Below are 57,671 nucleotides of genomic sequence, written 5' to 3' on the forward strand. Positions count from 1 at the left end.
TTGCCGACACGCTCAAGGGTGGTCTCGGCGACGACATCTATCTCACCGACGGCCTGGATAGCATCATCGAGGCGGCGAATGCGGGCATCGACGAAGTGCGCACGAGCGTGTCGAGCTTCACCCTCGTCGATAATCTCGAGAACCTCACCGGCACCGGGAGCGTCGGGCAGACGCTCATCGGCAATGCGCTCGCCAATCTGATCACCGGCGGGGTCAGCAACGACACTCTCGACGGGGGCGCCGGCAACGACATCCTCGACGGCGGCATGGGTGCCGACGCGCTCCGCGGGGGCGCGGGCAACGATCTCTACTTCGCCGATGCGGGCGACGTCCTGACGGAGGGCATCGGTGCAGGAACCGACGAGGTGCGCACGGCTGCGGCCAGCTTCACCCTGATCCCCAATATCGAACATCTCACCGGCACCTCCAGCACCGGCCAGGTGCTGACGGGCAACGGCATGCAGAACAGGATCACCGGAGCCGGCGGGAACGATATTCTGTACGGCGTGAGCGGCAAGGACGTCCTGGACGGCGGAGCAGGCGACGATGTGCTGGATGGCGGCGCCTTCGCCGACACCCTCAAGGGTGGTCTCGGCAACGACATGTTCGTCTATCGTTCAGCCAGCGACTCGGCCCGGGGCCAGAGCGACGTGATAAGCGACTTCACCCTGGGCGACAGGATTTCCCTCAATCCGATCGACGCCGACGGCAATGCGGCGAACGGTAATCAGGATTTCCGCTTCGTCGGCGCCGCCAAGTTCAGCGGATCGGCCGGCGAACTCCGCGCCTTCGCCGACGTGTCGCAAGCGGGAACCTGGTTCGTCGAAGCCGATACGAACGGCGACCGGGTTGCCGACCTGGCAATCACCGTCGTCACCCAGGCCGGCCACCAGTTGAACGCTGCCGACTTCTGGTTCTGACCGAGAGCTGCGCCGGGCGCTCCTCATCGGTCCAGAGAATGATTCACGTCTCAGGTCGAAGCTTTGCGCTCCGACTTGAGACGATCAGGCTTTCGGCGCCCGGTGTGGCGGCACCCTGGACTTTGGCCGCCCCGGATCACCGACCCGGCACTTTGTCGCCCTTTCCCCCGTCTCGCAGGTAGGGCATTGTCCCACGGTGGGACATGGTCCTGAGTCCCGCGTGGAGCATTCTCGTCGACGAACCGTTGAAGGGATGCGGGGCGACAGGCTAGCGGGGGCGTCGACAGGGTGATAAGAAATTGCATCGCGCGCCAGTCGCGCGGGCTCCGGGTGGGGTTGGGGAGCGTTGCTTTGACGGGCCTTTGGGGTGTTGAGGTCCATGAGCGAAAACTCTGATGCCTCCTGTGAGATGGCGTATCCGGCCGTGTATCGGCCCATTGTTGAGGCGACTGGGTTGAAGCGATCCGATCCTATTCTTCGGGCGCGACTTGGCGGCATACAGACCGCTCGAGTAACCCGTTCTCAACTCGCTCAGATGATGCTCGAAGATGTGCAGGATGCTCGTGCCGGTCTCCTGTCCGTCCCTCGGGTTATCGTCGCATCGAATGGCTCGGTGATCGCGCGCTATCATTCCGATCCGGGTTTCGCAGCGCTGATCGACGCCGCCGACGTGATCGACCCCGACGGCATGCCGCTCATCCTGGCCACGCGGCTGCTCTGGAAGCGTCCTTTGCCCGAGCGGGTGGCGACAACTGATTTCATCCACGATGCCTGCGAGATCGCCATCAAGAATGGTCTTCGCTTTTATTTCCTTGGCGGCAAGCCGGGCGTAGCGGAACGCGCCGCCGAGCGACTCCGGACGCTGCATCCCGGCATCCAGATCGTTGGAACTCGGCACGGCTACTTTCGCCCGGACGAGGAGGAGGAGGTCTGCGAGGCAGTGCGCGAGACGGGTGCCGACGTGCTTTGGCTCGGGCTCGGCAGCCCAGCCCAGGAATCGTTTGCCGTTCGACGCCGTGCATCGCTCGCCGGGGTGGGCTGGATTCGTACCTGTGGCGGGCTGTTCGATCATTATACCGGCCTGGTTCCACGCGCACCGAGGTGGATGCAAAATGCGGGCCTCGAGTGGCTGCATCGATCGATGCTGGAGCCCGCGCGACTTGGGGTTCGCTATTTGCGCACCAATCCCGCGGCGGTCTGGCATCTGCTGACCAAAAGCCGGGAACGCGGCTGAGGAGGCCGGGCTGCTGGGCTTCGTTTCTTATGTGGTGCGGCTCGCCGGTCGGCTCACCGAGCGCCGCATCGGCGCGCGAGTGCTCGTCGGCATCGGGCTTTCGATGGCCGCTCTTCTGGTGTTGTTCGTCGTTCTCGTGGTCGGCGCACGCGCGCCCGTGGTTGCCGGCCCACCGGTCGCCGCTGCGCATGACGGCCGCCCGGTGCCCGGCGAACAATATCTGTGGCGTCCGGTGGCGATCGGCGGCGGCGGGTTCATTACCGGGATGTCGATCGACGACAGCGGCCAGACGATGGTCGCCCGGGCCGACGTCTACGGTGCCTATCTGTGGCAGCCGGAGGCCAATCGCTGGCGCCAGCTGGTCACCGCGCAATCGATGCCCCAAGCCGAAGTGCGCCAGAATGCTCTGGCGGACGGAGTGTACGAGATCGTCGTCGCGCCGTCGGATCCGCGGCGCATATACCTGGCCATCAAGGGCGGACTCTATCGATCCGCCGACCAGGGCAAGACGTGGCAGCGCGGTCGTCTCGACGGTGCGACACGGCTGGCGTTCGATGCCAACGGAGAGTTTCGCCTCAGCGGGCCCTTCCTGGCGGTAAGCCCGTCCAACCCCGATCTCGTGCTGTTCGGATCTCCCGAAAACGGCGCCTGGCGAAGCATCGATGGCGGCACGACTTGGTCGCTCGTCTCCGGCTTGCCGAAAGGCACTGATCTCAGCCCGAAACAAGGCCTGCAGACCGCCGGCGCCAGCTTCTGGTTCGAACGACGGGGCAGCGGTGCAGGACGGATCTTTGCGATGTCGCCGGGCAACGGCCCATATGTCTCGACCGACGGAGGTGCACGCTTCGCGCCGCTGCCGTCTGCGACTCCAGGCCCGCGCCGCCTGAAGCAGGGCAGCTTCGCCGCGGACGGCAGCTTTTTCGGCGTGGATGACGAAACCCGCAAGATCTGGCGCTACCGGGACCATCGCTGGCAGGATCTAAGCGATCGGCCCGGCCTGTCACCGCGCGCCTATGCAACCATCGCGATCGATCGGAAAAGCGGACTGGTCCTCGTTACCGACCAGGGCGGACGCAGCTTCGCGGGCACGCCGGACGGCGAATCCTGGTACCGTGTCGGGCGCGACGTCGAGGTCGGCAAAGGCGATCCGCCATGGCTCCATGTTGCCGACAGCGGTTACGTCGCGACAGGCGCGATCGTTGCGGACCCCCAAGTGACGGGGCGCTTCTGGATTGCGTCCGGTGTAGGACCAATGGTGACCAATCTCGGCAAGGGTCAGCGATCGATGACCTGGGTGACCCAGGTGCGCGGGATCGAGGAACTTGTCGCCAATGATGCCATTCAGCCGCCCGGCGGATCGCCTTTGTTCGCAGCGTGGGATTTCGGGATCCACGTCAAGGACGATCTGAATGCCTTTTCGACTACGTACGGCCCCAGGGAACGGGTTCTGATCGCCGCGCAGCAGATCGACTGGAGCCCGGCCGATCCCCGGTTCATCGTTACCAACGCTTCGGATACGCGGACGTCCTGCTGCTCTGAGGATGGCGATGCCGTTCTCGCCGGCTACAGCAGCGACGGAGGGAGAACCTGGACGAAGTTCCCCAGCCTGCCGCAACCGCCGGGCACGCGCGGGAACGATCCTTGGCGGATGTCCATGGGAATGATCGCCGTGTCTTCGAACAGCGTCGACAACATCGTCTGGATGCCGACTTATTTCCGATCGGCTTACTACACGCTGGATCGCGGGCGTTCGTGGAATCGGGTGATTTTGCCGGGCGAGAAGCTGCCATTCACCGGCACCCATGGCCAATGGTTCATGCAGCGCAAGGTGCTGGCGGCGGACCGCGTCCGACCGGGCACCTTCTACCTCTTCCACAGCGGCAACAGCCGCAATCCGGGTCTCCGCGGCCTTTGGCGAACCACTGACGGGGGTGTGCACTGGCAGCGCGTGTTTCGGGGCGATATCGCTCCGGCGAACAGCGCAGCCGCCAAGCTGCGGGCCGTTCCCGGCAAGGCCGGCCACCTGTTCTTCACCTCTGGCGTGGATGGAGCGCAGGATACGAGGTTACGGCGGAGCATCGACGGCGGCCAGCATTGGACCGTGCTGGATGCGGTTGACCATGTCGACGACATTGCCTTCGGCAAAGCGGCGGCTGGAAGCCGCTATCCGACCCTTCTCCTGGCGGGCAGGATCGGCGGCGAGTACGGGATCTGGAGATCGACGGACGAAGCGCGCAGCTGGCAGCGAATCGGCGCTTTTCCGCTCGGTTCTCTCGATCAGATCAGTGTCATCGGTGCCGATCCCGACGTATTCGGGCGCGTCTATCTTGGGTTCAAGGGCTCCGGGTGGATCTACGGCGAGCCTGCGCCGTGCGGGGCCGCGGCTGTGACGCCCACACGGGAATGCTATCGTGTCCGATGAGATGATGACGGGTCGGCAACGAGCCGCCCGGGCGATGGTGCGGGTACCGGCGCGTGAAGCCGCATCCGCGCCGAGCGCATCGGCGGGGATCGGTGCCGCTTTGGTGTTCAGCCTCGGCATCACCTTCAACGGCCTCAACAGCAGCATTGGCAATGCGATTGCGTGCATGCTCGCGGCCGGCGTGCTGATCCTGTTGCTGGCGCTCTGGTCCGCCCCTGCCTCCTTCTGGCGCCAGGGAGTGCCGGTGATCGTGCTGGTCGGCGCGGGCGCGGCGTGGGCGGCATTGCCGGCCTGGGCTCCCAATTGGGGAGGCTCCACAGCATTGGCCCCGGATCTGATGACACCGCCGCTGCTCGGGCTGGCGGCGCACGTGACCGCCTTGTTGTGCGGCGCGAGAATTGCAGCGCGGCGGCAGAATCTTGGCCACGTTATGGATGCGCTGATCCTGTTCGGTTGCTTGAACGCTCTCGTCGGGCTCGCTCTGCGCGCCTGGGGCGCCGATCTTGCTTTCGAGCTGTGGCGCGAGCGGCCCGATGCGCGGTTCACGGGCACGCTCAGCAATGCCAATGTTGCCGGCGTCTATTTCGCGATGCTCGCCGTGCTCGCCTTCGCGCGTCTGATCCAGGCAAGGCCGAGCGGAGGCTTTGCGCGGGCCAGATCGCAAGCGGCCTTGGCTCGGTTCTGCGGCTATGCCGCGGCCCTGACGATGCTGATCGGCGCCTGCGTGATCACCGGTTCGCGTTCCGCCAACGCCGCCGCCGTCGTTGCGCTGGTGCTGCTGCCGCTATGGCGGACCCTGCGACGACGGGGCGCGGAGATCTGGTTTGGGCTGGCGGTGTCCGCGGCGGTCGTCGGCCTCGTCGCCTTGTTCGGTCTCTCCGATCTGGTGCTCGACCGGCTGGCGCTCGCATCGAGCGAGTTCGCGCTGCGAGTATTGATGTGGCGTCATTACGCCGGGCTGGTCGAGGCAGCGCCTCTCCACGGCTACGGCCTCGGTGTGTTCCCGATCCTGAATGCATATGCCCTGCCCGATCCGCGCACCGCGCAGGCGCTTTGGATGGTCAATTCGGCGCACAACCTCTTCCTGCAGCTGCTGCTGCAGGGGGGGCTGCCCTATCTGCTCCTGATCTGTCTTGCCGCTGGCTGGGTCGGCTCAGGAATCGTCGGTCAGGGCAGGCGGAGCCTCTGGGCCGGTGGTTCGGACGCGTTGGTGGCTGCCCTGTTCGTCGTGTTCGCCTGTTCGATGATCGATATCGTGCTGGACGTGCCGGGTATGGTCAGCCTTGCGATGTTCGTGGCGGGGCTGGCGTGGGCGCCCGGTCGCGGCCCCAATCGGAATCCTCGGATCGGACTGCGTGCCAAGTCAGCAGGAACGGCTGGTAAGCTGGGCTGACGCGCATCAGGCGGAATATCGTTGTGCGCTCGTGCGGCCGCAGCCGCACGTACCAGATGGCCTCCGCGACAAGTCGGTCCCGCGCGGGACCCGGGAGAAACTGCCAGCACCACAAGCCGGTCTCGATCCGCCAGCGAGCGATGTCCTTGACATAGGGTGAGCCTCGGTAGCTCTCATTCAATGCGGTTGCGACTGCGGACATCGAGACGGGATTCTCCAACGTCCGGGCGTAGGCCTCCACGGTCGCCTCATCGCCCCAGATCGGGCGGGCTGCGCGGGCGGCCTCGAGATCGCGCCTCGCAATGCTCCGAAGGCGTCGCGCATCGCCAGTATCGGACGAGACCTCCGCGGCACGCAGGAGGTACATGGCGCGCAGCAGCTGGGCTCGTGGAATACCGAGATTGTTCTCGACGGGAATGCCGGGGCTCGGCTCTCCCCGCGCCAGGGCGCTCTGCTGGCGGACCAGTAACGACGTCCAGCGATCGACGTCCAGCTCCTGACGTATCGAAAGCACGGCAAGCACAATCAGAAGCGCGAGCAGTGCGATCGCGGCGTAGCCGGAGTAACGGATTAGCGGAGGCGTGCGCGGAATGGCCGGCCGCGCCCCTGCGCGGCCGGATCCGAATTCATTCCGGCTGATAATAAGAGCCGTACTTCTTGGAGTAATACATGCCGCCCAGAGCCTCGGCGGATGGATCGACCATCGTGAACAGAGCACCGACGGCGTTCGCGCCATCGCTCCGCAGCCAACCCAGGGCCGAATCGATCGGCGCTGCTGGGGTGGAGCCCCATTTCACGACCAGGATCGTCGCATCGGCCATCGCTGCGAGAGTCCGTCCGTCGGCAAGGCCGACGAGCGGCGGCAGATCGAGAAGGATGGTGTCGTAATGCGGCGCCAGCGCCCCGAGCAGGGTCTTGAAGCGATCGGCACCGAACAGATCATCGGTGGCAAAATGCGGTGCCTTGACGAGGATGACGTCGAGATTTTCGACGCGATCCTTGACCACCGCCTGGTCTGCCGTCGCGTTGCCGTTGAGCAGCTCGATCAAACCGGCAGATTCACCCGCTGGGACGATCAGCCGCATCGCCGCGCGGCGCAAATCGCAGTCGATCAGCAAGGTTCGTCCACCGCTGAGCGCCAACACGCGTGCGAAGGCAGCGCAGGTCGTCGTCTTGCCCTCGTCAGGAAGTGCCGATGTGATCGCGATCACCTTGGGCGGGGTCACGCCCCGCGTGCCGAGCACCGCAGCGCGGGCGATGCGCAGCGATTCGGCGTAAAGCGACGCCTTTCGATCGACCACCAGGTCCGCCGGCGAGGCGCTTTTCACCCGCGGCAATGCGGCGAGCACCGGAATGCCGAACTGAGCTTCGAAGTCGCCGACGCTCCGAATGCCCGAGACGAGCAATTCCTGTACGATCACCGTGGTGCCGCCGGCCGCAAGCGCAACGATCAGCGTCAGCGCGAGCAGCAGCGGGCGATTCGGCGAGGTCGGCTTGATCGGCGAGACGGCGCGATCGACGATCGTGGCCTGCGAAATCTCGTTGCGCGAAGCCTGGCTGCTCTGCAGCGAGAGTTCCGCCGTCTTGTCGTAGGCAGCCCGCTTGCTTTGCGCCTCCCGCTCCAGGCTCTCGGCGGTCGCGGAAGCGCGGGTGTTGCGCGCCTGCTGACCCTCGAGCGTGCGCAGAGTTCCGCGGAGGCTTTCGGCGCGCGCCTGGGCAGCGCCCGCGGCGGCCTCGAGCGAACCGACGGCACGCTGCGCCTCGGCCTTGATCTGCGTGTCGAGACCCGTCAGCTGCTCGCGAATCTTGACGCTTTCGGGGTGGCGGTCGCCGTAGCGCGCGGAGACTTCGCCCATGTTGCGGAGCACCTCGGCCCGCTGGCGACGCAGGTCGGAGATCACCGGGGAGCTGCGCACTTCCGAAACGGCGTCGAGGCCGCCGCGGGCGATCTGGGAACGTGCGGCGGCCAGATTGGCCCGTGCTTCTGCGGCTTCCGACTCGGCCGTCGCGAGCTGCGTCGAAAGCGGCGCCACCTGCTGATCGGCGATGGTCGTGCTGCCCTGCCCCTGCGCGACGATGCCGGCCTGCGCCCGATACTGGGCGACGGCCTCGTCGGCGGCGCGGACTTCGCGTCCAAGGTCTTCGAGCCGCTGACGGAAAAAGGCCGCCTGCCGTTCCGCAGTGCCCATTCGGCTGCCGACCTTCGAGTTGATGTAGGTCTCGGCGTAGGTGTTCGCGACCTTGGCCGCCTTGTCGGCGTCGTTCGCCTTGAAGCGGATGTTGATCACATAGGTCAGCCGGTCGCGCCCGACGGTGAGTTGCCGCTGGACCTTCCCGGCAACGGCACTGATGCGCTCTTCATTGCTCAGCGGCGGAGCGCCCTCGGCCGGGTTGATGCCGCGCGTGAACTCCGGATCGTTCTGCAGATTGAGCTGCTTCACGACCTGTCGCGCCAATTCCTCGGAATTGAGCACGGTCACCTCGGTTTCGATCGCTTCGGACGCCAGACTCGCAACGTCGCTGGACGCGGACGAAAGCGGGTTTCGGCTGGGATCGATCTGAATCCGGGCGACCGCCTCGAATTTCGGTGTCATCAGCATGATCAGGGTGGCGCCGATTGCAACCACTGCCGCCGTGACCAGGAACAGGGTCAGCCAGCGGCGGCGAACCATGTCGCGAAGCGATCGCAATGTGTCCGCCAGACGGGCCTCGTAGCCGACGACTTCGGGTGCTCCATCCATGTCAATTCTCTGTGCTGTGCCGGGACGCGACATAAGCATAACTCACTCCTGGTCAGCGCTGGAACACCAGCGAAACGTCTGCACGAAATTCGTTGAGCGACCCCTGGAAACCGGTGCCGTCTCGATCGCGCTTTGCATAATCGAGGCGCAGGCGCGTGCTCATGATGGGCGACATCAGAAATTGCGCGCCGCCGCCGATGCGATAGACATCGTTGGATCGATCGGACCGGATATAATCCTGGTGCGCGTAATCTGCGGACGCGTTGAGGATCAGGTTGCGAAGCAACTCGTGATCGACCCGCAACTGAAGCCGGTTGTTGTAGAAGGAGCCGATCGTACTCAGATTGGAATCCTCGATCGTGCGCTGCGCGCGCACCGACACCGTGGTCAGCTCCGACAGGAAATATTCGACCTGCGCCTCCACGGAGAGGCCGCCCTCGTTGGGATAGAGCGCGTTGTCGTAATCGCGGTGGGTGTAGCCGACCCCGACCGATCCGCGCATCAGCGCCGAAAGATCCATGTTGACGCCCGCGATCAGGCGATAGCCCTGGGAATCCCGGTTGGGTTGGCCATTGAGCAGATTCCGGTCATATTCCGTGTCGGAATAGCTGGCCTGGACGAAGGTCGCGAAGCTCGGCGAGAGAGCATATTGCACCTGCCCGACGACGCTGTTGATGATCCGGTCACGATCCGACTGATCAAGGCGCGTGCCGCCGTTGGTGAGCCCGCGGAAGTCAAATTCATTTCGTGCGTAGGCGAGCGTCGTGCGGACACGGCCAAGCGAATACTGGCCGCGAAGGCCCTGCATGTTGTAGACGTAACTCGATACGCCGGTGATCAGCGCCTCGCCGTCGTTCGAAAACGGCGTTTCGTAGATTTTGCCGGCCTGAGCCTCGGCCGTTACCGACAGCGCATCTCCGAGATCGGCCCGGCCGAGACCGCGCAGATAATAAGCATCCTCGTTGCGCAAGGTCGCGTCGAAGAAGCGCCGGAACTGCGCGCCCCCGGCCAGGCTCAACGCGTGGCGGGACCAGTCGGATTGCGCGCGAACCGAGGGCGCAAGCAGCAGGTAGCCGTCCGATTCGCTGCTGCCTTCCGAAAGATAGACATTGTCGGTGAATCCGGTGCCGACCTCCGCACGCGGATAGACGAGAAAGCCGCCGGCGCGAATGCCGAGAGCATCGTAGTCGGGCCGCGGCCGTTCGGTGACGCTGACGTTGCGGTCACGGTCGTAATCGAACGGGATGGCTTGGGCGATGATGCCCGATTCGGTTTGCGCCATGGCCGGGGCGGCGGGTGCGAGCACCGCGGAGGATAACAGAAGCCACTGAAAGAACTTGGGACGCATCGCGCTCACTTTATCGAAAAGGCCATGGGGACGTGCAGCCGAACGGCAGCCGCGGTGCGTCGATGCTCAATCGGTCGAGTAGTTCGAGCCGCCGCCACCGCCGACACCGATCACGGGCGACGCCCCAAAGCCGGCCGGTGCGCCGCCGCTGCGGCCCAGGCCCGCCGTACCGACCGGCTGGCACTCCAGCAGCGCCTGCCGGGAATTGGCGAGCGCCTGGCGAACGTTGCGCGACAGGTTCGGAGTCTTGGAATACTGGTTGATCGCCGTCTCGACGGCGTCCGACGGAGCGTTGACCTGGCTGAGCGCGAACGTGATCGCAGCCTCTGCATCCTCGCTGGAGGCATTGGACGACAGAGCGCCGACTTCACGGGTGAGGGCGGCAACCACCTGCTGGACCGCGCGAGCCGTCTCCTCGGGGCGCCGGACCGTCGCTGTCGCCAGCTTGGGGCAGTTCGCCTGAGTGATCGGGCGAACCTTGCGAACCGCCTGCGCCTGCGCGGACGGCGTCATCCCCACGATCAGCAGCACGGCGGCTGCGGCCGCTTTCGACACGTTCTTGCGATCCATCTCTATTCCCCTTTGTTTCCCTGAGGACGCGGCCTCGGGACCTATCGTTATCAAAAGAAGCGTTCGCCCAGACGGATCGTGTCGCCCGGATATACCTTGAGGTCGGGCGTGAGCTTGAATGGCTCTTCGACGTCCGTGCCGAACTTGCGGATGAACACCACCTTCTTCTCCGCCCGAGGCGTGAAGCCTTGCGCGGTGGCGATCGCGTTCAACACGGTAAGACCGCTTGCATACGGATATTGACCCGGCGACTTCACCTCGCCGAGAATGTAGAAGGGGCGGTAGGCTGCCACTTCCATGCTGACCTTGGGCTCCCGCAGATAGCCGTCGGCGAGCCTGGTCTCCACGACCCGGGCGACTTCGGCCGGGGTCTTCCCGGTCGCAGGAATGTCGCCGATCAGCGGAAGCGAGATATTGCCGCTGTCATTGACCGCGAACTCACCGGAGAGCGCGGCTTCGTTGAACACGTTCATCTTCACGCGGTCGCCAACGCCGAGTCGATATTCGGCATCGATCGCAGTGGCCGCCGCGACTCGCTCGCCCGGAGACACGACCGCCGAAGGCGAGCAGCCCGCGAGAGCCAGGACGCAGCAGATCATGGTGAGAAGTCGAGAAGCCACAGGACCCCCTAAAAATTGTATTGTGCAGTTGCGAGATTTTGTGTGCAAGTGCGAAATGTACAGCAGGAGGCGGCTGTGATCAAGGCGCCGTTAACCGTCCCGTTGCGAGACACAAGATCGATTGAGCCAGAGCGTGCCTGCTTTCTGGCCGGGTTGTTTGAAGTTAAGGCGCCGGTTTGGAGCGCGGCTAAGCGGGCGTGTGTCGCCCGCCTAAGGGAAAGCCGGCCTCAATCCCCTTGCGCAGAGGAGCACGTCCGATGGTATGGGTGGAGAGATCGGGCGCAGCGGGTCCGGCGTGGGGGATAGCGTGAAAGATCAGGTCGGTTTGGTCCCGGGAGGTGGGGCCGCCATCGCTGCGCCGCAGCAGAGTCGATCCGGCGAATCATCGGCGGCCGCTGGTGCCGGCCTGCTGATCGGGATCCAGATGCTTCGCGGCTGCGCGGCGTTGCTGGTGATCCTCGCTCACGCCAATCTGATGATGCGCTACCCGCGCTACTTTCACCAGAGTCCGTTCGACATCCGCGAAGCCGGCGTGTTCGGCGTCACCGTCTTCTTCGCGATCAGCGGCTTCATCATCGCGATCGTCTCGCTCGACGGGGATCTGCGGGCGCGTTTGACGATCCGCGATTTCGCCTGGCGCCGATTCGTGCGGATCATGCCGTTTCTCTGGCTTGCCGTGATTGGCTACAACATCCTCACCTATGTCGGGACCCGGGACATCGAATGGATGAACGCGCTGCGCGCGCTGGTCATCTGGCCGGTCGGGGGGCTGAAACCCAACGTCATCTGGTCGCTGCGTCACGAACTCATATTCTACGCCTTGTTCGCGGCCACCTTGATGGTCGCAAGGCAGCGCTGGTGGTTGCTCGGCGCCTGGTTCCTCGCGCCTTTGATCGTCGGGGTGTCGATGCCGCTGATCGCGGGGCGTCAACTTTCTGCCGGTTCGACCGGCGAAGAATTCCTTCATGTCCTGTTGATGGGCAGCGACAATGGCGCCAATCTGCAGTTCGGCGCCGGCTTCCTTTTAGGCATTCTTTATCTGAAGCGGCATGCATGGCTTCAGCCGCGGCGGGTCGGCGGACTGGCGACCGTTCTGGGGGTGGTTGCGGCCGCGACGATCCTGGTGGAAGCGATGGACATGCCGGTCGGGCTCGCGCGAAGTTGCCTGTGGACGATGCTTGCCGGCGTGATCGTCTGGATCGGCATTGTCTGCGAGCGGTCGCCGCGCTGGATCGAACGGATCGGAATCCTCCTCGGAAATGCCTCGTTCGCCATTTACCTCACGCACAATGGCGTGCTGCTGACCGCGTTCGAAGCAGCCACCAAGCTCCGTTTGCCGTTGCCAACGGAATTGCTGTTCTTCGTCTTCGTTGCGCTTGCGACAGGGGTCGGACTGATCGTCCACCTGATTGTCGAGAAGCCGCTTATCGCCCTGTTGTCGCGGCGCCGGATTGCTCCGTGGCAGCGGCAGAACCGCTGATATCCGCGGCCGACAGAGGGCGCCGATACCGGAAGAATCGGTTGAGCGGCGCTTCGACGTATCGATAGACGATGATCCCCGCCACGATGCCGGAGCAGGCCGACGCGACCATCGCCGGGTATAGCAGGGCCGCCGGCAGGCGGTGCGCGATCGCCGTGACCGCTCCGACCGCGAACATGTGGAACAGGTAGATCGAATAGCTCGCGTCGCCGATGTAGAGGAGGGGGCGTGGTACCGAGACGCCGCGGCCGTCGATCACGGAGACCAGCAATGCGATGTGCAGCGTGCAGGCGATCGAAAGCCAGAGCTGGGTGGTGCGATCATGCCGGATCGCTTCGAACATGCTGGCCATCACGCCGAGCAGGACGAAGCTCACGAGCAGGGCGATCCACATCCAGGCGGTTCCCAGGCGGATCGGCCGATAAACTGCGATCATGCCGAGCAGGGTGCCGAAGATGAAGCCGATGGTCGCCACTTGCGTATAGAAAGCGGGGATCGCCGCCGTGAAGGGATGGACGATGCCGAGCAGGATCAATCCTCCAAGGATGATCGTGACGCAGAATGCGCGTTGCGCCACGCCCAGTGCGAACAGCGAGGCGAAAACCAGATAGAAGAACATCTCGTAATTGAGTGTCCACCCCAGCCGGAAGAAAGGCCAGATATAGCCTGAGCCCGCCGGATCATAAGCGGGGATGAACAGCAGCGATTTCAGCATGTGCCAGCCGTCGAACACCGTCCGCTTGAACGCTCCGGGAGCCGCAAGCGTCGCCGCGGCAAGCACAAGATTGGCGATGTAGTAAATGGGAACGATGCGCCTGATGCGGCGGCTGAGAAAGGCCGTGGGGCTGAACGTCCCACGTCCAGTGGTGAGCACCATGATGTAGCCGCTGATCACGAAGAACAGAGTGACACCGTAGGTCGACAGCAGGTTCCACGCTCCGTGAGTGCCTCCGCTGTAGTGACCGGAGGCGTGACTGATCACCACGGCGCACGCCGCTATGGCGCGTCCGAGCTGCAGACCATCGAGGCGCGGCACCGCCGCGCCGCCGGTGGGCGGAACTGTCATTATCGTCGGACTCGATGTGCTCACGGGCGGCGACTCTCTCACTCGGCTGGACCCCCGATGCATGTCGTAGCGCGGACTCGCACCGAAATGGAGCATTTTTGTGCGCTGCGGAATAACTCGTCCTCTCGTGGGAGATACACGAACGGTCGAAAATTGTGCAGTTGCTAATTGTAGTGCGGTGCGGCATTCGGCAAAAAAAGGGCCGTAACGGGGGAGTGGTAAACGTAACGGGGAAGGGGGGCGTGTTTTGCCTGCTCGATCGGTAATGTTCTTGGTTTCGCATTCTTCCGCCGGTGGGGCCCAGGAGATCTGGGCGAATCTCGCCGAAGGGTTTTCCGAGCGCGGCTACGATGTGGTCCTGGCGGCGCTCTATCCATTCCGGGCGACCGTTCGGGAATCCGCGGCGCACCTGCCGTGGAACTATATCGTGCCGAAACGGCCTTCCGGGCCGCTTGCCGCGCTGGGCCTGTTGCGTGCGCTCGTAGCGCGACTGCGGCGCGATCGGCCGGAAATCGTGTTCACGGCAATGCCGGCGGCCAACGTACTTGCCTCGATCGCAGCGCGCCTCGCGGGATGCGGGACCCGCGTCGTGACTTCGCATCATTCTCCGGCGGAGACGCACAATCCCGCCCTCAATCTGGTCGACGGAGTTGCCGGATCGCTGAAGAGCGTCAAGGCGGTGGTCAGTGTGTCGAACACCGTGGCAGCGTCGCTGGACGGAAAACCGGCGCCGTACCGCCAGCGTCGGTGCACCATCTACAACGCCCTGCCGCCGCGGATCGAGACGCTGATCGAGTCGCTGGCCGAGAGCCACAGGCCGCGGCGGGTGCGAAACCGCCTGATCGTCGCGACAGGCAGGCTGGCACCGCAGAAAAATTATCCGCTGCTGCTGCGCGCGGCGGCGCACATGCCTGACGCGACCTTCAAGATCGTCGGCAATGGTCCGGAAGAGGAATCGCTGAAGTCACTCGCAGCGGAGCTCGGAATCGAAGACCGAGTCGCCTTCCTCGGCCATCGTCCGCGCGAAGAAGCTATGGCGATCCTGGCGGACGGCGACGTGTTCGCCCAGGTGAGCCTGTTCGAGGGGCATAGCCTTGCCCTGGTCGAAGCCGCCAAGCTTGGCCTGCCGCTGGTCGTCTCCGACGTTCCGGTGCAGATCGAAGGGATCACCGCGCGCGACGGAACGCGCTGCGGGCTGGCTGTCGGCACCCAGGATGCCGAGGGGCTCGCGGCGACCTTGCGGCGGCTGCTCGATGATCCCACCGAATATGCCCGCATGGCCGAATTGTCTGCGAAGCTCGGCAACGAGGCGAGCTATGCGGCGATGGTCGACGCCTACGAGGCGCTGGTCGCATGAGCGGAGCCGAAGCCGCCAATCCTGCCGAGGGACGGACGGGCCGATCGACATTGTTTTCGCTTCAGGCGATGCGCGGAATCGCGGCGCTTGCCGTGGTCGTCTATCACGCGAATCTGATTCTGAGAGAGCCGGTTTACGGCGGTATCCACGTCTTCGACACCGTGGCGTCGCGCGGGTGGACGGGGGTCAATTTCTTCTTCGTGCTGAGCGGCTTCATCATTCTCTACGCGCACGCCAAGGATATCGGCACGCCGGAGCGGGCGGGCCGCTACCTCTGGCGCCGCTTCGCCCGCGTCTATCCCGTCTACTGGATCGTCCTAACGGGCTTCATCGCGGGCTCGGCGGCGGGGTTCGGGCACGCCGATTTCAGCACCGCTCCCCTGCACCTGCTGTCCTCCTATTCGCTGCTGCGGCTTGTTCCCGTGCTCGATCTGCCGCTGCAGGTCGCATGGACTTTGGTCTATGAAGTCACCTTCTATTTCGCGTTCCTGATCGTCATCCTCAATCGGCGAATCGGATTCGCGTTGATCGCGGCGTGGACGGCGGCGGTGTTGGTCAACGGGCTGCTGCTCGCCGACACCGAGACTCCTTGGACTCACGTCTGGAACCTCTATTTCCTCGTCGGCGCCCTTGCCTTCGCTGGCTTCCAACGCATGAAGACCGCCAAATCGGGTGCGCTCGTCTTCGGCGCCGGCGCCCTCCTGCTTGCCTTCCTGTTCGCGACGGGGTTGGTCGAGCCGCGTCTTGCGCTTGGCCAAACGAAGCCTTGGCTCCTGCTCGCCTTGGCTTTCGGCTTTGCTGCGATCGTGCTCGGCAGTGTGGTATTCGAGAGGGCGCGGCCGTTGCGCATCCCTTCGAGCCTCATCCTGCTCGGTGAGGCGAGCTATGCGATCTACCTCGTCCATTCACCGGTGATATCGCTGATGGCAGCGCTGAACCTCCGTCTCGGCGGGAACATGCTGCCCGCCCAATTGCTGTTCTGCGTCATCGTCGTTGGATCGACGACGGCCGGGATCGTGGCTCATTTCATCCTCGAAAAGCCGCTGCTTCGTCTGATGCGGGGCTTGGAGCGCTCGCGGCTTGCCGGCGCCCCCGAGGTTCGCCGGGCGGAGGCAGGGTGAGATGGTAGGCATCGCCGGTCGGCCGGACAGATGGGCCTCGGTGCGCCGGGGGGCGTTCATGACCACCACCTTCTGCATGCTGTGGATGGTGACGATCGGCCTCAATCCCCTGTCCGAGAAGGTCAAGACCATCCCGGCCACGGGCGACGGCGATTTCGCGCGCCAGCTCTGCTACAGCCTCATCTTCATCGTTGCGTTCATCGCCTCCCGGCCGTTGACCCAGCCGCGAAACCTGTTCGCGCTGCCCCTCGGGATCACCATCGCGCTCGGCTGGTGCTGGCTGAGCCTCAGCTGGTCCGACGTGCCAGGGGTCGGCATGCGCCGCTTGATCCTGACCTCGATCATCATGTTCTCGATCTTCCGGTCGGTGCAGGAAATCGGGCATGAGCGGTCGATCGCGATGATCCGCCTGCTGCTGCTGATCACCCTCGTGCTCAACTACGTTGCAATCGTGGTCACGCCCGCTGCGATCCACCAGATCGCAGAAATCGGTGATCCGAACCTGATCGGCAACTGGCGCGGCGTTCTTCCCCAGAAGAATTTCGCGGGGGCGATCTGCGCGTTCACCATCATCCTGTTCTCGTTCGATGCGCAGAAGCTCAAGCCATGGCTGCGCGTCGCCGTGATCGTCGCGTCCTTGTTCTTTCTGTACAAGACGAAGTCAAAGACGTCGGAGGGTATCCTCGTGCTGGCGATGATCGCCGGCTGGATCTACACCCGCTACAATCCATCCTATCGTGCGCTGATCATCCCCTTGCTGAGCGTGGCCGGCTGCGCCGCCGTCCTCTACGTCGAGACGAACTGGGACGCGCTCGTCGAGCCGCTGCGGCGCCCGGATGCCTTCACCGGCCGGACGCAGATCTGGCCGCCGCTTGTGAATTACGCCAACGATCACCTGTTGACCGGCACCGGGTTCGGGTCCTTCTGGAACGTCGGACCGACCAGCCCGATCTACCAATATGCCGAAGGGTGGGTCACCGGGATCGCTGCGGGGCATAACGGCTATCTCGACATGCTGGTCCAGATCGGGCTTCCCGGCCTTATCCTCACGGTGGTCGCGATGATCATCTGGCCGATGATCCGCTTGCTGAGCAGCCGCACCGCGCCGCGGCAGACCGGGGCCTTGCTGCTGGCGGTGATCGTCTTCTGCATGGGGCACAATCTGACGGAGAGCAGCCTTTTCGATCGCGATATGGTGGTGCAGCAATTTCTCAGCTTCGCCGTCGCGATGATCAGTTCCGTGCTCGGAAGCACTTATGCCGTGCGTCGCACGCGTTCTACGCCGGTCCCGCGCGACGCTCGGATCGCGCATCCGCGCCCGATGGTCAGAGAGCCGATGATCAAAGAAAGGCAGGCATGACCAGCGTTCGCCTCCCTGCGCAGCTGCCGCTGCGGACCCGGGTGCGGATCGTGCCCCGCGAACGCACGACTCCCGCTCTGGTCGTGCTCGCCATCATGCTCATCCTGGTGCTGCTCGGGCCATACATCAACTACAAGCCTGCGCCGTTTACGGGTGAAGGCAATCCCCTGCGGCAGATGATCTTCTTCGGCTGTGCCTTCACCCTCGCCTGGGCGGCGCGTCCGCTGGCAAAGCCGGAACGACTGCTCCCGATCCCGCTGATCCTGGTCGTCGCACTCGGCTGGTGCTGGCTCAGCCTCACCTGGTCTGCGGTTCCGGACATCTCCATCCGTCGCCTGTTGCTGACCACGATCGTGATGTGGACGATCTTCATGATCGCCAAACAGGCGGGCTATCGACGCTCTTTGTCCATGATGCGATTGATCCTGGCCGGCATTCTCGTGGCCAATTACGTCGCGTCAGTCGGCTTTCCGCAGTTCGGCGTGCACCAGGCGGCGGATCTTGCGGACCCGGGCATCGTCGGATCGTGGCGCGGCGTCATGCTGCAGAAGAACTTCGCCGGTGCCACCTGCGCGCTGACCATTCTCCTGTTCATGTTCGATGCTAAGTCGATCCGGCCGTGGCTCCGCACGATCGTGATCGTGGCCTGCGCTTATTATCTGTTCCGTACCAATTCCAAGACGTCGGCAGGCATTCTGATCTTCTCGGCGTTGTGCGGCTACATCTACGCCCGCTACAATCCCGCCTACCGAGCGCTGCTGATCCCCCTGCTGAGCGTAATCGGCGCGGGCCTGTTCCTCGCGTCCGAACTCTATTGGGACGTCCTCGTCACGCCATTCTCGTCCAAGGATGCCTTCACGGGCCGGGTGCAGATCTGGCCCGTGCTGATCGAATACGCCCAGGATCACTGGATGTTCGGCTCCGGCTACGGGGCCTTCTGGAACATCGGTGGAACCACCCCGATCTACAATTATGCGAAAGGCTGGGTCACTCAGATCACCAGCGGCCATAATGGCTATCTCGATCTGCTGATCCAGATCGGCTTTCCGGGCATGCTGATCGTCATCATGGCCACTCTGATCTGGCCGGTTGCCAAACTGCTGAGCAGCCGCACGATACCGCGCTCGACGGGAGCCCTGCTGATCACCCTCCTGCTGTTTTCGGCGGGCCACAATTTCACCGAATCCAGCCTGTTCGATCGTGATCAGATCGTGCAGGTCTTCCTTACCATCGCACTGGCGTTCATCTGGCGCGAGACCAATCCGGCGACCAGCGAAACGATCCTGGAGGCCGGCGATGGGCGGTGAGGCCCCCGCGGTGGCGGTGGCGGCGCGCAGGTCCGGCGTGGGATCGGGCCTCTTGCGCTATGCGATGGCGGCGGTCGGTCCGGTGGCGGGCGCCGGCGCGCAATTCGTCCTTTCGCTGGTTCTGCTCCACTTGCTTACCCCTGCGGCGTTCGGCAAGTTCGCATTCCTTCTGGTGACTTCGATTTTCTCGGCAGGCCTGTGGTCGGCCCTGTTCTGCGCGCCATTGCCGGTGATCCTGAACCGGGGCGATGCGGCTGGACGAGCCCCCGCCGTGCGTGCACTCACGACCTTGTCGACGCTCGGCTCCGTTGTCGTGTTCTGCCTGTTCTCGGTTCTCGGGCTCGCACTCGAGGTCTCGCTCAGCGGCGCCCTGCTGTTCGGGGTTTACGCGGCGATGTTCGTGCTTCGCTGGTTCGCGCGCACGCACGCTTATGCGCATGATCGTCCGATCCGGGTCACCATCTCCGATCTCGTCTACAGTGTCGTGTTGCTCGGCGGCGTTGGCGCGCTCGCCATTGCCCGGGCCACATCAGTGGAACTCTGCTACGCGGTCATGGCGCTCAGTGCGGCGCTGGGAATGCTGCCCTTCGGCCGTGCCTATCTGCGCACGCTTCTGTCGATCGATCGCAGCGCCTTCGCGCATTATCGCCCGGTCTGGCGCGAGCATTCGAGCTGGTCGCTGGTCGGCGTCATTACCACCGAAGCGACGATCAACGCCCATGTCTACATCGTCACCTTGATCGCTGGTCCGGTCGCCTACGCGCCGATCGCGGCAACCGCTTTGATGATCCGGCCGATGGCCGTGGCCCAGAATGCGCTCGGCGACTTCGAGCGTCCCCGGATGGCACGGCAGATCGGTTCCGGTCGGATCGATGATGCGGGGAGGGCGGTGTTGTTCTTCCGAATGGTCCTGCTCGCCGCCTGGATCGCCACGTGCGCGGGGGCCATCATGCTCTTCGTCGTCGATCCGCACCTGGTGTTTCCGCGCGATTACGATCGATCCGTGCTGGCGATCGGGACCGCTCTGTGGCTCGCAGTCTCCGGGGTGCGGCTGGTCCGCACACCGGAGTCGACGTTGCTGCAGGCCGCCGGCGCCTTCCGTCCCCTTGCGCATGCCAGCATGGTGTCGTGCGGCATTTCGATCGTCGCCGTGCTGGTGATGCTCGTCGCTGTCGGCCCGCTCTGGTCGATTCTCGGCATTCTTGCCGGGGAGCTCGTCTTCGGCGGCTGGACGTGGCGGCAGGCGCATCGATGGCGACGACAAGCGGCGGCGAAGGCCCGGAGCGAGGACTCCGATGGGCAGGAGCCATCAATCCAAGCGGAGGACGCAGCGTGAAAGTAACGGTGGGGATCAAGGCGCTCAACGAGGAGAAACGGATCGCCGACGCGCTGGAAAGCGCAGTCGCTGCGGTCGCCCCGTTCGGCGGCGAGGTCGTCCTCGCAGACAGCGGCTCGACCGATCGCACGATCGAGATCGCGCAGCGCTTCCCGGTTCGTATCGTTCAACTCGCCAATCCGGCCGAGCGCTGCTGCGGCGCCGGCGCCCAGCTCGCCTTTCAGAGCGCCCGCGGCGAGTATTTCTATCTTCTCGACGGCGACATGATCATCGATCCTGGCTTCCTGCCGGCGGGCATCGCCTATCTGGAAGCCAATCCGGACGTCGCCGCCGTCGGCGGGCATGTCCGCGAGCGGAATACCCAGGGTCACGAATTCCAGATCCGCGCCAACACGGTGGCGAACGATCGCAACTGGGCTCCAGGGATCGTCGATCGCCTCGATTGCGGGGGTCTCTATCGGACGAGCGCGGTTCGGGAGGCAGGATGGTTCGCGGACCGCAATCTCCATGCCTTCGAGGAATTCGAACTTGCGTCCCGTTTGCAAGCGCGCGGATGGAAGCTTGCCCGGATCGACGTTCCTGCGATCGATCATTTCGGCCATACCGAGGATGGCTATCATCTGCTGCTGCGCCGGATCCGCTCGGGCTATTCGGGAGCACCCGGCGAAGTGCTGCGCGGAGCGATCGGGCGGCGCCACCTGCCGATCGTCCTTCGTCGGCTCGGCCATGTGCGCAACGGTCTTGCCGTGATGTTCTGGTGGCTGCTGCTGATCGTCGCGCTTGCCACGTGGCACCCGATGGTGCTGCTGGCCCTGCTCCTCGTGCCGTTGCTGTTCCTCTCCTGGCGCCGCGGCTCCCTGCGGCTCGGCCTCTACTCGCTGACCGCCTGGAACGTCAGCGCCGCAGGTCTCCTGGCCGGCTTCTTCCGTCGGCGGACGCCACCGGATCGGCCACTCGGCGCGATCGAGCTGAAGCAAGCTTGATGGCTTCCACCTACACGCAACTGGATCCATCGGTGCCGGACGTGCAGGCACCCCGACCGGATCGCAGCCCTGCGCGGCCGCACGGGCTGCGCATCGATATCCAGCTGCTGCGTGCCTTGGCGATCATCCTGGTTCTGCTCCACCATGCCCATGTGCCTTTCGTTCCCGGGGGCTTTCTCGGGGTCGATATCTTCTTCGTGGTGTCGGGTTACCTCATGACCGGGATCATCGTGCGGGAGCTCGAGGAGGGAAGGTTCACCTTCAAGGGCTTCTACGCACGACGGGCGCGGCGGCTGCTGCCCGCCGCTTACGCCACGCTGGGTGTGACTGCCGCGCTGGCGCCGTTTCTCCTCGACTATTGGGAATATCGGGATTTCGTCGCGCAGCTTGCCGGCAGCTTCGCCTTCGTGGTCAACGCGGTGCTGTGGCAGCAGTCCGACTATTTCAATTCGGGCGCCCATCTCAAGCCGCTGCTCCACATGTGGTCCCTGTCGCTGGAGGAGCAATATTACTTCCTGCTGCCGATCCTGCTGTTCTTCTGGCCCAAGCGGATGCGACTGCCGCTGACGATCGCGCTCACCGTGGTGAGCGCCGCAGCTTGCGTATGGCTCCTCCAGCGCAGCCCGTCGGCCAATTTTTATTTCCTTCCGACGCGCCTCTGGGAGCTGGGAATCGGATCGATCCTGGCGCTGCTCATCCGGCGCGACTGGATCAAGCCCGCCGCGATGCCGGTGCCCCGCCTCCTCGCCGCGGCGCTGCTGATCCTCGTGCCCCTGCTGTTCGACGAGCGCGGACATCCGGGGCTTCCCGCGCTTGCCGTATGCCTCGCCACGGCGCTGCTGCTCGTTCCCGGCCTCGATCTGCGCCCCTCTCGGCCTCTGGCGCCGCTGGTCGCGATCGGTGACCGGTCCTACTCCCTGTATCTCGTGCATTGGCCGATCCTCGCATTCGCGAACAACACCTTCATCCAGGCCGTTCCATTGTGGGTGAACCTCGCCCTGCTCGCCCCGATGCTGATCTGGATGGAGCTGCAATACCGGTTTGCCGAACAGCCTTTCCGCTCCATGCGGTTCGATGCCGGAAGGATCGCATTGCTGGTGCTTATCCCGATCGTCGTGCTCGGCGGCTCGTTTGCCTATCTCCGCAGCCTCGGCCGGCCCGATCCCGAACTCCACATCGGGAATACCGGGATCGGGGCAAGTTGCAATTCCAAGGGGGATTACGCACCGCGTCGGGAATGCCAGTCGTCCCCGAACCCAACGAGCCTGATCTGGGGCGATTCGTTCGCGATGCACATCGGGCCTGCTTTGGCGGAAAGCAGCCCGGGAGGCGTCGAGCAGGCGACTCGCACCTCCTGTGGACCGTTCCTCGGCCTTGCTCCCGTTAATGGTGAGCAGCAGACCGAGGACTGGGCCAGGCGCTGCATAGCTTTCAACGATTCCGTTCTGAGGTCGCTGGCGCGTTCGCCCGGCATCGACACCGTCATCCTGTCCAGCGCGCTCGGCCAATATGTGCCGGGTCAGGAACCGGGCTGGCGTGCGCTGGAGCGGCGAGGAGAAAGCTTCGTCGAACAGGCCCAATCGATGGAGCAGCTTCACGCTGCGTTGATCCGCACCGTCGCCGCTGTCCGTCACCTTGGAAAGAAGGTCGTCCTGGTCGCACCTCCGCCCTCGGCAGGTTTCGACATGGCGCGCTGTCAGACCCGCGAGAGCGAGGGCAAGCCGGTCATCGCGCCGAATGGCCGCTGCGACTTCTCGCGAGAGGATTATCTCGCCTTTCGAGCCCCGATCAGCCGCTTTCTTACCGAAGCCGGGCAGCGCGGGATCGTTCCGATCTTTTCGTTCGACGCAGCGTTGTGTGGTTCGGGAACCTGCCGGATCAGTGCCGGCGGGAAGCCGATCTATCGCGACCCGGCACATCTCAGCATCGTCGGATCAAGGGCGCTCGGAAGGGAGCTCCGAATGGGAGAGGCCGCACGGGCAATGGCGCGCTGATCTCTTGCGCCGGGGCATCTTGGCCTTCGGGATCAAAGGCCGCTTCGGACGTAGGGGCGCTTGGAGCCGGCCTCTTCGGGCGAGCAGAGAGTCGTCGCTGCGAGGCGTGCGAATCGTGCCAAGGGTGCGCCGAGCGGGACCGGAGTCGGCGCGTGAAAGCTGAATCCTGTTCCCGGTCCTTGCCGATGTCGCAAGAGGGGCTCGAAGACTTCACCCGCGTGTGAAGCGCATGGTAAAGCGGCCGCTCTAACCCTCGCCTTGGAACCCTGCCGGCATACACTGCTTCTTGTCCGGGCGCGGTAGGGTATCGCAATTCCACAGCGCCCTTTCGCGGCCGCGGGAGCGATCTACGAAATAGTAGAAATCGGGGCGCTTGTCCGGCCAGCTCGTCCGTCCAAGACCGTTCGACTGGACCCGGCCCGGCGTACCGGAGAAGCCAACCACCGTGCACGCCTTCTGAGCCGATCTGCACATTTCCAGACCGACCAGCGCCAATGTGCCCGGGAACTGGTCCGGCTTGATCTGCAGCACGAACAGATTGTCCGAGGCACTGGCCGAGCGAAGCTCGTTGCCGCGCAACATCGCCTCGGGGACGGGCGCATCGATGGTCGGCGGCGGCGGCGGGGCCAGGGCCTCGCCCGGCGCAGGCGGGGCGTCGATGGTCGGAATCTCGGTTTCGGCGCCGGGCCGGTGCGCCGGCGACAAGGCGGCGAGCAGCGGCGTGATCGGCTCGCGGCCTTCGTGCACGCCGCGGAAAGCCGGGGGCTTGCCGATTGCGCCGCGCCAGCGGAAAAAGAGGTGCGTGTTCACCGCCGCGACCTTGTCGACGCTGGAGCTCCAGTTCGGGACGACCCAGTCGGTGTGATAATGGGTCGCCCAGCCGACCGGCGCGTAGACCGCACCGGCAAGGGCACTTCGCGCCATCGCACGCGCGCGCTCCCAGGCGACCTCAGGAGGCCGGCGACGCTGCAGCGATCCGTCGCAAGTGAAGGAGAATTGGCAACCCGTCTGGCGGCTCGATCCCTGGTAGACGACTCCGCAGACAGTTTTCGGAAAGGCGGGATGCCGCATCCGGTTCAGCACGACCTGGATCACCGGCGCCTGATCGAGCATGCGATCCCCCGCTTCGTACCAGGCCGCCGAGGCGAGGCAATCGACCGCACGCTGCTGATCGGCGGCGGGCAGCGCCAGACGGAGAGGCGAGGCGGCGGGCACCGGTTCCTTGGTGAACGGCACCTTGGCGTTGATCGCCTGTGCCGTCGCGGCCGGGACGTCGAGATATTGCACAGGCTCGACCGCAGGGATCGGCAGCGCTTGCGATCGATTCGGATCATCTCCAGTCCGAATGCCGACCGATCGTGCGATCCTCGCCAGCGCCTGTCCGTCCTCGTCGAGCGCCAGATAGGCAAGCGCTCCGCACGCACCGAGCAGCGCCAGGAAGCCGGTGAGAAGGAAAGCCAGCAGGGGCGTCCGCGGCGGCCGCACCTCCGCGCGCGGATCGAAATGCGGCGGCAGCGCGCCCGGCGTCTGGGCCTGCGTTCCGGTCAGCGGGCCGGGCGCCGTCGCCTCATGCGGCGCGGCGCTGGAAAGGGCATCGGGAGACACGAATGCTCAATAGCAAAGTCGGCGAGACGAGCAAGCAGAGTTGTTGTGCAGTGCGGCAAAGGGTGGCTGGCCTCAGCTCAGCGCTACGTCCTGATCGGAGGTTCGGGTGGGTCAGGCACCGATCCCGGCGGCAGGGCCGCTCAAGCGCTCCGTTCAAGTGGCCGCACGCGCCGCCATTCCAGTTTCCGCGTTGGCGACTGGACACGCAGCCAGCTATATCCCGTCCGATCCCAGCTCCGGATCCCTCCGGTGGCGCTGTCGAGCACGACGTCGCCGTCCTCCAGCCGCACGACCAACACCGTGTGCAGGCCGATTCGGCTGCTGAACACGACCGCCAGGAACATCCGATCGGCCGGGAAACCGGCGGCCAGCAATTCCTGCTGCTTCTGAAGCGCGATATCCTCGCAGTCGCCGGCTGCGCCCTTGCCGGTGCCGGACGCCTGCCAATATTCGTCGACTCCGAAGCGCTCGCGGTCGGTCCGCTGGCGTACGCGCGCATTCACATGTTCGTTGATCGCGCGAACCGTCTTGAGCTGCCATCCGCCACGCGCCGTGCTTCCGTTGGAGCGGTCCGGCGGAAGGATCGTTCGAATTGCGCCGGTTCCGCCGACGGACAGCGTCGCTTCCGCAGCGGTCATCGATGTCAGGGGGGGGCATGGCCCGGCGACGGTCGCTTCACCCTGATGTGCCGGCGCGATCGTCTCGGTGCCGCCCGAGTTCAGGCAGGCGACTGTCTCGCGCAACTCCGCGGGAGACGCCGGATCGCCGACGAGCCCGCAAGACCCGGGCTCGCGGAGGCAAAGATCGAGGAAACCCGCTGGAGCGTCGGCACTGTCGCCGAACGTCACGAACGACGGGGCATGGCGCTCCGCGTGTGCGGGGGCCGTGATCGTGATCGCGGCCGCAAGGCCGAGAGCAAGGACGCTGCGAGACACCTTCAGGCTCCTGAACGAGGAGCCGGAGCAGTGGCATCGGCGTCTACCCTATTTGCCTAAGCGATTCGGTTAACCCAAAATTGACCATGTTCGGCGCCGCGCGGGGATCGCCGGAGTCCCGGATCAATCCGCCTGGGAAGCCATGGTCCCCGTACTCATGCCTTTGCGAATTGCGCCAGATGGGCGCGGATATTGGCGATCGTCTCCGCCGGCGCGTCGGGGGCGATTCCCTGCGGTCCTTCCATCGGCTGCTCGATCAGGCGCGTCATCTGCGCCTGCAGCTCGGCCGCTTCCTCGACAATCAGCAGACCCGGCCGGTTGCGGAACTTGCCCGCAGTGTCGAGCTGGTGGTCGGTCGTATGCTCGCGCAACGAGGCCCGGCGCGGCATCAGCAGCGTCTGCTTGCCGATCTCGAGCGCCTGCAGGATCGAGCCCATGCCGACATGGGCGACGAACAATTGGCAGGCGTTGAGATGGCGCTGATACTCGCCGTGCGGCACCATGCGCTTCCACTCGCAGGCCTTCGGCTCATATTCCCCATCGCCGATCTGCAGGAAGACGGGGACGTGCGGGTGCTCGGCAGCCCATTCGTCGATCGCACGAGTCATGCGATCGAAGGGCATCATCGATCCTACGGAAGCGAAGATCATAGCACCTGGCCCCAGTAAGCGACATCTTCCTTCTGGGCGACTTCGGGCCATTGGGAGACGCATGTGTTGACGAATTTACGCGCCATCCGGCCCGAGGAGGAGAGTTTCTGGGTATTGGCGATCGAATCGATCCACAAGGTATGCACCCCCATCATCCGCCCGAGCAGCATGAACGCGAGCATCGGCGCAGAGCCGGTGGTGACGATCACCTTCGGCCGCTCCTTCACCATCACCTTGAGCGCGCGCCAGAAGATCTTTCCGAACGGTTTCACGTCGAAGCGCGAGGCATCGGGAACGATATAGAGCCGTGCGCCGCCGAGATTGTCGACATGCCCCTCGAAGGTGGAGACGTAGGATACGTCGAAGTCGTCGAACGCGCGGCGCATGCGCAGTAACTGCGTCCAGTGCCCGCCGCCCGACGCGACCGCGAGCAGTTTCGGCCGGCTCACGGCCGTAATCTCGCCATGCGCAGTGTTGCACTGCGGAAGGCCATGCTTCTAATCTCCATCGGATCCCCGGATAGTTGCGCGCTGCACGCGATGACCAGCGGGTGATTCCTCGCGTATCCCGTGCTGCAGCGCAACCGCATTCTGTTCGAGACGTGAGAACGCAGCCGTGCACGCGTGGGTGTCCCATCGCTGATCCTGAACGAAGCGATCAGCATGGCACGACGAACCGAGACGGAGTTGAGGCAAGCCGAAGCGAACCGAGGTTAAGCGCAATCGGTTGGAAACTTGCTCCGATCTGGCGAAAAAAATTATCAGCAAGCTCCTCTCGCTCGCCAAGCACCAGCGTAAATCCGCCATTTTCCCGCTTCGCTACGGTGGCGCAGACCGGAAGAGCTGGTCTGCAACCAATCCCGATCGCACCGCCGCCCTGCCGGGGCGACACGCCGCTCCGGTGACGCCAAGACGGCGGTCGGGCCTTGTGCCCAATCTCCTTTCGTGCTCAAGACGCTGTATGCTGCGCCGCAGAAGAGTGTCCTGCTGCGCTGCAGCGATAAAAAGGGACAGTGATGGCAATCAAACCTGTTCGCAAGGCAGTCTTTCCCGTGGGTGGGCTTGGAACCCGCTTTCTTCCCGCGACGAAGGCCGTGCCGAAGGAGATGCTTCCGGTCGTTGACCGGCCGCTGATCCAATATGCGGTCGAAGAAGCAATCGAGGCGGGGATCGAGCAGATGATCTTCGTTACCGCACGCGGCAAGACCGCGATCGAAGACCATTTCGACGTCGCCTTCGAGCTCGAGGCGACGATGCGCGAGCGCGGCAAGTCGCTCGGGCTGCTCGACGGCTCGCGTCTCAATCCGGGCGCGATCGCCTATGTCCGGCAGCAGGAGCCGATGGGCCTGGGCCACGCGGTGTGGTGCGCGCGCGACATCGTCGGCGACGAGCCGTTCGCGGTGCTGCTCGCCGACGATCTGATGGTCGGCACGCCCGGCTGCCTTCGCCAGATGGTGGATGCCTATAACCGGACGGGCGGCAATCTGCTCTGCGCCGAGATCGTGCCCGACGATCAGACCCATCGCTACGGAATCATCACGCCCGGCCAGCGGGACGGTGCCCTCACCGAAGTGAAGGGTCTCGTCGAGAAGCCTGCTCCGGGCACCGCGCCGTCCAATCTCTCCGTCATCGGCCGCTACATCCTGCAGCCGCAGGTGATGCAGATCCTCTCGGGTCAGCAGAAGGGGGCCGGCGGCGAGATCCAGCTTACCGATGCGATGGCGCAGCTGATCGGCAGCCAGCCGTTCCACGGGTTGACCTTTGCCGGGACGCGCTACGATTGCGGCGACAAAGCCGGTTTCCTCCACGCCAACCTCGCCCTCGCGCTCGAGCGCGAGGAAATCAGTGCGGAAGTGGAGCGGTTCGCCCGGGCCCTGCTCGCCGAACGCGGAGCGGTCCGTGCCGCCGCCGCCGTTGCCAATGACGAAGAAGGGAGTGTCGCATGCGTATCGTGATGATCGGATCGGGCTATGTCGGCCTGGTGTCGGGCGCCTGCCTGGCGGACTTCGGCCATCAGGTGGTCTGCATCGACAAGGACGAGAGCAAGATCTCTCGCCTGCGCGAAGGCAAGATCCCGATCTATGAGCCGGGCCTCGAGGATCTGGTTGCCCGCAACGTCGCGGCCGGTCGGCTGTCCTTCTCGACCGACCTTGCTCAGCCGGTCTGGGATGCGGATTGCGTCTTCATCGCGGTCGGCACGCCGGCACGCCGTGGCGACGGTCATGCCGATCTGTCCTACGTCCATGCCGCGGCCGCCGAGATTGCGCCCTGGCTGACCGGATTTACGGTGGTCGTCACCAAATCGACCGTCCCGGTCGGAACCGGCGACGAGGTCGAGCGGATCCTGCGGGATGCCAATCCGAAAGCGGATGTCGCGGTCGCATCCAATCCCGAATTCCTGCGCGAAGGCGCTGCGATCGAGGATTTCAAGCGCCCGGATCGAATCGTCATCGGCATCGAGGACGATCGTGCCCGTCCGGTGCTGGAGGAAGTCTACCGCCCGCTCTACCTCAATCAGTCGCCGATCCTGTTCACCGGCCGTCGCACCAGCGAGCTGATCAAATATGCCGCCAATGCCTTCCTCGCGATGAAGATCACCTTCATCAACGAGGTCGCCGAATTGTGCGAGCGGGTCGGTGCCGACGTGCAGGAAGTCGCGCGCGGAATCGGGCTCGACAACCGCATCGGACGCAAGTTCCTCCATGCCGGCCCAGGCTATGGCGGTTCCTGCTTCCCCAAGGATACGCTTGCCCTGGTGAAGACCGCCGAGGATGCCGGTGCCCCGATCCGGCTGATCGAAACCACGGTCGCGGTCAACGACACGCGCAAGCGTGCGATGGGCCGCAAGATCATTGCCGCGTGCGGCGGATCGGTGCGCGGCAAGACCATCGCGGTGCTTGGCCTGACCTTCAAGCCGAACACCGACGACATGCGCGATGCGCCGGCGCTCGCGATCATCCAGGCGCTCGAGGATGGCGGTGCCACCGTGCGCGCCTACGATCCGGAAGGCATGGAGGCGGCCAAGTCGATGCTTCCGACCGTCGCGTTCGCAAGCTCGCCTTACGATGCGGCAGAAGGCGCATCGGCGGCGGTGATCGTCACCGAATGGGACGCGTTCCGAGCGCTCGATCTGCGCCGCCTGCGCGGCCTGATGGTCGGCGATGCCCTGGTCGATCTGCGCAACATCTACCAGACTGAGGCCGTCGAGGCCGCCGGCTTCGTCCACACCAGCGTTGGTCGCGGCTTGCAGCCGGTGCCGAACGAAGTGGACATCGCCGCCGAATAAAACACCACGATTCGCGGACGCGTTTGCGCCCGCTCCGGCTTTCGCTCTCTGCCAGGACGGTGGAGAGGGAAGGCGGGAGCGGGCGCTTTCGTGTGGGCGAGATGCCGGCGATCGCTCGGACGACTGCAGGCCTGTGGTCGCTTCGGCCGAGAGCCTCCCCAGCCTGGTGGGGCGGGTTGCCCCAGCAGAAGCCGGACGGGCTCAAAAAGCCACTCGCCTGCGAGGGCCGAGGGAATGCGGCTGCTCGATAGCCGGGTGGCGCCCTCAGGAGACTTCCCCTCCGCAGCTGGCACAGCTCGGCCAAGCCTCCGGCAGGCCGACGCACCTGCTGGTGAGGATCTACTTGCCGACAGACCTGGGCGGGAAGGGACGATACGTGTCGCCTGAACGCTCGCGAGGGTATCCCCGCTCAATAGGCGTTGCGGTGGACCAGCACGGCGAGGGTGCGACCGAGAATGCTGATGTCGCGCAGCAGGCTCCAGCCCTGCATATATTCGAGATCGGCTTCCAGACGATTGAGGATGTCGCGGCGATGCTCGGTCGCACCCCTGAACCCACGGACCTGCGCGAGCCCGGTAATGCCCGGCTTGAGCGCATGGCGGTGCCAATATTGGCGGTCAACGCGCCAGAAGAGCTCGTCGCCGGCAAGCGAGCCGAGCGCGTGGGGGCGGGGTCCGACGAGGCTCATCTCGCCGAGCAGCACGTTGAGCAGCTGCGGCAGTTCGTCGATGCTGGTCTTGCGGATAAGACGGCCGACGCGGGTGATCCGATCGTCGTCCCGGCGCGCGGAGCGGTTGCCGGACGCGTCGGCGCTCTCGACCCGCATGCTGCGGAACTTGTAGATGTGGAAGATGCGGTTGCCGCGGCCCATCCGCTCCTGCCGGAAGAACACCGGCCCGGGGCTGTCCAGCCGGATCGCGATCGCAACCAGGATCATCAGCGGCGCAAGAGCGATCAGCACCGGGACGGTGAGAGCGATGTCGAGGGCGCGCTTTTTGGCGCGATTGGCAAGGTTCAAGGGGCCTCTCGATACGACGACGGTGGCTACCCCGCTGAGCTGCTGGATGGCGAGAGGGCCGAGCTCGCTGAGCTCGGGCACGACGATCTCGCCCTGGATATTGGCCCCCTTCAAAACCTGCGCCCATTCCGTCTTGCGATCGGGGGCGCAACTGATGATCACCCGATCATAGTGGCGCAGCACCATTGCCAGCCGGTTCAGCATGTAGGGATCGTCGATGTCCGACCGCAGCGCGGACGAACCGGCATCGATGACGGCGCTGCCGCGATAGGCGTCCGGCACGGGGCCGCCGTCGACGATCACGAGCTCCGCGCGCAGCGAGTTGCCCCAGGTCCGTCGAACGAGGTGGCAGATGAGCACGCGCTGACTAACGGCGAGCACTGCCGAAGCAAGGATCCCGGTGGAAAGCGCAAGCCGTGGCAGTTGGCCCGTGACCTTCAACGAGAAGACGGCGAGCAGGAAGATGAGCATGGTGGCGGCAAGCGAGAGGATCGCCTGGCGCACGCTGGCAGTGGCGCTGGTCAGGACCTTGGGATTGAAGGCCTGATTCTGGAACGCGATCGCGAGATAGACCAGCACGCCGCCGAGGAACGAGGTCCAGACTCCTTCGGACACCGATCCGGCTTGGGCGATGTGAAGTCCGACCATCAGCCCGACGAGCAGCGCCAGCACGTCGGCACCGATCAGCGAAAGGCAGAGAGAGACCCTGAGATTCCGCCGTGCCGCAGGTGCGAACCCGGTCCGGTGCAACTGATTCTGGATCGCCAAGTCAACCTTAGACACGCGGCACCCTTTACTCTGTGACGCAACTGAAACCATGGCCCCGAAGCCTTCCAGCCGCAGCGCCGCAATCCTTTGTTGCGTCGCAGCAGCCACAATCGATCGGGAAAGGCAAGGCGTCTGCGACGCAAAGCGCGTCGTTCTGAGACGATACGTGCTGGAGAAGGGACTCTCCGAAATGGAGTCGGCAGCTCGCCCGGCGCAAGCGAAAGGCCCGAACTTCGCCGAATGATCAGCGGGTTCGGCGGCGCAACGTCGCGGACACCTGTGGAAATACTTCTAGATCAATGCGTTGACTAGAAAATACACGATTGCTGTAAGGGCCAGAAGGAGAATCACAGGTCCAGAAAGCCTCGAGATCAGCTGGACGCCGTGCTCGGCATCATCCGCCGACAGGTTCCAGGGCTCTCGGCGCGTGTGAAGCGCCTTCGGTAACCCGGCGGTTCCAAGCCCCGCCAATGGCGGCTTCACCGCTTGTGCGTCCGGAGGGCCCAACGGGCCTCGCGATCCTTCGGCCATAGCATCCTCTCTGGCGGAACCCCGGATCGGGTTCTCTTGTGCCTAACTCATCCTACAACACAGGATGCCTCAATTCGAGTCGTAGTTCCACAGGCCTGTCTTGAAATTGTATTTTTTCTTCAACTCTGTGGTGGATCGGTCTCACCAAGATCCGTGAGAGGGCACCTAGGTTGCTGCGCAACGCGGGATGGACTGCGGCCTGTTGACGCCGAGTGGCGAAGCCTGGCGCGGCATCGAACGATCATTGGTGTCTCAAGTGTCTGATAAGTCGTCCTGCGCGGTGTAGACGCGAATCGTCGGATCTTGTCTCTGCCGTGTCGACCAAGGCCATGAAGCGCTCGGGGAGAGCGGCGTTACAAGTCCGGGCCGCACAGCATGCTTGCCGTAGCGCATCCGCGTCGAAGCCGCGCACCGCCGCGCATGATCCTTACTACCGGTCCTTGGCGGGCGCGCAGTCATCGGCTTCTGCGTACAGTTTCTGCACGCGCGCGGCCCGCTCGGCCAGTTCGGTTCTCAGCGCTTGCGGCGCTATGACTTCGATCTCGTCGCCGAAGCCCAAGAGCAGGCCGGCGGCAAAACCTATGCTTTCGATGGGAATTGTCGCCTCGCGCCAGCCATCCGCGTCCGGCGCGGCCGCACGCAGGGGCTCAGCGATGTCGGCACCGAGCCGGTCGATGCGATCGAAGCTGCTCGGGGCGGCGCGGAGCCGGGCTTGCTCTCGGCGGAGCCCCTTTTCGAACCGCGCAATCGCTTTCGACCAATAATCGGCGAGATCGAAATCCCGCGGGCGCTCGAACGTCTCGTCGAGCAGGGCGGCCTCGCGGACCGCCGACAGGCGGAAGGTGCGCGGCGCGGTCCTTGTCTTCGCCACCAGATACCATTGCCCACCCTTCACGACCAGTCCGAGCGGTTCGACGATCACGGCGCTCACGCGCTCCCAGCCTTCATAATCGAGCCGCAGACGGCGCCCGCTCCACACGGCCTCCGCGATCAACGGCAGATGCGGTGCCGGTCGGGCGCGCCGATACCAGTCGAGCGGATCAAGGTGGAATCGGTCGGCGACCCGCTGCGCTTCTGCCCGCTCCGCGTCGCTGAGGCCGGCGAGCAGCTTGGCGCGTGCGCCGTGCGCAGCGCCGCTGAGCCCGAGATCGGCTGCGACGAGGGGTATGCCGGCCAGCAGCAAGGCTTCCGACTCGCCGGTGGTGAGGCCGGTGATCTGGGTGCGAAATGTGTCGAGGAGAGCGAAGCCTCCGTCACGGCCGCGATCCGCGTAGACCGGGATTCCCGCGGCACTGAGTTCGTCGATGTCGCGGTAGATCGTCCGCTTCGACACTTCGAGCTTTTCCGCGAGCGCCCGCGCGGTCACCCGTCCGCCGAGTTGCAGCCTGATCAGGATGGTAAGCAGTCGGCTGGCGCGCATTTTTTTGTCTCGCCATCAATAGGTGACATTCCGTGTCATCTATACGGCCGTACAGCAACTCCCAAGGGAGATGCAGCGTGCCTGATCCATTCCAGCTTCAACGCCGTCATGTCATCCACGGTGCCGCCTTTGTGGCTCTTGCCCCGGTGCTTGCGGCGAGGCCGGCCGAGGCGTTCAAGGGTGCCTCGCCAGGGAATTCGATTTCCTGCACGGCCGCTGGCGAGTTCGCCACCGCAAGCTGCGGACGCGTCTGGAGGGGGCGCGCGACTGGTTCGAATTCCCCGGCACCCTGGACGTCAAACCGGTCCTCGGCGGCCACGGCAATGTCGACGAGAATGTTCTGGACGATCCGGCGGGCCGCTATCTGGCGACGTCGCTGCGGGTGTTCGATCCCCGCACCGGGACGTGGTCGATATACTGGGTGGACGAACGCGTTCCCGGCCTCGGCACGCCGGTGATCGGACGCTTCGACGCAAGGACCGGACGCTTCTACGCGGACGAGAGCTTCGAGGGGCGACCGATCGCCGTTCGCTTCACCTACGAGGATGTGCGTCCCGGACGCGCCCGCTGGGCTCAGGCCTTTTCCGCCGATGGGGGCAAAGGGTGGGAGACGAACTGGATCATGGATTTCGAACGCGACCAGGAGAGTGCAGGATGATCGGACACGAGGGCATGCACGCATTCGCGTTCCAAACCGGCCGGTGGCGGGTGCGGCACAGGAAGCTCAGGCAACGGCTGGCCGGCTCGACCGACTGGATTGCGTTCGATGGAACCTGCTCTGCGTGGGAACTCCTCGGCGGCGGCGCCAACGTAGAAGACCAGATGCTGAACGATCCTGCCGGTCCCTACCGTGCCGCCGCGTTCCGGCGCCTCGATCCGGCGACGGGCCTCTGGTCGATCTGGTGGTTCGATACGCGAGTCTCCGCCATCGACCCCCCGGTCGTCGGACGGTTCGTCGACGGACTCGGCACCTTTCTCGCCGACGACACGCTTGATGGCAGTCCCATCAAGGTCCGCTTCCTCTGGTCCGATGTCTCGACCGAGTCCCCACGATGGGAGCAGGCCTTTTCGGCGGATGGCGGCGCACGCTGGGAAACCAACTGGACCATGCAGTTCGAGCGCCTCTCGTGACCCTGAGCCGCCGCGATTTCGTGGCGACGATGGCGGCCGTGCCGCTGGCCGCGGCCCAGAAGAGGAAGGAAGACAAAGCGATGGCGGACTCCGCGGCAAACATCGTCGAGCTGCGTCAGTACACGCTGCGCGGCGGCCAGCGCGACACGTTGATCCGCCTCTTCGAACGCGCCTTCGTGGCACCGCAGGCTGCGGCGAGAGCGCCGGTGCTCGGCACCTATCGAGACATCGACGACCCGGACCGTTTCGTCTGGCTGCGCGGGTTCGAGGGCATGGTCGAGCGGGGAACGGCGCTGCGAACCTTCTACGGCGGTTCTGTGTGGCGTGCGCATCGCGACGCAGCCAATGCAACGATGATCGACTCTGACAATGTGCTCCTTCTGCGCCGCCGGAGCGGCTCTGCGGCCGCTTTGGCCGCGCCCGCTCTGGTCACCGCGACGATCCATTACCTTGGGAGTACGGCGCCCGAGGCGTTTGCGCGCTTCTTCGAAGACCATCTGGCGCCGTTGCTCGTGGCGGATGGTGCCCGGCCGGTGTGGACGCTCGAAAGCGAGACGGGCCCGAACAGTTTCCCGCCGCTTCCAGTTCGCGAGGGCGAGCCTGTGTTGGTCTGGTTCGCAGCCTGGCGGACGCGCTCCGATCTCGATCGGTTCGAGCGACGCTGGGCCTCCCGCAGCGGATGGCGCGACTCGGCGAGTGTCGACCTGTTGCCGGCCCTGATGCGCAAGCCAGAGCGCATCCGCCTTGTCCCCGCGTCAGCCTGACAACGCTGTCATTCTTTGCTGGACCCTCGGAACGGCGCCGGGCTAGAGACGCTGCTTGACGCGTCAAGTGGGGAGAAGACGATGAGAGTGCCGATGCTGGTGGGACTGTGCTTGGGGCTCGGTGTCGCAGCGGCAAGCGCCCATGCGCAGATGAGCCCGGAACAGGCGCAGGCGATCGCCGGCGACCCGGCGCACGTGCCGCAATCGCTGCGCCTCGTCGACGTGCCGAAGCCGACCGGCCCGGCAATCGCCTTGCTCAACGGTCGCGATCTCAACGATTGGCAGACCTGGCTCGGCTATCGCGATCCCGCGCTCACCTATCTCGACAAGCCCGGCGCCAAGCCGATCGGTGCGGGCCAGGGATCGATGTTCAAGATGGTCGAGGTGGACGGCGGCCCTGCGCTCTACGTCAACGGCGAGACCTGGGGCAGCATCGTCCACAACAAGAAGTTTTCGAACTATCATCTCCGGCTCGAGTATAAATGGGGTGCGCAGCGTTACGCACCGAGGGTCGATCAACCCCACAATAACGGCCTGCTCTATCATTCCGGCGGCACGCCGGGCGGCGTCTACGGGACCTGGATGCCGGCGGTGGAGTTCGAGATCATGCTCGGATCGGTCGGCATGGTCGTGCCCGTCGGCACCCATATCGGCGTGCGCACCAGCGTCGGCTACGATCCAAAGATCATCTATCCGCATCGCCGCTACATGGTCGGCGGCCGCACCATCGATGTTGCCCAGCCGGCGTGGAACGTCGAGGCGTCGACCGATCCGGAGCGTCCCGTCGGCGAGTGGAACACGGTCGATCTCTACGTGCTCGGCGACCGTGCGATCCACGTCCTGAACGGCGTGCCCGTCATGGAGGTGCACGATCTCAGCATCCGCGATCGCAAGACCGGCAAGAAACGTCCGCTGACCAGCGGCCGGATCCAGTTCCAGTCGGAAGGCGCCGAAACCTACTTCCGCAACGTCACCGTCGAGCCGATCGCCGCGCTTCCCCGCGTCGTCAAGGACTGAGCCGTACGGCCGAGCGTCGCCATTACGTCCGACGTAATCGACCCGGTGACGTCGAAGCGCCGATAGTCTTCTTCGCCGGCACGGTGCCGGCAAAGGAGACACGCAATGACCGATCTGTTCCTGAAGCGCATCCTGTTGCTCGATGCGGCGAGTTGTCTGGGCATGGGCGCGTTGCTCGCGATCGTCGCCGGCCCGCTCACCGGCCTGTTCGGAATCGACCTGGCGATCCTGCGCGGTGCGGGCCTGCTGCTGCTGCCGATTGGGCTGTTCATCGGCTGGACGGCGCTCCGTCCGGTCCTCCGCCCGCTGCCGATCTGGCTGGTTATCGCCGGCAACCTCCTATGGACCGCCGAAAGCTTTGTGTTGATCGCCAGCAACGCCGGGATCACCGGGCTCGGCCAGGCCTTTGTCGCGGCGCAGGCGTTGATGGTCGCCGCACTGACCTTGCTCGAAACGGCCGGCGTGCTGAAGATCGCGGCCGCGAAGGCATGATCGCCGACGTGCGGGGCTCGGATCCTGCCGAGCCCCGCTTCTGTTCCTGACCGCGCGAGGAGAGTTGCCATGGATCCGACCGTCCGACCCAGGGAGCGGCTGAAGCCGGTCGGCGAGCAGCTCCGTGCCTGGCGCCAGCTCCGCCGCCTCAGCCAGATGGATCTCGCGCTCGACGCCGGGATCTCGACCCGCCATCTGAGCTTCCTCGAGACGGGCCGGTCCAAGCCCAGCCGCGAGATGCTGGCCCTGCTCGCGGAGCAGCTCGATGTGCCGCTGCGCGAGCGCAACCTGCTGCTGCTCGCCGGCGGCTACGCGCCCGCTTATGCGGAGCGGCCGCTCGACCATCCCGATCTGGCCGCGGCACGCCGTGCGGTCGAGCGGGTGCTCGACGCGCACGATCCTTTTCCCGCTCTCGCCGTCGACCGCGCCTGGACCCTGGTCGCCGCCAATCGCGCCGCCGCCGCACTGATGGCCGGCGCGGCGTCCGAATTGCTCGCGGCTCCGGCCAACGTGCTTCGCCTCAGCCTGCATCCGCAGGGCCTCGCGCCGGCGATCCGCAATCTCGGCGCGTGGAAGGCGCATTTGCTCGAGCGGCTGCGCCGCCAGTCCGCCGCGAGCGGCGATCCGCGGCTGCTCGCCTTGTTGGAAGAGCTTTCCGGCTACGACGCGCCCCCGGCGGACGCGTCCGAACCTGACGACAGCGCCGGTCTCTACGTTCCCCTGCGGCTGGCAACACCCGCGGGGGAGCTCAACTTCTTCAGCACGACTACGGTGTTCGGAACGCCTCTCGACGTCACCTTGTCCGAGCTCGCGATCGAGGCCTTCTTTCCGGCCGACGAGGCGACGGCGGAGCGGCTGCGCCAGGCCAAGTAGATCAGGCGGCGCGCTGCATCTGATCGAAGGCCCGGCGAAGCGCGGCCATGCGCTCGTCGGCCGTCGCGCGTTCGGTCACCGTTTCCAGGTCCCGCGCCGCGTCGCCGAAGGCGGCGTCGCCGAACATCCCGGCGGTGCCGGCGATCTGGTGGGCGATGGTCGCGATCTCCCTGAGCTCGCCGTCCGAAAGGCAATCCTCGCGGAGCATCCTGCCGATCGTCTCAAGCGCGTTGCTCTTGCGCTGGCCATAGCGTTCGGCGAGGCTCGGCTTGACCGGAGCGGCATCCTGAGGGGCCGCCGCCTTTGTCCTCGCATTGGGGCCGGTGAGGAATCGCACGAGCATCCGCTCGAGCGCACCATGGTGGAGCGGCTTGGTGAGATGATCGTTCATCCCGGCCGCGCGGCAGCGATCGAGATGGCTTTGCTGGGCACTGGCGGTGAGTGCGACGATCGGCAGTTGCGCGTGCGGCGGGCCGGCGGACCGGATCGCGCGAGTTGCCGCAAAGCCGTCCATCACCGGCATCTGACAATCCATCAGCACCAGATCGAACGGGCGCGCGAACACGGCCGCAACCGCGGCGGCGCCATGTTCGGCGATTTCGATTTCGCAGCCGTAGCGCGACAACATGGCCAGCATCAGATCGCGGTTGAGATCGACGTCGTCGACGACGAGCACGCGCTTGCCGGCGAGCGCATCCTGCGCCAGCGCGCGCAGCTCGTCGCCATGGACGGCGGCGGTGGCGGCGCGGGGCAGCGGAACCTCGAACCAGAAGGTGGACCCTTCGCCGAGCGTGCTGGTGACACCCATCTGCCCGCCCATCAGCTCGATCAGCTGACGGCTGATCGCAAGACCAAGGCCGGTGCCGCCATAATGGGACGATACGGTCGGGCCCGCCTGAACGAAGCGCCCGAACAGGGTTTCGATCCGCTCGGGCGAGATGCCGGCGCCGGTGTCGCGCACTTCGACCCGCAGCCTGATGATCTGTTCGGTCAGCGACACCGGCCAGACGCTCAGGGTGACCGCGCCTTCGCGGGTGAACTTCACCGCGTTCGACAGCAAGTTGAGCAGCACCTGGCGAAGACGGCCTTCATCGGCCGCGGCGGAGGCGGGGACATCGGGGCTGATCAACAGCCGCAAGGCCAGATCGCGCGCCGCGGCCTGCGGCTCCATCAAAGCGACCGTTTCGCGGAGGAAAGTCGGCAAATCGAAGGGCGCGACGTTGAGCTCGAGCGCGGCGGCCTCGATCTTGGAGAAATCGAGGACGTTGTCGATCACGCCCTGCAGCGCCTGGCCGGCATTGTGGATCAGGCGCACCCGGCGCTGGGTCTCCCGATCGAGGTTCGGCACTTCGACGAGCAGATGCGAGAAGCCGATGATGCTGTTGAGCGGAGTCCTGAGCTCGTGGCTCATATTGGCGACGAAATCGGATTTGGATCGGACGGCCTCTTCCGCCTTCAGCCGGGCAACGGCGAGCGCGTCCTCCTGCGCCTTCTGGGCGGTGACGTCGCGGACAACGTCGATATATCCGATCACGTGGTCGCCGCCGCTCTCCCGGAGCAGAGCAGGGGAGGATTCGAGCCAGATCGAGGGGCGATGGCGAGCGCGCCAGCGGAAACGTTCGCACGATCCGGTCTTGTTCAGCCGCGCGAAGTGGCGGCGGACGCCCCGGAGATCGTCGGGATGGACGAAGTCGATGAAAGGCCTGCCCAGCACGTCGCTTTCGCTCAGGCCGAGGATCGTCTCGCAGGACGGCGAGATGAAGGTCATCCGCCCGTCATGGTCGCCGGTGACGATGATGTCGGTCGAATTCTCGGCCATCAGCCGGTAGCGATTCTCGGCGGCTCGCTCGCTCGTCAGATCCTCGACCTGAGCGATGAAATGCCTAGGCGAGCCGTCCGCCGCCTCGACCAGCGAGACCGAAAGCCGCACCCACACCGTCTCGCCGCTCTTGCGGATATAGCGTTTGCCGATCTTGTAATTGCTGATCTCGCCGATCAGCATCTGCTCCAGGAAGCTGGTGTCGCGGCCGACGTCGTCGGCATGGGTGATCGCCTTGAAATCGAGCGCGCGGAGCTCGTCCGGCGAATAGCCGACGATGTCGCAGAAGGAATCGTTGACCTTCAGGAAGCCGCCGTCGAGCCCGACGAGGGCCATGCCGATCGGCGCGTGAAAGAAGCCGTTCTCGAACATCTCGGTGCGATCGCGGCGCTCGGAAATGTCGTGGAGCAGGGCGGTGAATTCCCACCCGTCGTTCATGCGGGTGGCGTTGATCGCAATCTCGATCGGGATTCGTGCGCCGCTGCGCTGAAGCGCCTCGACCTCGACGCGCTTGCCGATCAGCGATCCTTCTTCGGTCTGCAGAAAGCGCTTCATGCCCTGTTCGTGGCTGGCGTGAAGCTCGGGCGGGATGATCAGGTGGGCGATATTCTGGCCGATCGCCTCGCTTTCGCTCCACCCGAAGGTCAGGGCCGCCTGCCGGTTCCAGCAGGTGATCGTGCCGACCTCGTCGGTGGTGATGATCGCCTGATGGGCATTGGCGATGATGTTGGCGAGCCGCTGCTCGTTGGCGCGGAGGCTGTTCTCCAGGCGCAGGCGCTCACCGACCTCCTTGGCGAGTTCAAGCGAGCGTTCGGTCCATTCCTCAAGCATCCGCTCGGTGCGTTCGAAGCGCAGCTGCTTGCCCATTTCGGCCGCCAGAATCGCGGTGAGCAGGCGCAAGGCGTGGATGTCGCTCGCGCTGAACGCGTCGACTCGGCCCGACGAGATCTTGATCGCGCCGATCGCCTCACCCTGCTGAAGCAAGGGCGCGCAGATCATCGATCGGATGCCGGTGCGCTCGCAGGCGGCGCGGTCGACGCGGGGATCCTCGAACGTGTCGCGGCACAGCAGGATCTCGCCTTTGTCGACGCAAAGGCCGGAGAGGCTCCCGGTGCGATTGATGCGCAGGCCGAGAAACTGGGACAAAGCAGGATTGGTGGCGCGGTAGACCATCTCCCGACCCTCGGCGAGCTCCAGCACCACGCCGTCGGCGCCGACCAGCTGCTCGAGCTCGTCGACCACCGCCTGCATGAAGCCTTCGAGATCGAGTTCCGCTTCGGCCAATTTGGTATGTACGTGGGCGAGCGCTTCCAGCCGTTGAACGGTCCATCCGGACGAGCAGGATTGCGGGTGATCGAGGGGCATGAGGCGTACCGGACTGTTGGGCGGCGTGATGCCGCGCGATCCTTCATTATAGGCCCTTCGCAGATGCGGGGGGCAAATAGCATTGCCTGGGGCGGCGGTGGCGTGCGGACTGGCCTTGCCCCAATTTCTGAGAGCGCTAACAAAGGCGAAAGAGATAAGGGGAGACTTGCCGTGATCACGCGCCGTTCGCTCATTGCGCAAAGTGGAATTCTGGCCGCGGGAGCGATGCTCCCCGGGGCTGCGTGGGCCGCGCCTGCCCGCAGCAGCCGCATGCCCCCGCTGGGCGTCCAGCTGTGGACGGTGAAGGACGATCTCGCCAAGGATTTCACCGGAACGCTCCGGCAGCTGTACAGGCTCGGCTACCGGCGAATCGAAGCCGCCGGCTGGTACGATCGCACGCCCAAGCAGTTTCGCGATGCGATGCGCGCGGCGGGGCTCGAATGCGTCTCCGCGCACCATTCGATGAGCGATCTCATCGATCACGCCGATGAACGGCTCGCCTTCGCACGCGATGTCGGAGTCAAATATGTCGTCGCCTCGTCGCCGGCGACCGCGAAGAAGATCGACGACAGCAAGGGCTGGAACCAGGGTGTCGCCGACGCGATGACGCTCGATCACTGGCGCTACAATGCCGAGCAGATGGATCGCATCGGCAAGAAGGCGCGGGCGCTCGGCCTGCGCTTCGGCTACCATAATCACGCCGCCGAATTCCTGACCTACGACCGCAAGCTGCCGATGGAGGAAATTCTGCGGCTGACGGATCCGGCGCACCTGGTGCTGGAGCTCGATCTCGGCTGGGCGGCGGCAGCCGGTTACGACCCGGCCGACGCGATCCGTCGCTTCGCGCCGCGTACGCACCTGCTGCACGTCAAGGACATCGTCGCCGGCGAGCGCGTGCCCGGCAAGATCGCCGCCGATGCGCGCAGCACTGTTGTCGGCGAAGGCAGCATCGACTGGAAGAGCGTGTTCGCCGCGGCGCGCTCTGCGCCGATCTACTCCTATTTCGTCGAGCAGGAGGATCCGTTCACCGAGCCGCCGCTCCAGGCGCTGGCGAAGAGCGCCGCCTACCTGCGCCAGTTCCAGGCCTGAGGACGAACCATGCTGACTGCAAATCCCGTCCGTTACGCAATGATCGGCGGCGGCGAGGGGGCGTTCATCGGCCCGGTCCACCGGATCGCCGCCGCCATCGCCGGCAATTGCCGCCTTGTCGCCGGCGCGTTCAGCAGCGATGCGGAGCGTGCCCGCCGTTCGGGCGAGGCGCTCGGCCTCGCGCCGGAGCGGAGCTATGAAAGCTATGCCGCGCTCGTGCAGCGCGAGCGGGAGCTGCCGGCCGACGAGCGCGCGGAGTTCGTCGCCATCGTCACCCCCAACCATGTCCATGCCCCCGCCGCTATCGCCGCGCTCGAGGCGGGCTTTCCGGTGCTCACGGACAAGCCGCTGACCGACACGCTCGACGCCGCGCTGCAGCTCCAGGAAGTCGCCCATCGCACCGGCGGGCTGGTCGGAGTCACCCACACTTACACCGGCTATCCGATGATCCGGCAGGCGCGCGCGCTGGTCGCCGCCGGCGAATTCGGCGCCGTCCGCCGGGTGGCGGTGCGTTACACCCAGGGCTGGCTGGCCAAGGCGGAGGATCAGGGCGGCAAGCAGGCCGAGTGGCGGATCGATCCGGCCCGCTCCGGCCTCGGCGGCGCGTTCGGCGACATCGGCACCCACGCCTTCAACCTGGTCGAATTCGTCACCGGCGAGCGCATGACCCGGCTCAGCGCCGAGCTCCGTGCCGCCGTGCCGGGTCGGCAGCTCGACGATGACGGCGCCGCGATGTTCCATCTCGAAGGCGGCGCCCGCGGCACCCTGATCGCAAGCCAGATCTGCACCGGCGACGCCAACGGCCTCGAAATCTCGGTGTGGACGGAGGAAGCCGGCCTGCACTGGCGCCAGGAACAGCCGAACAGCCTGCGGGTGGTGCGCCGCGGGCGTCCCGAGGAAATCTGGACCCCGGGCGTCGACCGTGCCTATCTCGACGAGCCCGCGATGGCGGTGACCCGGCTGCCGTCGGGCCATCCGGAGGGTTATCTGGAGGCGTTCGCCAACATTTATCGCGACTTCGCCGAGGCGGTGCGCGGCCGCGCGCCGCAGCAGCCGGTTTATGCCAGCCTCTCCGACGGTGTCGCCGGCATGCGCTTCATCCAGGCGGCCCACGACAGCAGCGCCCGCGGCGCTGCATGGGTGGAGCTCGCATGAGTAACGCCGACCGGGTGTGGGGCGATCGGCCATCACCGTTCGGGCTGAGCCTGCCCAAGCCTCTTATTTCTTTTGCTCAGGGAGACAGAGCATGAAGGGTCCCGCAATCTTCCTCGCCCAGTTCGCCGGCGACGAAGCCCCGTTCAACAGCCTGGAGAGCATGGCGCGCTGGGCGGCCGGGCTCGGCTACAAGGGCATCCAGATCCCGAGCTGGGACAAGCGCCTGTTCGATCTCGCAAAGGCGGCGGAGAGCCAGGATTATTGTGACGAGGTCGCCGGCATCTGCCGCGAGGCGGGCGTCGAGATCACCGAATTGTCGACCCATCTCCAGGGCCAGCTCGTCGCCGTGCATCCGGCCTATGACGATCTCTTCGACGGTTTCGCGGCCGAGGAGGTGCGGGGCAATCCCGCTGCGCGGACCGACTGGGCGATCGAGCAGGTCAAGATGGGCGCCCGCGCCAGCCGCCGGCTCGGCCTCGATGCCCACGCCACCTTCTCAGGCGCCCTGCTCTGGCAGACCGTCTATCCGTGGCCGCAGAGGCCGGCCGGTCTCGTCGAAGAAGGCTTCGCCGAGCTCGCGCGGCGCTGGACTCCGATCCTCGACGTGTTCGAGGAAAATGGCGTCGACGCCGCCTACGAGCTTCATCCCGGCGAGGATCTGCACGACGGCATCACCTTCGAGCGATTCCTAGCGGCGGTCGGCAACCATCCGCGCGCCAACATCCTCTACGATCCGAGCCACTTCGTGCTTCAGCAGCTCGATTATCTCGCGTTCATCGACATCTATCACGAGCGAATCAAATGCTTCCACGTGAAGGATGCCGAGTTCCGTCCCAACGGCCGCGCCGGTGTCTACGGATCCTATTCCGACTGGGCCGAGCGCCCGGGCCGCTTTCGTTCGCTCGGCGACGGCCAGATCGACTTCAAGGCGATCTTCTCCAAATTCACTCAATATGATTATGCCGGCTGGGCGGTGCTCGAATGGGAGTGCGCGCTCAAGCACCCCGAACAGGGCGCCGCCGAGGGGGCGCCGTTCATCGCCGCCCACATGATCCGCAAGGCCGAGCGTGCCTTCGACGATTTCGCGGGCAGCGCGCCCGACGCCGCACGCAACCGCCGCGTGCTCGGGCTGAGCTAAGCCCGACAGTGTCCGCTGCACCCCAATTCCGTTCGGGCTGAGCTTGTCGAAGACCTCTCCTTCTCCGGTGCGCAGAAAGAAGGAAGGGGAGGGCTTCGACAAGCTCAGCCCGAACGGACAAAAAGGCGGGCACACACGCTCGTTACCCGCACACCAAGATCCAAGAACAAGGGGAGGGAAGACCGGATGGACATGAACACACGCTTCCGGCTGTCGCTGATGATGTTCCTGCAATATTTCGTGTGGGGCGCCTGGTTCGTGCCGTTCGCGACCTATCTCACCCGCAACGGCCTGCAGGACAGTGTCGGGACGATCTACTCGGCGCAGGGCTGGGCGGCGATCGCCGCGCCGCTGTTCGTCGGCGCGATCGCCGACCGCTATTTCTCCGCGCAGAAGGTGATGGGCGTCCTCCATCTCTTCGCCGGCGGCCTGCTGTTCCTGCTCTCGGCGATCGGCGCCAGCGCCGGGACGATGTTCATGGCCACGCTCGGCGTGCTGCTCGCCTACATGCCGACGATCGCCCTCTCCAACTCGGTCGCGCTCAACAAGCTCACCGACAGCGAGAAGCAGTTTCCAGCGATCCGGGTGTTCGGCACGATCGGCTGGATCGTCGCCGGCCTGATCGTCGGACTCGTCCTTCCGGGCGAGGCCGAGCGGACCGCGCAGCCGCTCTATCTCGCCGGGGCCGTTTCGCTCATCTACGGCCTCTACGCCTTCACCCTGCCCAACACGCCGCCGCAGGCCGGGCAGGGGCAGACCTCGGTCGTCGCGCTGCTCGGGCTCGACGTGATCCGGACGTCGGATCGCAGTTTCTGGGTGCTGATCCTCTGCTCGACGCTGATGATGATCCCCTTCTCCTTCTACAACGTCTACGCCAACCCTTTCCTCGACGACATCGGCGTCAAGAATGCCGCGGCCGTGCAGACGATCGGCCAGGTGTCCGAGGTCGGCTTCCTGCTGCTGCTGCCGCTCTTCTTCCGCTGGGTCGGCATCAAGGGCGTGCTGTTCATCGGCATGGCGGCATGGGCGGTGCGCTATGTGCTGTTCGCCAACGGCTTCACCGCCGAGGGGCCGATCGAGCCGATCATCTATCTCGGCCTCGCGCTTCACGGTGTCGGCTTCGATTTCGTGTTCGTCGCCGCGACCATCTGGATCGGCAACCATTTCGCCGCCGATGCCCGCAGCCGCGCCCAGTCCTTCCTGGCGCTGATGACCTGGGGCGTCGGCTATCTGATCGGCAGCAACGTCGCCAACGCGGTCCAGGTCGGCACCGGCACCGGCGCCGACTGGCAAAGCTTCTGGTACCTGCCGGCCGCTTTCGCTGCGGTCACCGCGCTGATCTTCCTGGTGGTGTTCCGCGACCGCGGCGAGAAAGCGGCGGCTGCGGCGGCGGCTTAGCTAAATAGTCCCTCTTCCTTGACGGGAGAGGGACTACCGCAGCTTGGCGGCGGTGCCGCCTAGCGGAGGTTGGGAGAGGGTGAGGGCGCTCGAAGAGCGCCCGGGCTCAGGCCCAGGCTCAGGCGGCCTGGCGTTCGTCCTGCCAATCGGCGTCGACGTGCGCTACGCTGCCGATCGCGACGACGTTGCCGGTTGCGCTGCGGGTGGTCGCCTTGCCGGCGGCGGCGGCCTTGTATTCGGCCATCACCTGGAACTTGGAGCTGCCGGCGACGAGTTCGCCCATCGTCTTGGCGGCACGCTTGGTGATCTGGCGGACCCGCTCCTTGGTCAGTTCGGTGTCGAGCGCGAGCGCGTCGAGGGTGCCGGTGTCGAACACCCGGCGCTCGATGATCTCGCGATTGCGCTCCAGCTTCTCCTCGAGCTTGGCGAGCTCGACCGGGTCGACTTCGCGCAGACGCGGGCGGTGGACCGGGAGCTTGTCGTTGATCTCGCCGGGCTGGTTGGCGATCGCCTTCTTGGCGCGCGGACGCTTCTTGAGCTGCTCCACGCCCACTGCACGGAGATGGTCGACATATTCGTCGATCAGCGCGGCGGTCGCGTTCCGGGCGAGATAGGCGGAGGCGCGGGCCTCGGTAGCGCTGAGCGCATCCTCGTCCTCGATCGTCGCTTCGAACGGCAAATCCTCGCCCTCGTGGCTGCGGCCGAGATCCTGGAGGGAGACGGTGAACGCCTCGACCTTCTTCGCCGACGAGCGCTGATCGGTCATCAGGCGGAAGCGCAGGCCCTGCATCTCGCCGCGGATCTGCCAGTTGACGAAGGTGGTGAACTGCGCCTTTTCCGGGTCATAGGCTTCGATCGCGCGGTGGACGGCAATCGCGGAGACCTGCTCGGCATCCTCGGCATGGGCGACGAGGCCATATTGGCGGGTGAAGTGGCGGATGCGCGGGGCGATCAGCTTCAGGATCGAGGCGAAGGCGCGGTCGGTGTTGAGCCGCTGCCGGCCGGTCTGCTTCGCGCCTTCGGCGGCGCGGTTGGCGATCACTTCGGCCACCAGTTCTTCAAGTTTGATGGTGGTCTTGGACGTCGTCGCAGCCATGGTCGATCTCCCCTCGATTTCGGCAATTCCCCCGGTCGGTGTCTCCCGTCCGGTGATGGTTAAATGCCCGATCCCGAGACAGATTCTCAAATCCGGGGAGTTGCGTAAGGGGTAGTGCGTAGGCGGCGTCGGGGAGTGCCGGACCTGCTGCAGATGCGAAGTAATCACCGGCATCTTTTTGCACTTGCGAACACGGCGCGATTCAGGAGACATTGCCTCGACGCGCGATGAAGCGCGCTTTCGGAAGGACCGTCCCAGCGCCGGGGCATCCCTCTTTTGTCATCAGCAAAGCCGCTGTTCGGTCCCTGCATGCGCGGGAGGCCGGAGGCGGCTTTTTTCGTGCCCTGGCACGGGGAGTGTAAGTGATGAAGATTGCGGAACTGATGCGCGACGGCTTCGAGCTTGCCGGTGGCGGCGCCGAAATCGATCCGGTGCCGGCACGGCCCAAATCCACCTTCTGGCAGGCCGGCCATCCGCCGACCCTGATCGCCGCCTTCCTGTATTTCGATCTCGCCTTCATGGTGTGGGTGCTGCTCGGCCCGCTCGCGCCGGAGATCGCCAAGACCCTGCAGCTCACCGCCGCCGAGAAGGGCCTGATGGTGGCGACCCCGACGCTCGCCGGCGCGCTGCTGCGCGTCGTCAACGGCCTGCTCGTCGACCGTATCGGCCCCAAGCGCTCCGGCGCGATCAGCCAGATCATCGTCATCGCCGGTCTGTTCGCCGCCTGGCTGCTGGGCGTGAACAGCTTTGCAGGCACGCTGGCGCTCGGCGTCATCCTCGGCTTTGCCGGCGCGAGCTTTGCGATCGCGCTGCCGCTCGCCAGCCGCTGGTACCCGCCCGAGCATCAGGGCAAGGCGATGGGCTTTGCCGGCATGGGGAATTCGGGGACGGTGTTCGCCGCTTTGTTCGCGCCGACGCTTGCGAAATGGTTCGGCTGGAATGCGGTGCTCGGCCTCGCCTGCATCCCGCTCACCTTGGTGTTCGTCGCCTACATGGCGATGGCAAAGGATGCGCCGAACCGGCCCGCGCCGAAGTCACTGGTCGACTATTTCCGGCCGCTCAAGGTCCCCGACGCGTGGTGGCTGATGGCCTTCTATTCGGTCAGCTTCGGCGGCTTCGTCGGGCTCGCGGCATCCTTGCCGATCTATTTCACCGATCGCTTCGGGTTGACCCCGATCACCGCCGGCTATTGCACCGCCGCCTGCGTGTTCGCGGGCTCGCTGGTGCGGCCGATCGGCGGCGCCCTCGCCGACCGCATCGGCGGCATCCGGACCCTGTCGGGCGTGTTCGCCGTCGCGGCGATGGCGCTCGCCGCGGTCAGCGTCGCGCCGAGCGTCGTCTCGGCACTCGCCGCCTTCGTCCTCGCAATGCTGGCGCTCGGCACCGGCAACGGCGCCGTGTTCCAGCTCGTGCCGCAGCGCTTCCAGGCCGAGATCGGGGTGATGACCGGCCTCGTCGGCATGGCGGGCGGCATCGGCGGCTTCTATCTCGCCTCGTCGCTCGGCCTTGCCAAGCAGCTCACCGGCAGCTTCTCGCCCGGCTTCCTGATCTTCGCGGCGCTGGCGTTGCTCGCCTGGGCCGGCCTGTTCATCGTCAAGGGATCATGGCGCGCCGCCTGGAGCACGGGTGCCCGGATCTGAGCCATGGCGAGCACATCTTCCTTGCACGCCAAACCGCACCTCGTCGTCATCGGGAACGGCATGGCCGGATGCCGTGCGGTCGAGGAGTTGCTGGCGCGCGCGCCCGATCTCCATCGGATCACGATCTTCGGCGCCGAGCCACGGGTCAATTACAATCGGATCATGCTCTCTCCCGTGCTCGCCGGCGAGAAGAGCTTCGACGAGATCGTGATCAACGACCAGCGCTGGTACCGGGACAATCATATCGCGCTTGTCTCCGGCGATTCGGTGGTGGCGATCGATCGCGCCGCGAAGACGGTGACGGCGCGCAGCGGCGATGTCGTCGGCTACGACACATTGGTGATCGCCACCGGCTCCGACCCGTTCATCATCCCGGTTCCGGGCCGAGACCTTCCCGGCGTGATCGGCTTCCGCGACATGAACGACGTCGAGTCGATGCTCGCCGCGGCGGCGACGGGCGGCGAGGCCGTGGTGATCGGCGGCGGCCTGCTCGGCCTCGAGGCGGCGCATGGGCTCAGCCTGCGCGGGATGAAGGTCACCGTGCTCCATCTGATGCCGATCCTGATGGAGCGGCAGCTCGACGGAGCCGCTGCCTCCCTGCTCCGCTCGCAGCTTGAGGCGCGGGGGCAGATCATCCTCACCGGCGCCGACACCGCCGAGATAGTTGGGAATGGCGCTGTCGAGGGCGTGCGCCTCAAGGATGATACAATCATTCCGGCTAAGCTGGTGGTGATGGCCGTCGGCATTCGCCCGAACGTCGCGCTCGCCCGCGCGGCCGGTCTCGCGATCGGCCGTGCGATCCAGGTCGACGATCACATGGTCACTTCCGACCCGTCCATCCTCGCGGTCGGCGAGTGCGTCGAGCATCGCGGCCAGGTCTACGGCCTCGTCGCGCCGATCTGGGAGATGTGCCGCGCGCTTGCCGAAGGGCTGGCGGGCAGGCGCTCGGGCTATGCCGGGTCGGTGACCTCGACCAAGCTCAAAGTGTCGGGCATCGATCTGTTCTCCGCCGGGGACTTTGCCGGCGGCGAGGATTGCGAGGACATCGTGCTGCGCGACATTGCTGGCGGCACCTACAAGCGCATCATCCTCAAGGACGATCGGATCGTCGGCACCGTGCTCTACGGCGACACCGCCGACGGCGGCTGGTATTTCGATCTGCTGCGCAACCGCCGGGACGTCTCCGGCCTTCGCGACATGCTGATCTTCGGCAAGGCCTATGCTCCGCTCGAATCGCCGGCCTGACATGGAGGCGCCGATCCGCACCACCTGTGCCTATTGCGGCGTCGGCTGCGGGATCGTCGCGACCCGCACCGGCGCGCGATCGGTCACGATTGCCGCCGACCCCGATCATCCCGCCAATCTCGGGCGGCTCTGCTCCAAGGGCACCCATCTCGGCGAGACGGTGCGGCTCGACGGGCGCCTGCTTCACCCGATGATCGGCAAGCGCCGGGCGAGCTGGGACAAGGCGCTCGATCTCGTCGCCAGGCGCTTTCGCCGGGCGATCGCCGAGCACGGGCCGGACAGCGTCGCCTTCTACGTCTCCGGCCAGCTGCTCACCGAGGATTATTACGTCGCCAACAAGCTCATGAAGGGCTTCATCGGCTCGGCGAACATCGACACCAATTCGCGGCTGTGCATGTCGAGCGCGGTCGCCGGCCACATGCGCGCCTTCGGCGAAGATGTGGTGCCCGCAAGCTATGACGATCTCGACGCCGCCGATCTGTTCGTGCTGGTCGGATCGAACACCGCCTGGTGCCATCCGGTGGTCTATCAGCGCATCCGCGCACGCTGTGCCGCGGGCGCGAAGATGGTGGTGATCGATCCGCGCCGCACCGAGACCGCGGAGGAAGCCGATCTGCACCTCGCCATTCGGCCGGGAAGCGACGTAGCCCTGTTCAAGGCGCTGCTGGCCTATTGCCGCGAAAACGGCCTGATCGATGAAGCTTACCTGGCCCGAAGCGTCCATGTACCCGACGACTTCTGGGCCGAGGTGGGAGAGGGGAGCGACCTGTGGTCGGCGGCGCGGACATGCGACGTTCCGCCCACCGATCTCAGGCGCTTCCTCGAGCTGTTCGCCGCGCATCCGCGCACCGTCACCCTGTTCAGCCAGGGCGTGAACCAGTCCGTGCGCGGCACCGATCAGGTTAACGCCATCTTGAACCTCCACCTCGCCACCGGGCGGATCGGCAAGCCAGGGGCGGCGCCGTTCTCGATCACCGGCCAGCCCAATGCGATGGGCGGCCGCGAAGTGGGAGGACTCGCTTCGACCCTCGCGTCGCACATGGGGTTCGAGCCGGAAAGCGTCGCGACCGTCAGCCAATTCTGGGCGGCACCGAACATGGCGTGCAAGCCCGGGCTCAAGGCCGTCGACCTGTTCCGTGCGGTCGGCGAAGGGCGGATCAAGGCCTTGTGGATCATGGCCACCAATCCGGCGGTGTCGATGCCGGATGCAGGCGAGGTGCGCGCGGCGCTCGCCGCCTGTCCCTTCGTCGTCGTCTCGGACGTGATCGCCGACACCGACACCGGCCGCTTTGCCCATGTCCGGTTGCCGGCCGCGGCATGGGGCGAGAAAGACGGCACCGTCACCAATTCGGAACGCCGCATCAGCCGCCAGCGCGCGCTGTTCGCTCTGCCGGGCGAGACGAAGCCGGACTGGTGGATCGTCAAGGAAGTCGGCAGCCGCATGGGGTGGCGGACTCATTTCGCTTATGATCATCCGGCCGAAATCTTCCGCGAACATGCCCGTCTTTCGACCTATCGCAACCATGGCCGCCGCCTGTTTGCGCTGCCCGGCCTGTCGGCAATCGGCAACCAGGCCTATGACGCCCTGGAGCCGTTCCGCTGGGGCGGCGACGCGTTCGCCGACGGCCGCTTCTCCACCGCCGACGGCAAGGCGCGGCTAGTGCCGGTGGCGCAGCGGGCGCTGCCCGGGCCGCTCGCCGCATGGCCGATGACGCTCAATACCGGGCGCTACCGCGATCATTGGCACACGATGACCCGCACCGGCCTCAGCGCTCGGCTGGCGCGTCACCGTGAGGAGCCACTGGTCGAAGTTCACCCGGAGGATGCGGCCGCGCTCGGGCTAGCCGATGGAGCGATCGCCCGCGTCGCTACGCCGCAGGGGGAGAGCCTGTTCCGGGTGTCGCTGAGCGAGGGACAAAGACGCGGCGAGCTGTTCGTGCCGATTCACTGGACCGACCGGACCGCCACCGGCGGGCGCACGGGCCTGCTTCCGCGGCCGCTCGTTGATCCGCAGTCCGGGCAGCCCGGCTTCAAGCTGACACCCGCTTCGATCACGCCGGCCGACATCCAGTGGAAGGGCTTCCTGCTCGCCGCGGACCGTGTCGAGCGGCCGGATTGCCTGTGGGCGACGCGCATCCAGGTGCCCGCCGGGGAAGTCTACGAGCTCGCCGGGATCGGCGATCCCGCACGCGTCGAGGCCGTCTTGCCGAAGGGCGAGCGGATCGAGGTCATCGACACCGCGCGTGGCGCGCGGCGGATCGCGGTGCTTCGAGAAGGGCGGCTGGTTGCTGCCCTGTTCGTCACCCGCGACGGGTTGCTGCCGAGCCGGGAGTGGCTGATCGCCCAGCTCGGCGAGACGGCCGCGGCTCCGGCCGTGCTTGCGGGCGGACCTGCCGGTCCGCGCGAGGATCCGGGGCCGATCGTCTGCGTGTGCTTCGATGTCGGCATCAAGACGATCGTCGGTGCGATCGCCACGCAGCAGCTCACCAGCGTCGACGCGGTCGGCGCGGCGCTGTCGGCCGGCACCAATTGCGGCTCGTGCCGTCCCGCCATCCGCCGCCTGATCGACGACGCAAGGAAGATCGCCAATGCTTGATGCTCTTTCATCCTGCCGGCCGTCACCGGAAGCAGAGTCGCTCGAGCGCCCGCCCGCCTGTGCCGCAGGGCTCACCTTCGATCGCGCTCTGGCACTGCTCGTCGGACAAGCCGCTCCGCTCGGCACCGAGCCAGTGTCGCTGGCGGAGGCCGGCGGACGCAGTCTCGCCGCCCCCGTTCACGCGGCGATCGACGCGCCGCGTTACGATGCCGCGGCGATGGACGGCTTCGCGATTGCCGACGCCGATCTGGAGGCCGGAATCACCCGCTTCGTCGTGGTAGGCGCCTCCTACCCGGCGGCCCCGTATCCGGGCGCGATCGGCCGTGGCGAGGCGGTGCGGATCATGACCGGAGCGCCGATGCCCGCCGGGACCGACCACGTGCTGATGCTCGAGCATGTCATCGCCGCGGCGGGGACGATCCGTTTGGAGGGCAGGCCGGGGCGCCGCCATGTCCGCCCGCGCGGCTCCGATTTCGCGGCGGGTCAGCGCCTGCTCCCGGTCGGTCGCACGCTCGATCCGCGGGCGCTCGCAGTGGCGGCAGCGGCCGATGCCGGCAACGTCATCGTATGGCGGCGCCCGCGCGTCACCTTCGTGGCAAGCGGCGACGAGCTTGCCGCCCCGGGGCGGGCGCGGGCGACCGCCCTTGGCATCCCCGACAGCCTCGGCGACGCGCTCGCTCTCGCTGTCTGCGAATGGGGCGGCGTTCCGGTGCGCGTCGTGCGCATCGCAGATGACCTGGGCGCGCTTGCCGGCGCCGCACGGGCGGCTTTGGACGGGGCCGACATCCTGGTGATGATCGGCGGCGCCTCGCGCGGCGACCGCGATTTCGCCAAGGCCGCGCTGGCGACGCTCGACCTCGTCTTCGCGGATGTCGCGATCAAGCCCGGCAAGCCGGTCTGGTACGGCCGCGCCAAGGGGCGCCACGTGCTCGGCCTGCCGGGCAACCCCACCGCCGCGTTCACGATTGCGCGGCTGTTCCTCGCGCCCCTGGTCGCGGCACTGGCCGGCCGCAGCCCCGCGCACGTGTGGATGCCGGTGCCGCTTGCGGCCCCGGTCGCCGCCACCGGCGATCGCGAGACCTTCCTTTGCGGCACCTTGTCGCTGGACGGTGTCCGGGTGATCGAGCGCCAATCCGCGTCCGCGCAGCTTATGCTGGCCGAGGCCGATGCGCTGGTCCGTTTCGCGCCGGGCACACCGGCGCTTGCTGCGGGCACGCCCGTCGACACAGTGCGGCTCTGACGCGCATGCGCGTCCTCGGCGCGATCCTCGCCGGCGGCCGCTCGACCCGCTTCGGCAGCGACAAGGCGCTCGCCATCGTCGAGGGGCGCCGCCTGCTCGATCACGCTGCCGACGCGCTCCGCGCGCAGACCGACGCCCTGATCATCTGCGGGCGCGACTGGCCCGGGCTGACGGGCATCGCCGATCGGCCATCCCCCGATCTCGGCCCGCTCGGGGGGCTCAACGCCGCCCTCCATCATGCGTCCTCGCGTGGCTTCGACGCGGTGCTCTGCGTGCCCGTCGACGTCTATCCGCTTCCGGCAGGCCTGAGGGCGATGCTGGAGGGGACGGGCCCGCGCGTGCTCGCCGGCCAATGGTCGATCGGCTTCTGGCCGGCATCGCTCGCGCCGGCGTTGGAGGATCATCTCGCCGCCGGCCGAAACTCGTTGAAGAGCTGGATCGCCGCCTCCGGGGCGGATCGGGTGGACGACAGCGCCCTTGGGCTCGCCAACATCAACAGGGTCGAGGATCGGCTAGGTCTGCGCCAGAACGCGGCCGAGATTTAGCATGGATGCGTAGCTGTGCGGCCGTCCTTCGAGCGCGTCGCGAACGAACCTGCTCAGCGCCAGCACCGACGCGGAATAGCCGATCCAGTCTTCGAGATCGCCGCGATCGACCGATCGCCCGGATGCCTGAGCATAGGCTCCGACGAGACGATCGACCTGACGCCAGCCGCCGTGGGCGAGGATCCCCACTGCGGTGATGCCGAGATCGAGCATCGGATGATCGGCCGCGGCATGTTCCCAGTCGATCGGCACCAGGCCGTCGGGCGTGCGGACGATGTTGTCGGGGAAGAGATCGCCGTGAACGAACGTCAGCGCCGGTTCGGCGGCAACCCGAGACCACATCCGCTCGGAAGCCGCGAGCGCCGCTTCCAGGTCCGGACGATCATGGCCCCGGAGCAGCGTGCGCCAGTCACACGGCAGCCGTCTGCGTCGGTCGGCGAGGTGCGCGGGAACCGGAATGCGATGGATCCGCGCCAGCAGGGCGGCGATGGCCTCGACCGGCAGATCGGCCGATGCGGACAGAGTTTCGCCGGGGATGAAGGGCATGATCATCCATGGCCAGTGGCCGTGGATCACGCGGGCGCCCGAAACGGTGCGGAGCGGTCGATGGCTGCCCATCCGGTGCGCCTCCAGATGATCCAGCGTCAGCAGCAACGCCTCGGCTCGCGCGGGAGCGTGGCCGACCAGCTCCGTCAGCGTGAAGCTCCGTCCGTCGTCCGCCAGCAGGTGAAAGGACCGATTGCTGCGTCCTTCGCCGAACGCAACCACGCGGCGGGGAACGATGCCGAAGGCCGCGGCAGCGTCGATCCGGTCCGTCATTTCATTCGCAGCGGCAGGCCCGCGGCAACGAATTGCACCTCGTCCGCGATCGCTGCGACCTTCTGGTTCAGCCGTCCGGCGAGATCGCGAAAGGCACGGGCCAGGGCATTGTCCGGCACGATGCCCATGCCGACCTCGTTCGAAACCAGGATGACCGGACCCGATGCCGCCCGGAGCGCTAAAGCGAGTGCGCCGAATGCGGCCTCGCTGTCATGCTCCCCCAACATGAGGTTGGTGGCCCACAGCGTCAGGCAGTCCACGACCAGGACTCGATCCGGCGCGGCATGATTCGCGATCGTTTCGGCGAGCGCCAGCGGCGCTTCGAGGCTCGTCCAGGCCGGTCCGCGTTCGGCTTTGTGCCGCGCGATCCGTTCCTCCATTTCCGCATCGAACGCCTGTGCGGTGGCGATGAAGACCGGCGACAGTCCGGAGGCTTCGGCGCGACCGAGGGCGTAGCGGCTCTTGCCCGATCGCGCGCCGCCGAGAACGAAGAGGATCGAGAAAGGCAGGGCGAACTTCCGTGTGGCGCACCGTGGCGGGAACGCTATGGCCCTAGAGCGCGACGTCTTCGGGTGGAAGCGTTTTGCGGGGCAGTGAGGAACGACATTTGGGGGCGTGGCACCATCATGGCGGCAATGTCGGCGCCGCGCGTCGGCGCTTCCCGGATGCGCCGGCGCCGTGGCTCGATCTGTCGACCGGGATCAATCCGATTCCTTGGGACGCCGCCCGCGCCGGCCCGATCGACTGGTCCGCGCTGCCGGACGCCCAGGCGCTGGCAAGGCTCGAAGCCGAGGCGGCGCAGCATTTCAGCGTGGCTGCGGAGTGCGTCTGCGCCGTCCCCGGCACCGAGATCGGCCTGCGTCTCCTCGACACGCTTGCGCTGCCGGCGCCGCTTCGCTTCGTCGCGCCGAGCTACGGCACCTATGGCGAGATCGCCGCGGCCGGGCGTCCGATCGTTGCGGACGTCCTCGAGCACGAAGCGGAACAAGGCGGCACGTTGCTGCTGGCACGGCCCAACAATCCCGACGGAGAAACCCTGGCGGAAGCGCGCCTGCACGAGATCGCCGGCCGGCTCGAAGCAAAAGGCGGCGTTCTCGTCGTCGACGAAGCCTTTGCCGACACGCTCGAAGAGTCCACTGTGGTGGCGCGGCTCCCCGGACGGGTGATCGCCTTGCGCTCGTTCGGCAAGTTCTTCGGCTTGGCCGGCCTGCGCCTCGGCTTCGTCATCGCGGAGGCCACCTTGCTGGCGCCGCTTCGCCGACAGCTCGGCAGCTGGCCGGTCAACAGCGCCGCGCTGACGATCGGACTCGCCGCCTATCGCGACCAGCCCTGGATCGGCGCAACGCGGCTCCGCCTGCGCCGCTCGGCCGCACGGCTCGATGTGCTCCTGCGTCGCCGCGGGCTGAACCCCGTGGGCGAATGTCCGCTCTTTCGCCTCGTCTCGACGCCGGACGCCGGCGCGCTGTTCGAGCGCCTCGGCGGTCAGGGCATCCTAACCCGTCCGTTCGCCTACGCGCCGCACTGGCTGCGCATCGGCCTGCCGGGGAACGATGCCGGCTTCGACCGGCTCGATCGTGCGCTTGCCGATGGCTGAACCGGTCGCCCTTGCCGCTTTGGTGCTGGAAGCCCTGGTCGGCTGGCCGGCCTGGCTCTACCGCCGCGCCGGACACCCCGTCGGCCTGTTCGCCCGCATCCTCGATGCGTGCGAACACCGCTTCAATCGACCGGAAACGGCCGACCGCCTTCGGCGTCTCGCAGGCGTGCTGACGCTCGCGCTCGTCGTGGCGGTGGCGGTGACGATCGCGGCCGGCCTCGAACGGCTCGCCCGCCTGTGGCTCGGCGACGCGGCGTGGATCGCAATCGCCTTGCTCGCCATTCCGGGCCTCGCGCAGCGCAGCCTCGACGATCACGTCCGCGCGGTGGCACGTCCGCTCGCCGCCGGGGATCTCGACGGCGCCCGCAATGCGGTGGCAATGATCGTCGGCCGCGACACGGCCATGCTCGACGAAGCCGGGGTGAGCCGCGCGGCGATCGAGAGCCTGGCCGAAAGCTTCTGCGACGGGATCGTCGCGCCGGTATTCTGGCTGGTCGTCGCCGGCCTTCCCGGGCTGTGGGCGTATAAGGCGATCAACACCGCGGACAGCCTGATCGGCCACAAGGAGCCGCGCTGGCGCGCCTTCGGCTGGGCCTCGGCACGGACCGACGATGTCGCCAATGTCCTTCCGGCGCGGCTTTCCGGCCTGCTGCTGTGCCTCGCCGGCGCGGGCGGGTTCGAGACGATGCTGCGCGATTCGGGGAGGCATGCGTCGCCGAACGCAGGCTGGCCGGAAGCGGCGATGGCCGGTGCGCTGGGCGTGAGGCTTGCCGGCCCGATCGCCTATGACGCTGTCGTCCACGACAAGCCCTGGATCGGATCGGGGCGCGCGCAGGCGACCGCCTTCGATCTACGTCGCGGGCTTATCGTCTACCGCCGGGCGTGCCTGCTGTTGTGGGCTTTGGCAGGAGGTGCGGCATGGGCGCTGTGATGCTTCAGGGGACCGGCTCGGACGTCGGCAAGTCGGTGCTCGTCGCCGGGCTCTGCCGCGCGCTCGCCAATCGCGGGCTCACGGTTCTGCCGTTCAAGCCGCAGAACATGTCAAACAATGCCGCGGTGACCGCCGACGGCGGCGAGATCGGCCGCGCCCAGGCGCTGCAGGCGCTCGCGTGTCGAGTGGATCCGGTCGTCGACATGAATCCGGTGCTGCTCAAGCCGCAGGGCGATCGCACCTCCCAACTCGTCGTCCAC

46 protein-coding genes and 1 pseudogene (1 of these 47 running past the window's edge) are annotated in these 57,671 nt (G+C 66.1%); 32 read left to right on the top strand and 15 right to left on the bottom strand.

Going from position 1 to position 57,671, the window contains the following annotated elements; translation table 11 throughout:
- The 4 genes from C7I55_RS17585 to C7I55_RS17600 all read left to right on the top strand — a co-directional run.
- Window positions 1-920: calcium-binding protein (locus tag C7I55_RS17585; protein WP_146151059.1), on the top strand; the 920-nt coding region annotated here is incomplete at its 5' end.
- 613 nt (window positions 921-1,533) lie between these two features.
- Window positions 1,534-2,154, top strand: coding sequence for a WecB/TagA/CpsF family glycosyltransferase (locus tag C7I55_RS17590; RefSeq protein ID WP_199192887.1), 621 nt, complete (start codon window positions 1,534-1,536; stop codon window positions 2,152-2,154).
- A gap of 31 nt (window positions 2,155-2,185) precedes the next feature.
- Window positions 2,186-4,576, top strand: coding sequence for a WD40/YVTN/BNR-like repeat-containing protein (locus C7I55_RS17595; protein WP_199192889.1), 2,391 nt, complete (start codon window positions 2,186-2,188; stop codon window positions 4,574-4,576).
- The gene (locus C7I55_RS17600; RefSeq protein WP_106514338.1) at window positions 4,566-5,969 is read left to right on the top strand and encodes an O-antigen ligase family protein; all 1,404 of its coding nucleotides are present in this window, start codon (window positions 4,566-4,568) and stop codon (window positions 5,967-5,969) included. The genes C7I55_RS17595 and C7I55_RS17600 overlap by 11 nt, the downstream gene beginning before the upstream one ends.
- A 626-nt stretch (window positions 5,970-6,595) precedes the next feature.
- On the opposite strand, the gene C7I55_RS17605 is transcribed toward C7I55_RS17600, so the two are convergent.
- From C7I55_RS17605 to C7I55_RS17620, 4 genes are all read right to left on the bottom strand, one after another.
- Window positions 6,596-8,710, bottom strand: a complete 2,115-nt coding sequence (locus C7I55_RS17605; RefSeq protein ID WP_158266473.1) for a GumC family protein — start codon at window positions 8,708-8,710, stop codon at window positions 6,596-6,598.
- A 52-nt stretch (window positions 8,711-8,762) separates the two neighbouring features.
- Window positions 8,763-10,058: an outer membrane beta-barrel protein gene (locus C7I55_RS17610; RefSeq protein ID WP_106514340.1), complete on the bottom strand. Its 1,296-nt coding sequence runs from the start codon at window positions 10,056-10,058 to the stop codon at window positions 8,763-8,765.
- 66 nt (window positions 10,059-10,124) lie between these two features.
- Entirely contained in the window at window positions 10,125-10,628 is a 504-nt protein-coding gene (locus C7I55_RS17615; protein WP_106514341.1) for a hypothetical protein, read from the bottom strand.
- A 50-nt stretch (window positions 10,629-10,678) separates the two neighbouring features.
- On the bottom strand, window positions 10,679-11,248 hold the full coding sequence (locus C7I55_RS17620) for a polysaccharide biosynthesis/export family protein (RefSeq protein ID WP_233222275.1): 570 nt from the start codon (window positions 11,246-11,248) through the stop codon (window positions 10,679-10,681).
- Window positions 11,249-11,555: 307 nt separating this feature from the next.
- Here C7I55_RS17620 and C7I55_RS17625 point away from each other — a divergent pair, with 307 nt between their 5' ends.
- Window positions 11,556-12,728, top strand: coding sequence for an acyltransferase family protein (locus tag C7I55_RS17625; protein WP_158266474.1), 1,173 nt, complete (start codon window positions 11,556-11,558; stop codon window positions 12,726-12,728).
- On the opposite strand, the gene C7I55_RS17630 is transcribed toward C7I55_RS17625, so the two are convergent.
- Entirely contained in the window at window positions 12,673-13,794 is a 1,122-nt protein-coding gene (locus tag C7I55_RS17630; RefSeq protein WP_158266475.1) for an acyltransferase family protein, read from the bottom strand. The genes C7I55_RS17625 and C7I55_RS17630 overlap by 56 nt on opposite strands.
- A gap of 265 nt (window positions 13,795-14,059) precedes the next feature.
- On the opposite strand from C7I55_RS17630, the gene C7I55_RS17635 reads away from it, so the two are divergent.
- The 7 genes from C7I55_RS17635 to C7I55_RS17665 are packed head-to-tail and all read left to right on the top strand — an operon-like array spanning window position 14,060 to window position 23,252.
- Window positions 14,060-15,151 (top strand): glycosyltransferase, encoded by a 1,092-nt coding sequence (locus tag C7I55_RS17635; protein ID WP_106514345.1) that lies wholly within the window; start codon window positions 14,060-14,062, stop codon window positions 15,149-15,151.
- Complete coding sequence (locus tag C7I55_RS17640; protein WP_106514346.1) at window positions 15,148-16,272, top strand: acyltransferase family protein; 1,125 nt, start codon at window positions 15,148-15,150, stop codon at window positions 16,270-16,272. The genes C7I55_RS17635 and C7I55_RS17640 overlap by 4 nt, the downstream gene beginning before the upstream one ends.
- Before the next feature lie 58 nt (window positions 16,273-16,330).
- Window positions 16,331-17,632: an O-antigen ligase family protein gene (locus C7I55_RS17645; RefSeq protein WP_158266476.1), complete on the top strand. Its 1,302-nt coding sequence runs from the start codon at window positions 16,331-16,333 to the stop codon at window positions 17,630-17,632.
- On the top strand, window positions 17,629-18,939 hold the full coding sequence (locus tag C7I55_RS17650; RefSeq protein WP_106514348.1) for an O-antigen ligase family protein: 1,311 nt from the start codon (window positions 17,629-17,631) through the stop codon (window positions 18,937-18,939). The genes C7I55_RS17645 and C7I55_RS17650 overlap by 4 nt, the downstream gene beginning before the upstream one ends.
- Window positions 18,929-20,275 (top strand): MATE family efflux transporter, encoded by a 1,347-nt coding sequence (locus tag C7I55_RS17655; protein ID WP_106514349.1) that lies wholly within the window; start codon window positions 18,929-18,931, stop codon window positions 20,273-20,275. The genes C7I55_RS17650 and C7I55_RS17655 overlap by 11 nt, the downstream gene beginning before the upstream one ends.
- Complete coding sequence (locus C7I55_RS17660; RefSeq protein WP_106514350.1) at window positions 20,272-21,258, top strand: glycosyltransferase family 2 protein; 987 nt, start codon at window positions 20,272-20,274, stop codon at window positions 21,256-21,258. Before C7I55_RS17655 ends, C7I55_RS17660 begins: the two co-directional genes overlap by 4 nt.
- Window positions 21,258-23,252: an acyltransferase family protein gene (locus C7I55_RS17665; RefSeq protein WP_106514351.1), complete on the top strand. Its 1,995-nt coding sequence runs from the start codon at window positions 21,258-21,260 to the stop codon at window positions 23,250-23,252. The genes C7I55_RS17660 and C7I55_RS17665 overlap by 1 nt, the downstream gene beginning before the upstream one ends.
- Window positions 23,253-23,498: 246 nt before the next feature.
- On the opposite strand, the gene C7I55_RS17670 is transcribed toward C7I55_RS17665, so the two are convergent.
- The 4 genes from C7I55_RS17670 to C7I55_RS17685 form a co-directional block, all read right to left on the bottom strand.
- Entirely contained in the window at window positions 23,499-24,857 is a 1,359-nt protein-coding gene (locus tag C7I55_RS17670) for a cell wall hydrolase (RefSeq protein ID WP_233222276.1), read from the bottom strand.
- A 140-nt stretch (window positions 24,858-24,997) separates the two neighbouring features.
- Window positions 24,998-25,792, bottom strand: coding sequence for a transglutaminase-like cysteine peptidase (locus tag C7I55_RS17675; RefSeq protein WP_106514352.1), 795 nt, complete (start codon window positions 25,790-25,792; stop codon window positions 24,998-25,000).
- A 155-nt stretch (window positions 25,793-25,947) separates the two neighbouring features.
- Window positions 25,948-26,415, bottom strand: coding sequence for a glycosyltransferase (locus C7I55_RS17680; protein ID WP_158266477.1), 468 nt, complete (start codon window positions 26,413-26,415; stop codon window positions 25,948-25,950).
- A gap of 23 nt (window positions 26,416-26,438) precedes the next feature.
- The gene (locus C7I55_RS17685) at window positions 26,439-26,891 is read right to left on the bottom strand and encodes a glycosyltransferase family protein (RefSeq protein WP_106514354.1); all 453 of its coding nucleotides are present in this window, start codon (window positions 26,889-26,891) and stop codon (window positions 26,439-26,441) included.
- A 566-nt stretch (window positions 26,892-27,457) separates the two neighbouring features.
- On the opposite strand from C7I55_RS17685, the gene galU reads away from it, so the two are divergent.
- Entirely contained in the window at window positions 27,458-28,396 is a 939-nt protein-coding gene (gene galU / locus C7I55_RS17690) for a UTP--glucose-1-phosphate uridylyltransferase GalU (protein WP_106514355.1), read from the top strand.
- Window positions 28,384-29,727: a UDP-glucose dehydrogenase family protein gene (locus C7I55_RS17695; RefSeq protein WP_106514356.1), complete on the top strand. Its 1,344-nt coding sequence runs from the start codon at window positions 28,384-28,386 to the stop codon at window positions 29,725-29,727. The genes galU and C7I55_RS17695 overlap by 13 nt, the downstream gene beginning before the upstream one ends.
- Before the next feature lie 409 nt (window positions 29,728-30,136).
- On the opposite strand, the gene C7I55_RS17700 is transcribed toward C7I55_RS17695, so the two are convergent.
- Together C7I55_RS17700 and C7I55_RS17705 are read right to left on the bottom strand one after the other, a co-directional pair.
- A complete protein-coding gene (locus C7I55_RS17700) occupies window positions 30,137-31,528 on the bottom strand; it encodes an exopolysaccharide biosynthesis polyprenyl glycosylphosphotransferase (protein WP_233222277.1) in 1,392 nt (463 codons plus the stop codon).
- Between the two features lie 946 nt (window positions 31,529-32,474).
- Window positions 32,475-33,464 carry a helix-turn-helix transcriptional regulator gene (locus C7I55_RS17705; RefSeq protein ID WP_106514358.1) on the bottom strand — a complete coding sequence of 330 codons (990 nt, stop codon included), beginning with the start codon at window positions 33,462-33,464 and terminating at the stop codon, window positions 32,475-32,477.
- A 421-nt stretch (window positions 33,465-33,885) separates the two neighbouring features.
- On the opposite strand from C7I55_RS17705, the gene C7I55_RS28555 reads away from it, so the two are divergent.
- From C7I55_RS28555 to C7I55_RS17735, 6 genes are all read left to right on the top strand, one after another.
- Window positions 33,886-34,122, top strand: coding sequence for a hypothetical protein (locus tag C7I55_RS28555; protein ID WP_199192891.1), 237 nt, complete (start codon window positions 33,886-33,888; stop codon window positions 34,120-34,122).
- Window positions 34,119-34,595 (top strand): DUF1579 domain-containing protein, encoded by a 477-nt coding sequence (locus tag C7I55_RS17715; protein ID WP_199192893.1) that lies wholly within the window; start codon window positions 34,119-34,121, stop codon window positions 34,593-34,595. Before C7I55_RS28555 ends, C7I55_RS17715 begins: the two co-directional genes overlap by 4 nt.
- Window positions 34,592-35,359 (top strand): NIPSNAP family protein, encoded by a 768-nt coding sequence (locus C7I55_RS17720; protein ID WP_199192895.1) that lies wholly within the window; start codon window positions 34,592-34,594, stop codon window positions 35,357-35,359. The genes C7I55_RS17715 and C7I55_RS17720 overlap by 4 nt, the downstream gene beginning before the upstream one ends.
- A gap of 81 nt (window positions 35,360-35,440) precedes the next feature.
- On the top strand, window positions 35,441-36,376 hold the full coding sequence (locus C7I55_RS17725) for a 3-keto-disaccharide hydrolase (protein ID WP_233222278.1): 936 nt from the start codon (window positions 35,441-35,443) through the stop codon (window positions 36,374-36,376).
- A gap of 105 nt (window positions 36,377-36,481) precedes the next feature.
- Window positions 36,482-36,868, top strand: a complete 387-nt coding sequence (locus C7I55_RS17730) for a hypothetical protein (protein ID WP_106514361.1) — start codon at window positions 36,482-36,484, stop codon at window positions 36,866-36,868.
- 69 nt (window positions 36,869-36,937) lie between these two features.
- Entirely contained in the window at window positions 36,938-37,741 is an 804-nt protein-coding gene (locus tag C7I55_RS17735) for a helix-turn-helix domain-containing protein (RefSeq protein WP_106514362.1), read from the top strand.
- A gap of 1 nt (window position 37,742) precedes the next feature.
- On the opposite strand, the gene C7I55_RS17740 is transcribed toward C7I55_RS17735, so the two are convergent.
- Complete coding sequence (locus C7I55_RS17740; protein WP_158266478.1) at window positions 37,743-40,925, bottom strand: PAS domain S-box protein; 3,183 nt, start codon at window positions 40,923-40,925, stop codon at window positions 37,743-37,745.
- A 171-nt stretch (window positions 40,926-41,096) separates the two neighbouring features.
- Between C7I55_RS17740 and C7I55_RS28215 the strand changes: the two genes are divergently transcribed.
- From C7I55_RS28215 to C7I55_RS17755, 4 genes are all read left to right on the top strand, one after another.
- Entirely contained in the window at window positions 41,097-42,014 is a 918-nt protein-coding gene (locus tag C7I55_RS28215) for a sugar phosphate isomerase/epimerase family protein (RefSeq protein WP_158266479.1), read from the top strand.
- Between the two features lie 9 nt (window positions 42,015-42,023).
- The gene (locus C7I55_RS17745) at window positions 42,024-43,169 is read left to right on the top strand and encodes a Gfo/Idh/MocA family protein (protein WP_199192896.1); all 1,146 of its coding nucleotides are present in this window, start codon (window positions 42,024-42,026) and stop codon (window positions 43,167-43,169) included.
- A 91-nt stretch (window positions 43,170-43,260) separates the two neighbouring features.
- Window positions 43,261-44,307: a sugar phosphate isomerase/epimerase family protein gene (locus C7I55_RS17750; protein WP_106514365.1), complete on the top strand. Its 1,047-nt coding sequence runs from the start codon at window positions 43,261-43,263 to the stop codon at window positions 44,305-44,307.
- Between the two features lie 186 nt (window positions 44,308-44,493).
- Entirely contained in the window at window positions 44,494-45,705 is a 1,212-nt protein-coding gene (locus C7I55_RS17755; protein WP_106514366.1) for an MFS transporter, read from the top strand.
- A gap of 118 nt (window positions 45,706-45,823) precedes the next feature.
- On the opposite strand, the gene C7I55_RS17760 is transcribed toward C7I55_RS17755, so the two are convergent.
- The gene (locus C7I55_RS17760) at window positions 45,824-46,801 is read right to left on the bottom strand and encodes a sigma factor (protein WP_106514367.1); all 978 of its coding nucleotides are present in this window, start codon (window positions 46,799-46,801) and stop codon (window positions 45,824-45,826) included.
- A gap of 365 nt (window positions 46,802-47,166) precedes the next feature.
- On the opposite strand from C7I55_RS17760, the gene C7I55_RS17765 reads away from it, so the two are divergent.
- The 5 genes and pseudogenes from C7I55_RS17765 (at window position 47,167) to mobA (ending at window position 54,067) form a co-directional block, all read left to right on the top strand.
- A complete protein-coding gene (locus C7I55_RS17765) occupies window positions 47,167-48,441 on the top strand; it encodes a nitrate/nitrite transporter (protein ID WP_233222279.1) in 1,275 nt (424 codons plus the stop codon).
- Window positions 48,442-48,444: 3 nt separating this feature from the next.
- Window positions 48,445-49,665 (top strand): annotated as a pseudogene (locus C7I55_RS17770) (NAD(P)/FAD-dependent oxidoreductase); the annotation flags it as partial.
- 22 nt (window positions 49,666-49,687) lie between these two features.
- Window positions 49,688-52,282 carry a nitrate reductase gene (locus C7I55_RS17775; RefSeq protein ID WP_106514369.1) on the top strand — a complete coding sequence of 865 codons (2,595 nt, stop codon included), beginning with the start codon at window positions 49,688-49,690 and terminating at the stop codon, window positions 52,280-52,282.
- Window positions 52,275-53,522, top strand: coding sequence for a molybdopterin molybdotransferase MoeA (locus C7I55_RS17780; protein ID WP_106514370.1), 1,248 nt, complete (start codon window positions 52,275-52,277; stop codon window positions 53,520-53,522). Before C7I55_RS17775 ends, C7I55_RS17780 begins: the two co-directional genes overlap by 8 nt.
- 5 nt (window positions 53,523-53,527) lie before the next feature.
- Window positions 53,528-54,067 carry a molybdenum cofactor guanylyltransferase gene (gene mobA, locus C7I55_RS17785; RefSeq protein WP_106514371.1) on the top strand — a complete coding sequence of 180 codons (540 nt, stop codon included), beginning with the start codon at window positions 53,528-53,530 and terminating at the stop codon, window positions 54,065-54,067.
- On the opposite strand, the gene C7I55_RS17790 is transcribed toward mobA, so the two are convergent.
- Together C7I55_RS17790 and cobU are read right to left on the bottom strand one after the other, a co-directional pair.
- Entirely contained in the window at window positions 54,035-54,886 is an 852-nt protein-coding gene (locus tag C7I55_RS17790; protein WP_106514372.1) for a phosphotransferase enzyme family protein, read from the bottom strand. The two genes, mobA and C7I55_RS17790, sit on opposite strands and share 33 nt — an antisense overlap.
- Entirely contained in the window at window positions 54,883-55,395 is a 513-nt protein-coding gene (cobU, locus tag C7I55_RS17795; protein ID WP_106514373.1) for a bifunctional adenosylcobinamide kinase/adenosylcobinamide-phosphate guanylyltransferase, read from the bottom strand. Before cobU ends, C7I55_RS17790 begins: the two co-directional genes overlap by 4 nt.
- Before the next feature lie 98 nt (window positions 55,396-55,493).
- On the opposite strand from cobU, the gene C7I55_RS17800 reads away from it, so the two are divergent.
- The 3 genes in view from C7I55_RS17800 to C7I55_RS17810 are tightly spaced (each overlapping or abutting the next) and all read left to right on the top strand, a layout consistent with a single transcriptional unit that may run on beyond the window.
- Entirely contained in the window at window positions 55,494-56,480 is a 987-nt protein-coding gene (locus tag C7I55_RS17800) for an aminotransferase class I/II-fold pyridoxal phosphate-dependent enzyme (protein WP_106514374.1), read from the top strand.
- A complete protein-coding gene (cbiB, locus tag C7I55_RS17805) occupies window positions 56,473-57,411 on the top strand; it encodes an adenosylcobinamide-phosphate synthase CbiB (RefSeq protein WP_106514655.1) in 939 nt (312 codons plus the stop codon). Before C7I55_RS17800 ends, cbiB begins: the two co-directional genes overlap by 8 nt.
- Window positions 57,399-57,671, top strand: partial view of a cobyric acid synthase gene (locus C7I55_RS17810; protein ID WP_106514375.1) — the 5' portion only. 1,194 nt of this gene lie beyond the right edge of the window; the window shows 273 of its 1,467 coding nt (coding positions 1-273); its start codon is at window positions 57,399-57,401; its stop codon lies off the right edge, out of view. The genes cbiB and C7I55_RS17810 overlap by 13 nt, the downstream gene beginning before the upstream one ends.

The organism is Allosphingosinicella deserti (genome assembly GCF_003012735.1).
GTDB classification, from domain to species: Bacteria; Pseudomonadota; Alphaproteobacteria; order Sphingomonadales; family Sphingomonadaceae; genus Allosphingosinicella; species Allosphingosinicella deserti.

Coding starts and splice junctions, on each gene's coding strand:
- C7I55_RS17605 (WP_158266473.1), bottom strand. CDS start 8,710: ATGGATGGAGCACCCGAAGTCGTCGGCTACGAGGCCCGTCTGGCGGAC.
- C7I55_RS17610 (WP_106514340.1), bottom strand. CDS start 10,058: ATGCGTCCCAAGTTCTTTCAGTGGCTTCTGTTATCCTCCGCGGTGCTC.
- C7I55_RS17615 (WP_106514341.1), bottom strand. CDS start 10,628: ATGGATCGCAAGAACGTGTCGAAAGCGGCCGCAGCCGCCGTGCTGCTG.
- C7I55_RS17630 (WP_158266475.1), bottom strand. CDS start 13,794: ATGACAGTTCCGCCCACCGGCGGCGCGGCGGTGCCGCGCCTCGATGGT.
- C7I55_RS17635 (WP_106514345.1), top strand. CDS start 14,060: ATGTTCTTGGTTTCGCATTCTTCCGCCGGTGGGGCCCAGGAGATCTGG.
- C7I55_RS17640 (WP_106514346.1), top strand. CDS start 15,148: ATGAGCGGAGCCGAAGCCGCCAATCCTGCCGAGGGACGGACGGGCCGA.
- C7I55_RS17645 (WP_158266476.1), top strand. CDS start 16,331: ATGACCACCACCTTCTGCATGCTGTGGATGGTGACGATCGGCCTCAAT.
- C7I55_RS17650 (WP_106514348.1), top strand. CDS start 17,629: ATGACCAGCGTTCGCCTCCCTGCGCAGCTGCCGCTGCGGACCCGGGTG.
- C7I55_RS17655 (WP_106514349.1), top strand. CDS start 18,929: ATGGGCGGTGAGGCCCCCGCGGTGGCGGTGGCGGCGCGCAGGTCCGGC.
- C7I55_RS17665 (WP_106514351.1), top strand. CDS start 21,258: ATGGCTTCCACCTACACGCAACTGGATCCATCGGTGCCGGACGTGCAG.
- C7I55_RS17680 (WP_158266477.1), bottom strand. CDS start 26,415: ATGCCCTTCGATCGCATGACTCGTGCGATCGACGAATGGGCTGCCGAG.
- galU (WP_106514355.1), top strand. CDS start 27,458: ATGGCAATCAAACCTGTTCGCAAGGCAGTCTTTCCCGTGGGTGGGCTT.
- C7I55_RS17695 (WP_106514356.1), top strand. CDS start 28,384: ATGCGTATCGTGATGATCGGATCGGGCTATGTCGGCCTGGTGTCGGGC.
- C7I55_RS17705 (WP_106514358.1), bottom strand. CDS start 33,464: ATGCGCGCCAGCCGACTGCTTACCATCCTGATCAGGCTGCAACTCGGC.
- C7I55_RS17715 (WP_199192893.1), top strand. CDS start 34,119: ATGATCGGACACGAGGGCATGCACGCATTCGCGTTCCAAACCGGCCGG.
- C7I55_RS17725 (WP_233222278.1), top strand. CDS start 35,441: ATGAGAGTGCCGATGCTGGTGGGACTGTGCTTGGGGCTCGGTGTCGCA.
- C7I55_RS17730 (WP_106514361.1), top strand. CDS start 36,482: ATGACCGATCTGTTCCTGAAGCGCATCCTGTTGCTCGATGCGGCGAGT.
- C7I55_RS17735 (WP_106514362.1), top strand. CDS start 36,938: ATGGATCCGACCGTCCGACCCAGGGAGCGGCTGAAGCCGGTCGGCGAG.
- C7I55_RS17740 (WP_158266478.1), bottom strand. CDS start 40,925: ATGCCCCTCGATCACCCGCAATCCTGCTCGTCCGGATGGACCGTTCAA.
- C7I55_RS17745 (WP_199192896.1), top strand. CDS start 42,024: ATGCTGACTGCAAATCCCGTCCGTTACGCAATGATCGGCGGCGGCGAG.
- C7I55_RS17750 (WP_106514365.1), top strand. CDS start 43,261: ATGAAGGGTCCCGCAATCTTCCTCGCCCAGTTCGCCGGCGACGAAGCC.
- C7I55_RS17755 (WP_106514366.1), top strand. CDS start 44,494: ATGGACATGAACACACGCTTCCGGCTGTCGCTGATGATGTTCCTGCAA.
- C7I55_RS17760 (WP_106514367.1), bottom strand. CDS start 46,801: ATGGCTGCGACGACGTCCAAGACCACCATCAAACTTGAAGAACTGGTG.
- C7I55_RS17765 (WP_233222279.1), top strand. CDS start 47,167: ATGAAGATTGCGGAACTGATGCGCGACGGCTTCGAGCTTGCCGGTGGC.
- C7I55_RS17775 (WP_106514369.1), top strand. CDS start 49,688: ATGGAGGCGCCGATCCGCACCACCTGTGCCTATTGCGGCGTCGGCTGC.
- C7I55_RS17780 (WP_106514370.1), top strand. CDS start 52,275: ATGCTTGATGCTCTTTCATCCTGCCGGCCGTCACCGGAAGCAGAGTCG.
- mobA (WP_106514371.1), top strand. CDS start 53,528: ATGCGCGTCCTCGGCGCGATCCTCGCCGGCGGCCGCTCGACCCGCTTC.
- C7I55_RS17790 (WP_106514372.1), bottom strand. CDS start 54,886: ATGACGGACCGGATCGACGCTGCCGCGGCCTTCGGCATCGTTCCCCGC.
- cbiB (WP_106514655.1), top strand. CDS start 56,473: ATGGCTGAACCGGTCGCCCTTGCCGCTTTGGTGCTGGAAGCCCTGGTC.